The sequence below is a fragment of the Micromonospora sp. WMMB235 genome (assembly GCF_001855515.1).
Classification (GTDB): domain Bacteria; phylum Actinomycetota; class Actinomycetes; order Mycobacteriales; family Micromonosporaceae; genus Micromonospora; species Micromonospora aurantiaca.
On record NZ_MDRX01000001.1, the window covers coordinates 3,515,541 to 3,571,437 of the forward strand.

Here is a 55,897-nt window from a genome sequence, read left to right on the forward strand (position 1 = left end):
TTGCGCAACTCCCGCCGCAGCGGCACCACGGCGTGCCGAGGGGAGATGTTGCCCGCCGATGCCTCCGGGAGGAACGGCTGGTACGTCATGTGCGGCTGCGGGTCGACGACGATGACCTCGGCCTCACGCCTGCTCAGCTTCTTGGACAGGCGCAGAGCGGCGTACAGGCCCACGTGACCGGCACCCACGACAAGGATCCGCTTCGGGTTCACGTCATCTATCTTTCCCCGGGTGCTTCGGGTAATCCCGCGCGAGACCCCCTTCTGTGACGGAGCACAACCCGTGTGACCTGCGCAACGTCCCCGGAACGGTGCGTCACCTGCGCCGGAGCAGCCAGCCCAGCAGGGCGCTCAGACCCACCGCCACCAGCAGTCCCACCACAGTCGCGGCCTGTGAGCCGTCGGTGCCGCCCACTCCCCCGAGCCACGCCAGCACCACGCCGAGCACGGCACTGGCGAGCACCACGCCACCCACCCGGCCCAGCCACCGCAGCACCACGTCCGGGTCGATCAGCCCGTCGTAGGGCAGCAGCGCGGCGAGCGCGCAGAGCGAGTGCGCCAGGTAGAGCAGCGTCGCCACGGCGAGCAGCCGCCACAGCGCCGGTGGCCGGTCGAAGCCGAGCGTGGCCAGCAGCCAGCCGCCGACTGTCACCAGCGCGGTGAACGTCGGCCAGATCCGGCGCGGCCCGGCCGCCGGGAGCACCGCGGCCACCGTCATGGCCAGCAGCGAGCGCGCGGTGAGGGCCTGCACCGGGTACGCGAGCAGGAAACCGGCCAGCACGGTGAGGAAGATGCCGCCGCGTACGAGCAGCGGCAGCGGGCTGACCCGGGCGGCGGCGAACCGCAGCGCCCGCACCCGCTCCACAACCGCGTTCACCGGGCCGCCCTTCCGTTCGCGACTGCGCTCCCCGTGCTCATCGCAGCCCCGCCTTCGGGGCGGTCGCCAGCCGGGCCACGTCGCGCAGCACCTCGTCCAGGCTGCCCGCGCCCGCCCAGCGCACCACCGGCACCCCGTGCTCGCGGAGCTGGCCGATCATCGTGTCCCGGTCCAGCCGCCACAGCCGGTACGCGACCTCGGCCCAGCCCCGCTCCTTCGGCACCGGCAGCTCGGCCGGCAACGTGTCCACCGCCACCACGAACCGCCCGCCCCTGGCCAGCCGGGCCAGCATCTGCGCGGACCGCTCGTCGAGCAGCGGGGTGAGCACCACCACGAGCGCGTCCGAGGAGAGCACCTGCGGGCCGAAGACCTGGTCGTACGGCTCGTGCGGGGACGACTCGGCCTGCACGTCGAGCAGCCACTCCAGCACTGTCAGGTACTGCCGCCGCCCGGTGGCCGGACGCAGCCGGCGAGCGGCCGGCCCGTACTCCAGCATCGACACCCGGTCGCCGCGGTGCAGGTAGTGCTCGGCGATCGCGGCGGCGGCCCGCACGGTGGTGTCCAGCACCGACGCGGTCCCGTTCACGCCACCGGAGCGGCCCGCCTCGGCCAGCACGTCCAGCAGCACCACCACCTCGGCGTCCCGGTCCGAGAGCGTCGACGCGACGTGCAGCTGGCGGGCCCGCAGCGACACCCGCCAGTCGATCCGGCGCAGCCGGTCGCCGGGCGCGAAGACGCGTACCCCGGCCAGTTCGCCGCCCTCGCCCGGCCGCCGCGAGCGGTGCGCGCCGACCAGCCCGGCGGCCCGCGGCATCGCCTCGACCGCGTCGAACGGCTCGGTACGCGGATAGACCCGGGCCCGGATCGGGTCGGTGATCACCGCGCGGGAGACCAGCAGCCCGTCGGCGGCGGCGACCCGCACCCCGGCCGGCCCGATCGGGTGCCGCCCCCACCGCAGGGCGGTGCCGGTCAGCTCCAGGTCGACAGCGCTGCCCCGGGGTACGGACGTGACGAACGGGCGGTCCGCCCCGCCGGAGCGGCTCACGTCCAGCCCGGTGCCGCCGAAGCCGACCTGCTCCACCCGCAGCCAGCGCGACATCCGGGTCCGGACCACCGCCAGGTCGTACCCGACCAGGTCGGGGTTGGCCACCGCGACGGTGGCGGCCAGCGGCGCGCCCTCGACCAGGTGGGTGTCCCCGACGCCGAGTTCCAGCTCGGGCAGCGCGGCGGGGCGGCGGCGCAGCGCGTACGCGGTCCCGAGCGCGAACGGCGTGGCGAGCACCACCAGGTCGATGCGGCCGAGCAGGACGGCGGCGACGAGCAGCACACCGGTGAGCAGCACGGCCCGGCCGAGCGCCCACGTGGGCGCCCAGCCGCCTGCCGCGTCGGCCCGGTCCATCAGCGTCCGGCGGCGTAGCTGGGCAGCGCGCCGCTCGCCGGGGCGGGCGTGGACTCCAGCACCTCGCCGACCACGAACGACGGGTCGACGCGGCGCAGCCACATCTCCGGCCGCAGCGTGATCCGGTGCGCCAGCGCGGGCGCCGTCACCGCCTTGACGTCCTCCGGCACCACGTAGTCCCGGTTGGCGAGCACCGCCCGCACCCGGGACAGCAGCAGCAGCGCCAGCGAGCCGCGCGGGGACGCGCCGACCAGCACCGACGGGTGCTCCCGGGTGGCAGCGGTGAGCGCCACGATGTACCGGCCGATCGAGTCCTCGACCACCACGTCCTCCAGCGCGGCCTGCATGGCGCGCAGCGTGGCGGCGTCCACCACCGGCTTGATCTCCGCCTCCTCGCGGCGGCGGGCGATCCGGCGCCGCAGCACGTCCCACTCCTCGTCGTGGGTGGGGTAGCCGAACGACACCCGCAGCAGGAACCGGTCGAGCTGCGCCTCCGGCAGCGGGTACGTGCCCTCGTACTCGATGGGGTTGGCGGTGGCGAGCACGTGGAACGGCTCGTCCAGGCGGTAGGTCACGCCCTCGACCGAGACCTGCTTCTCCTGCATGGCCTCCAGCAGCGCCGACTGCGTCTTCGGCGGCGTCCGGTTGATCTCGTCGGCGAGCAGCAGGTTGGTGAACACCGGGCCGGCCCGGAAGGCGAAGTCGCCGCTGCTCTGGTCGTAGAGGAACGAGCCGGTCACGTCGGCGGGCAGCAGGTCCGGGGTGAACTGGAGCCGCCGGAAGTCCAGTCCGAGCGCCTGCGCGAAACAGCGCGCGGTGAGCGTCTTGCCCAGGCCGGGCAGATCCTCCAGCAGCACGTGACCACCGGCGAGGATGCCGGCCAGCACCAGCTCCAGCGCGTCCCGCTTGCCGACCACGACGGTGCCGACCGCCTCCAGGACGGCCCGGGCGAGCCGGCCCACCTCGGCGGGGGCCATGCTCCGGTCCACGTCGTTCATCAGATCTTCTCCAGTTCGGCGACGATCGCCGCGAGGTCGCGCGGCGACGGAGGGCGGCGGGCGGGGGTGGCGAGGAACGTCCACAGTGGCTCGCCGAGCACCGCCCGGGCGCGGGCCGGGTCGGACTCACGGGTGACGCCGTGGCGCTGGCGCAGCCGTTCGTCGGCCAGCTCGCCGAGGCGGGGCAGGATGCGCTCGGTGAACCGCTCCTGGTTGCCGGCGCACCAGTCCAGCGGGCGCTCCCAGCCGTTGATCGCGGTGCGCAGCGCGTCCCGCGCGGACCAGTTCCAGGTGCCGGGCTCCTCACCGGCGGGCGTCCGGGCACCCGCGCGGGGCGGCGGCGGGGGTGACAGCGCGGTGGTGACCCGGCGTACGGCGAGCACGGCGAGCACCCCCGCCACGATGATCCAGATCGGCACCTTCAGGCCGACCGCGCGCAGCCCGACCACGACCACCACGACGACGGCGGCGGTGACCGCCGCGGTCCGCAGCAGCAGGCGCGCCCGGCCGCCGCCCGAGGGCCGGACGTCCTCCCCGGCGGGCTCCTCGCCGAACGACAGCAGGTCGTCGATGCTGGTGCTCACGACGCCTCCCCCGCCAGGCTGGTCAGCTCGCCGCGCAACCGGCGCAACGCGGCGCGGGCCTGGTCCCGGGTGTGCTCGTCGACCGGGTGCGTGGCGTACCGGGCCTCCCGGTAGACGTGCGCGAAACCGTCGAGCACGTCGGCGCTGGCGATCGCCGGGATGCCGGCCGCCGGGTCGCCGCGCAGCAGCCGGCCCACCAGGTCGGTCGGGGTGTCACCGGTGTGCCGGGGCACACCCGCGTCCTCGGCGGCCTCCTCCAGGCGTACCCAGCAGGCGATCACAGCGGTCCGCGGGTCGGTGGAGCGGTCGTCCAGTTCGACGAGCCCGGCGTCGAGCGCGGCCACCACCTCGCGGGCGGTCCCCTCGGCGGTACGCCTGGTGCGCCGCACCGGCACCGCGCGAGTGGTGCGTCGCAGCGCGCCCCGCAGCACGTTCCACAGGACGTACCCGACGGCGGCCAGCACCGCCGCGGACAGCAACACCACGGCGGCGGTGGCCAGCCAGCCGGGCACACCGCCCGAGGTGGACTCGCCCACGTCCCGGGGCTCGACGGGGATCGACGGCACCGCCTCGGGCGACGGGTAGTCCGGCACGTACGGGATGGTGTCGGCGGCGGGCGGGATCCGGCTGGCCCCGATGGCGGAGTGACCGGCGGCGAACGCGGCGAGCGCGAGCAGCACCGTCACCGCGGCGACCGGCCACCACCTGCGCAGTACGCCGAAATCCATCCCACCGCCTCAGGTGTTCCTCAGTCCACCCCGGCCAGGTCCTTCGCCCGGGTGAACACGTCGTCCAGCATCGCCGGTGTGAGCCGGCCGGTGAACGTGTTCTGCTGGCTGACGTGATAGCAGCCCAGCAACGCCGGCACCGACTCGCCGGACCAGTGTGCCCCATGACCGAACACCGGTCGCGGTGTGGGCGGTCGCTGCCCGTACACCTGGCGTAGCACCGGCCACCACGCGGCCCACGCGAACGCGCCCAGCGCGACCACGACGCGCAGCGTGGGCCGGATCAACTCGACCTCGCGGTGCAGCCACGGCGCGCAGGTGTCCCGCTCGTCCGGGGTGGGTTTGTTGTCCGGCGGCGCGCACCGCACAGCCGCGAAGATGCGGGTGTCGCGCAGCGTCAGGCCGTCGTCCGCGGACACGCTCGTCGGCTGGTTGGCCAGCCCGGCGCGGTGCAGCGCGGCGAACAGCACGTCACCGGACCGGTCCCCGGTGAAGATCCGGCCCGTGCGGTTGCCGCCGTGCGCGGCCGGCGCCAGACCGAGGATCGCGATGCGGGCGTCCGCCGGCCCGAGGCCGGGCACCGGCCGTCCCCAGTAGTCCTGGTCGCGGAACGCGGCCCGCTTGACCCGGGCGACCTCCTCCCGCCAGGCCACCAGGCGCGGGCAGGCGAAGCAGTCGCTGACCGCGCCGTCGAGGTCGGCCAGGTCGGCCGCCCGCGCGGCGCGGGCGACCACGTCCTGCGGGGTACGCGACTCAGCCAAGCTTCGCCCGGAACAGTTCCAGCGTGCGGGCCCAGGCGGTGGCGGCCGCCCGCTGGTCGAAGTGCTCGGGCCGGTCCTCATTGAAGAACGCGTGCGCGGTGCCCGGGTAGTCGAACGTCTGGCAGGTGCCACCGGCGGACTCGATGGACCGGCGTACGCTCTGCACCCCGTCGGCGGCGGACAGGCCGTCCGCCTCGGAGCAGTGGATGAGCGCGGCCTTCCCGGCGTAGCCGGCCCAGTCGGTGCGGTCGGCGTTGTCCGCCGCGCCAGTGGCCATGCCCTCCCAGGGCAGGCGCGGGTAGAACCCGGCGGTCGCCACGATGCGCTCGGAGAACGTGCCGGACCACAGCGCCAGGCTGGCGCCCGCGCAGAACCCGGCGCAGCCCACCTTGCCGGCGACCTCGGACCGGCTCGCCAGGTATTCGGCGGCGGCGGCGATGTCGCTGGCCGCCTCGTCCATCTGGGAGCTGTTCAGCATCAGCCGCGGCTCGGTCGGCTTCACGGCCGGCCCGCCGTGCCGGAAGTCGGGCGCGAGGGCGACGAAGCCGGCCTCGGCGAAGCGGTCCACCACGGCCCGGACGTGGGGCACCAGTCCCCACCAGTCCTGGATGACGATGACCGCCGGGCTGGCCGCACCGCCGGAGGGTATCGCGAGATACCCCTCGCTCGTCCCCCCGTTGCCGGTGAAGCTCACCATCTCGCCCATGGGCCCGTCCTCCTAGCGGTCAGTCATCATTGGCTGGTCGCCCAGTTGGCTGATACGTGCCGGTAGCGTGCCACGCGGTCACCGGCGCGGGGAAGACGGAACAACAGTGGCATTCACCTCCTGTTGAACCGCCGGACAGGCACACACGCTGGGTATAGCGATTGCTAAACTAGCCCCGTGGTGGCTGGAGACTGGGACGTCTACCTGGTCGACGAGGTGCGGCAGTGGCTCGACACTCTCGACGCGTCCGCCCATGCGCGAGTGGTGCAGGCGATCGACCTCCTGGCCGAGCACGGACCAGGACTCGGACGACCCCTTGTCGACACCATCCACGGTTCGTCGATGGCGAACTTGAAGGAGCTCCGGCCGGGCACCGTGCGTATCCTTTTCGCGTTCGACCCGTGGTGCTCGAGCATCCTCCTGGTCGCCGGCGACAAGTCCGGCCGGTGGAAGACGTGGTATCAGGAGGCCATTCCCGTCGCCGAGCACCGCTACGAGCTCTACCTCAAGGACCGGGCACGAGAGGAGGGGAAGGCATGAGCGACTACTCCCGGTGGCAGGACATCCGCGCCGACCACGTCGCCCGGGTCGGCGGGGAAGATGCGGTCGACGCGGGTAAGCAGGAACTCCTCGCCGAGGTCATCGGTCACCGCCTCGCGGAGGTACGGCGAGCGCGCGGCCTGACCCAGCAGCAGGTCGCCGACCGGATGGGCGTCACCAAGGGACGGGTCTCCCAGATCGAGCAGGGAAAGATCTCCGGACAGGAAGTGGTGGCCCGGTTCGCCGCGGCGCTGGGTGGCCGGCTCCACCAGGCGATCTACTTCGACGACGGTGACATCGCCGCCATCGCCTGACAGCGGATCCCGCGAGATCTTGGAGGATTCCGGCCCCTATCAGGGCCGTTTCGTACCAAGATCTCGCGGGATCGAGCGTGTTCTAGCGCGTTGACGTGGGTTCCGGGGAAGCGCTGGTGCTGGGCGCGGTCGGGGTGGGCGCGGTCGGGGTGGCGCTGCCTGTGGGCGCGGGTGCGGGCGGGGCGATCGACGGGGAGGCCGGTGCGCCGAACGGTGCCAGCTCCGGGCAGTACGGGTAGGCGTTGCGGGGTGCGGGCACGGCGCCGGACGAGTCGAGGCAGTTCGGCCAGCCGAGCCGGATCGGCACGCCGTTCTGGTCGAACAGCTGCGCGTCGCGGATCAGCCGCCCCTGCTGGTCGTAGACGAAGACGTCCTCGATTCGGTCGTACCGCCGGTCCACAGACGTCTGCTCGTAGCCGCTGTAGACGTCGGAGCTGGCGTTCCGGTCCACATCAACGAGCACCGCGAAGCCGAAGAGCAGCAGCGCGGCCGTACCCAGCCGGTGCAGGCGGCGCGGCCAGCCGGTGAAGCCCGCGGAACGGCGGCCGAGCCACAGTGACGCGACCACCGCGCCGATGAGCAGCAGCAGGCCGGCCGACGCGTTGTCGTTCGGCCGGGGCAGCAGACCGGGCCGGCCACCGTCCACCATGACGCTGATCAGCAGCGCGGCCAGCCAGCCACGCACCAGCCACCAGGCCGGGCGCAGCGGACGCAGGAAGTCGCTCACCGTCTCGTGCCCGAGCACCGGGCCGAGCTGACGATCCAGCAGACGTATCTGCGTGGCCGCCTGATCCCGCGCCTCGGCCAGGCGGTGGAAGCGCGCCGGTCGCCGCCCCTCCCCGGCGCCGGCGGCGGCGCGAAGTTCGGCCGCGTACGCCTCGGGGGTGCCCAGCCGGTCCACGAGCGCGCCCTCGCCCTCGGCGGCCACCTCGGCGAGGTGTTCCGGCAGGTCCTCGGTCAGCTCGTCGCGGACTGCCGGCGGCAGGTCGGCGAGCGCCGCGCGCACCCGGTCGACGTAGTCCGTGATCTCCTGCCCAGTGACGGTCATGCCGCCATCCCCCGATCGTCGAGCAGTGCGTCCATGGTGGTGGCGAACGAGCGCCAGGTCTTGCCGGAGCGGGTGAGCTGGTCACGCCCGGCCGCGTTCAGCGAGTAGTACTTGCGGTGCGGCCCGGACTCGCTCGGCACCACGTACGTGGTGAGCAGGCCTGCGGCGAACAGCCGGCGCAGCGTGCCGTAGACCGAGGCGTCGCCGACCTCGGTGAGGCCGGCCTCGCGCAGCCGCCGCAGGATGTCGTAGCCGTATCCGTCCTCGTCCTTGAGCACGGCGAGCACCGCCAGGTCGAGCACGCCCTTGAGGAGCTGCGTGGTATCCACGCTCCGCACACTAGTGCGCAATCCACACTACCGTCAATCACACAGCACTTTGCCCGGCCTTGTTCACCGGGAGGAAGGACGGGCGGTCCACCCGATGAAACGGCCGAACAGGTCGGCCGGGTTCGGGTTGGCGGCCATCAGGTCGGCGGTGGCGTCGAACAGGCAGCCCGCCATGTGGATGGACAGGGCGACGCGGTCGCGCCGGTAGTCCAGCAGCAGCAACAGGCGGGCCGGCTGGCACGGCCAGGGTGCCGCGCACACCCGGCACAACCAGAGGGGCCGCATCGGCACGTGCGGCCGCACGACACGGCGACTGCGATCGGGTACGGGAGAACAGTTCCTCACGGTCATCCCCCGATCGTGTCGCCTCCTGTTGTCAGCGTCAATAGCCTCCGTAGTTGTCGCTGTTCGGCGACGCCGACACTGCCATCGTCAACGTGTGGAGCTGGTGGGCGTGTCGGAGATCCGGGCGATGCTCGGCAACGTGTCGCGTCAGCGCGCATCCGTGATCGCCAACCAACGCAACTTCCCGGAGCCCATCGCCGTGCTGGCGATGGGCAAGGTCTGGCGGAAGTCCGACGTCGAGAAGTGGATCAGGGAACACCGCCCCGACCTGGCGACTGACTGACGCCCGGCCCTCCTTGTTGACCAAGGAGTTGGCGTCCTCTGAGGCGCCCCGATCGGACACGAACTCCTTGATCACCGCCTGAAGGTGCGGCGGCGAAAGAGCGGGCTAGGCGAGGCTCCAGGCGATGCCGTCGAGGATGTCGTGCTCGGAGGCGACCACCGACGGCATCCCGGCCCGCTCCATGATCACTCGCAGCACCAGGGCGCCGGCGCCGATCACGTCGGCCCGCCCCGGGTGCATCACCGGGTACGCCAGCCGCTGCTCACTGCTCTTGCCGAGCAGGTCGGCTGTCACCTCGGCCACCTGCTCGTACGAGACGCGGGCGTGGTGGATGCGGCTCGGGTCGTACTCCCGGAGCCCTTGCGCCAGGGCGACCACTGTGGTGACCGAACCGGCGAGCCCGACCAGCGTGGCGGCCTCGCGGCCGGGCACGGCGGCGAGCGCGCGGTCGACGGCGGCGGCGATGTCGGACTCGGCGGCGGCGATCTGCGCCGCTGTCGGCGGATCGTCGTGCAGGTGCCTTTCGGTCATCCGGACGCAGCCGATGTCCACCGAGATCGCGCCGCGCACCCCGTCGGCGCGGGTGCCGACGACGAACTCGGTCGAGCCGCCGCCGATGTCGACCACCAGGTACGGCGGTTCGGCGTCGGCAGGCAGGCCGCGCACCGCGCCGGTGAACGACAGGCGTGCCTCCTCGTCGCCTGTCACCACCTCGGGCGGTACGCCGAGCGTGCGCTCGACCATGGTGCGGAAGTCGGCGGCGTTGGAGGCGTCGCGGGAGGCCGAGGTGGCGCACATGCGTACCCGCTCGACGCCGGACTTCTCGATCTCCGCCGCGTAGTCGGCGAGCGCCACGCGGGTCCGCTCGATCGCCTCGGGCGCGAGCATGCCGGTCTGGTCGACGCCCTGCCCCAGCCGGACGATCTCCATCCGCCGGCTGACGTCGCGCAGCGGCGCCGCCTCCCCGGCCGACGACTCGGGCAGGTCGGCGATCAGCAGTCGGATCGAGTTGGTCCCGCAGTCGATGGCGGCCACACGCGCACTCACGGCGCCCACCCTACGGCAGCCCGCGCACGGTCAGAGGCGCAGCAGCATGCGGGTGTTGCCCAGGGTGTTGGGCTTGACCCGTTCCAGGTCCAGGAACTCCGCCACGCCCTCGTCGTACGAGCGCAGGAGCTGCTCGTACACCGGCTGCGGGACGGGCGCGCCGTCGATCTCGCGGAAACCGAACGAGCCGAAGAAGCCGGTCTCGAACGTCAGCACGAAGATCCGGGCGATGCCCAGCTCCCGCGCCGCGTCGATCAGCCCGCCGACGATCCGGTGCCCGATCTTGTGGCCCCGGCAGGACGGATCGACCGCCACCGTCCGAATCTCGGCCAGGTCCTCCCACATGACGTGCAGCGCGCCGCAGCCGACCACCGTGCCGTCAGACGTCACCGCGACCCGGAACTCCTGCACGTCCTCGTACAGCGTCACAGTCGCCTTGCTGAGCAGCCGCCGGTCGTCGGTGTAGGTGTCCACCAGCCGCCGGATGCCGCGTACGTCGGTGGTGCGGGCCCGGCGCACAGTGATCTCGTCGGCGCTCATCTCACTGGACCGCGGGCACGTCCACGCAGGGGCCGGCCGCCCACCACTTCTCCACGAGCGCCAGCGTCTCGTCGCCGAACGGGTTGACCCCCGGCCCGGCCGCGAGCGCGTGCCCGAGGTGCACGTGCAGGCACTTCACCCGCCCCGGCATGCCGCCGGCCGAGATGCCGGCGATCTCCGGCACCTCCCCGATCGCCTCCCGGCGGGTCAGGTAGTCCTCGTGCGCCGCCCGGTACCGCGCCGCCAGCTCCGGATCCTCGGCGAGCCGCTCGGCCATCTCCTTCATCAGCCCGGCCGACTCCAGCCGGCTGCACGCCGCCGTGGCACGCGGGCAGGTCAGGTAGAACAGCGTCGGGAACGGCGTGCCGTCCGCCAGCCGGGGCGTCGTCTCCACCACGTCGGGCAGGCCGCAGGGACACCTGTGGGCCACCGCGCGGGTGCCGCGAGGCGGGCGTCCGAGCTGCGCGGCCACCGCGGCCAGGTCGGCCTCGGTGGCCGGCTGGCGCTCCGGCGGGGGTACGGAGTCCGCCGCCGGCTCCTGCGGTGGTACGACGCTCAAGGAAGTGCCTCTCGGATCAAAGCTCACTTGTCGGGGCGCTCGGCGTTGGCCGCCCGCACGCTCCCCCACAGGGTGTCGTACCAGGGCTCGGGCGGCTTCGGCGCCCCCGGCTTCGCGCCCTTGCCGGCGTCCTTCGCGGCGCCCTCCGGGTCGGAGAGCACCACGAGCAGCGTCTCGCCCGGCTTGCCCATGAAGAACCGCTCCCGGGCCTGCGTCTTGACGTACTCCGGGTCCTTCCACTTGGCCGCCTCGGCGGTGAGCCGGTCGATCTCGGCCCGCTGGGCGGCCTGCGCCGCCTCCATCCGCTCGATGTCGGCCTGCTGGTCCAGGTAGACCCGGACCGGATAGGTGTACGCCAGGGCGAGCGCGATCAGCACCGCGAACAGCACTGTGGCCCGCCCGGTGAAGCGCCGGGGTTGGGGTGCGGTGAGCCGCTTGACCGGGCCACCGGCGGCGGTACGCCGGGCCGCGGCGGGGCGGCTCGCGGAGCGTACGCCGTCGGCGGCACGGGACGCGCCGGGTGACCGGCCGGCGGCGCGCGCCTCCGCGCGGACGCCGTTGTCGCGTGCCGTGGACCGGACCCGGGCACCGCCCGTCCGGCCGGGCTGACCCGGCCGGCGGGCGGGCCGCTGGCCACCCGGTGTGCGGCGCTGCTGCATCGTCACACCCCTCCCCCGGAGCGCTCGCTCAGGCCGAACGGTAGCGCGGGAACGCGCCGGCACCGGCGTACCGCGCCGCGTCGGCCAGCTCCTCCTCGATCCGCAGGAGCTGGTTGTACTTGGCCACCCGGTCCGAGCGGGCCGGCGCGCCGGTCTTGATCTGCCCGCAGCCGGTGGCGACGGCCAGGTCGGCGATGGTGGTGTCCTCGGTCTCGCCGGAACGGTGGCTCATCATGCACTTGAAGCCGGCCCGGTGGGCCAGGTCGACGGCGTCGAGCGTCTCGGTGAGCGAGCCGATCTGGTTGACCTTCACCAGGACCGCGTTGGCGGCCTGCTCGGCGATGCCCCGGGCGATGCGCTGCGGGTTGGTCACGAACAGGTCGTCGCCGACGATCTGGATGCGGTCGCCGAGCGCGGCGGTGAGGGTGGCCCAGCCGCTCCAGTCGTCCTCGGCCAGCGGGTCCTCGATCGACACGATCGGGTAGTCGCCGGCGAGCTTGGTGTAGTAGTTGCTCATCTCCTCGGCGCTCTTGGCGCTGCCCTCGAACGTGTAGGTGCCGTTGTCGAAGAACTCGGTGGCGGCCACGTCGAGCGCGAAGACGATGTCGGTGCCGAGCCGGTAGCCGGCCTTCTCCACGGCCTCGGCGATCAGGTCCAGCGCGGCGGCGTTGGTGGGCAGGTTCGGGGCGAAGCCGCCCTCGTCGCCCAGGCCGGTCGACAGGTCCTTCTTCTTCAGCACCGACTTCAGCGCGTGGTAGACCTCGGCGCCCGAGCGCAGCGCGTCCCGGAACGTCGGCGCGCCGATCGGCGCGATCATGAACTCCTGGATGTCGACGTTCGAGTCGGCGTGCGCGCCACCGTTGAGGATGTTCATCATCGGCACCGGGAGCAGGTGCGCGTTCGGGCCGCCCAGGTAGCGGAACAGGCTCAGCTCGGCGCTGCCGGCGGCGGCCTTGGCCACGGCCAGGGAGACGCCGAGGATGGCGTTCGCGCCCAGCTCGCCCTTGTTGTCCGAGCCGTCGATGTCGATCATCTTCTGGTCGATCAGCCGCTGCTCGCTGGCCTCGTAGCCGATGAGCTGGTCGACGATGCGGTCCTCGATGTTGGCGACCGCCTTCTCGACGCCCTTGCCCAGGTAGCGATCCTTGTCACCGTCGCGCAGCTCGACCGCCTCGAACGCGCCGGTGGAGGCGCCGGACGGCACCGCGGCGCGGGCGATCGTGCCGTCGTCGAGCCCGACCTCGACCTCGACCGTCGGGTTGCCCCGCGAGTCCAGGATCTCCCGGGCGACGATTCCCTCGATGGTTGCCACTGAGTCGCTCCTCGTTTGTGTGGTTCCGGTCCGTATGGGCCGCGACGGTGCGGCTGAGGCAGGTGTTGAACGCAGCGTATCGGTCCCCGCCCTGCCGCACCCCGCTCGGGGCGGCCCCCGAGGCGCTTGCTGAGACGGACATTCCCGGATTACCGGTCGTCAACCGGCAACCGGTTTGCGAGACGTTGCGTCGATCGACAAGGCTGGGCATCATGCCTGCCGCCTCGACGACTCTCCGCGTGCTCGCCGCCTCGGTCATCGCGTCGCTCTCGGTCACCGGCTGTCAGGCCCTGGACGACGCGAACGTCGCGCTCGGTCGCGCCGACCTGGTCAACGACCTCGCCGCGCGGATGGACCGGGCGCTGGAGCAGACCTGGGCCGCCGACTACCAGATCGACGGCGGCCGGACCGCCTCGATCGCGCAGACCAAGAAGCCGCTGCGGTCCACGTACACCTGGCCCGGCGGCAAGATCACGGTGACGCAGGAGTCGGTGACCCGGTGCGCGAGCACGGCCGCCCGTACCTCCTGCACCGTCTCGCCGCCCGTGCTCACCGCGGGGAAGCCGTCGGTGATCGTCTACGACGAGGCACGCAAGCAGGGCCTGGTCACGCCGCCCGCGGTGATCCGGCTGCTCACCGAGGCGGCGCTGGCGCCGGAGGCGGTCATCGAGCAGAGCGACACCACTCTCGCCGGACACCACGCCACCTGCGTCGACGTCACCCACGACGGGGAGCGCTTCAACGCCTGCGTGACGAACGAGGGTGTGCTGGGAAGCTTCTCCGGCACGCTCGACGGCAAGCCCACCGAGGTGACGCTGAGCCGCTACACCGAGAGCGTCGAGGCGGCCGCGTTCGCGGTCCCGGACGGCGCCGGCGTGGTGGACCGCCGCCCGTCCACGTCGTGATCCCGCCCGGGTTCCTGCCTGCTGCCGATCACGGGCGGCCGCCGGAGCCGGACGACCTGGCGCTGCCGGTGGCCGGACGGAAGCTGCTGACCGGCCCGGACGAGCAGCCGCTGCGGATCGGCGCGCTGCCCGGCGACCTCGCCTGGATCCCGGTCGGCACGCTCGACGGCGTTCCGGCGTGGGCGGCCGAGGTGGCCGATCCGGAGTCGCTTCCCGGCCCGTGGCGCGGCTGGCGCGGCCTCGCCGCCGAGCTGCCCGCACCCCGCGCCGACCTGGCCGGACGGGCGCTCGCCGTGGTCACCTGGCGGCGTACCCACAGGTGGTGCGGCGCGTGCCGGGCCGAGCTGGCCGACGTGCCGGGCGAGACCGCGCGGCGCTGCCCGGACTGCGGGCTGACGGTGTTCGTGCCGCTGTCCGTCGCGGTGCTGACCGCGATCACCCGCCCCGGCCCGGCCGGCGGCGTCGACGAACTGCTGCTGGTCCGGCACGCGCAGGGGCCGACGCAGCTGTGGGCACTCGTCGCCGGGTTCGTCGAGGCGGGCGAGTCGCTGGAGGCGGCGGTGCACCGCGAGGTCGCCGAGGAGGTCGGCCTGACGCTGCGGCGACCGGTCTACGTGGACAGCCAGCCGTGGGCGCTGTCCGGGCCGGGCACGCTGCTCGCCGGGTTCACCGTCGAGGTGACCGACCCGGCCGCCGAACCCGTCGTCGACGGCATCGAGCTGACGGAGGCGCGTTGGTTCCCGGTGAATGCGCTGCCCGCCGAGCTGCCGCCCGCGTACTCCCTGTCGCGCTGGCTGATCGACGCGGTCGCCGCCGGGCGGTGACCGCAGGCCGGGCCGCCGCCCGGGCGGTGGCCGTCACACCCCCAGCAGTGTCCGCAGGTGGCGCGGCGGCGGGCAGTCGTGCGCCAGCATGGCGTCGTGCCAGTCGCGCACCGTCACGCCGTCCGGCCGGGCGGCGGCGATGTCGGCCATCTCGCTGTAGCCGACGAAGTACGTGGAGAGCTGCGTCGAGGTGAGCAGCGCCCGCCGCCACTTGCCGGCCGCCTCGCCCTCCTCCTGGAAGCCGCGCCCGGTCATCAGCGCCATCGCCTCGGACTCGGGCATGTCGTCGCAGTGCACGAGCTGGTCCAGCAGCGCGTTGATGGTCATCCGGAGCTGCATCTTGAGCTGCTGCAACCGCACCGGCAGCCCGCCGAAGCCGAGCCCCGCCATCAGCTCCTCGGCGTAGACCGCCCAGCCCTCGACGAACACGCCCGACTCGGTGAGCGCGCGTACCCGGGTCGGGCCGTCGTACCGGCGGGCGTGGGCGAGCTGGAGGAAGTGACCCGGCATCGCCTCGTGCACGGTCAGGTTGCGGATCATGTGGTCGTTGTACTCGCGGTAGAACGACTCGACCCGCTGCGCCGGCCAGTCCGCCGGGGTGGGCGAGATGCAGTAGAACGTCGGCACGTCGGCCGTCTCCAGCGGGCCCGGCGAGTCGCAGTAGGCCACCGCCACGCCGCGCGCGAACTCCGGCATCTCCTGGATCACGCACGGGTCGCCGACCATGCTGACCAGGTCGTGGTGGCGGACGAAGTCACTCGCCTCGTCGAGCGTGACCGAGGCGAGGTCGACGATCGTGGCGTCGTCCGGGTGTTCGGCGGCCAGCAGGTCCAGCGCCCGGCGTACCGTCTCGTCGTCGGCCGGACCACCGACCAGCTCGACCGACGCCGCGCGGATCTCCTCGGTGACCCGGTCGAGGTTGGCCCAGGCGCGGCGCTGCACCTCGGCGGCGCTCAGCTCGGTGTCGAGCGTGTGCCACAGCCGCGCCTCCCACCGCCGCCGGCCCAGCCGCGGGTCACGCCCCGGACCGGCGTCCGCGGCCAGGCCCTGCCGCAGCCAGGCCACGAACTCCTCCAGCGCGGCGATCGCCTCGCTGGCCGCCGGGCCGACCCGGTCACGCATCGCCGGCGCCTCGGCGAGCAACCCGGGAACCTCGTCGCGGATCAGCGCCGCCGTACCGGCGAACTGCCCGACCGCCGTCTCCGCGTGGACCCGCGGCATGTCCCGCAGCGTCGCGCGCGCCGTCGACAGCGCATCGGGTACGGCCGACAGACGCCCGACGAGACTGGTCAGGCGCTCCTCGGCCGGGGCGAAGGGACGGGCCAGCAGGGCGTGCAGCAGCGGCCCCGGATTGTGGCGCAGTGGATCCCACTCGTGGCCGCGGATCTCGGTGGCCTCGAACAGTCCCCTGTCGACGAGGCTGGTGAGCAGCGCGTGGTCGACGCTCTCCGCCACGTCGAGCGCGTCCGGGTCGATTTCCGCGAGCGCGTCGGCGGCGTCCTTCAGCATCGCCTGGTCGGCGGCGAGGGCGTCGGCGGAGAGATCGGGCAGCCGGTCGTCGTAGCGGTGATCCCCGGCGGAGGTGGCCAGCCCGGGCCGGCTCTCCAGCAACGCCTCCACGATCCGCTCCGCAAGCGGCCCGAACGACTCCATCCCCCGACCCTACCGATCACCCCGCCCACTCTCCCGCCTCCCCGCCCCCGTTGATCAAGGAGTTCGTGTCCCCGCCAGAGCCCGCCCTCGACCCAAACCCCTTGATCACCGCCGCGAGTCCCCTGGAAGGCCACCGCCTGGGTGCCGGGGTTGGTCGGCCGCGAGCGCGCGTCGTCCGGGGCGGGCGTAGATCTTGGACCGAAACGGCCCCTATAGGGGCACTTTCGTACCAAGATCTACGGCGATCCCGGGATGCGGGCGACGAGTCTCGCCTGCCGGGAGGGGCGCGGTCGAGCAAGGAAGGCTGGGCTGGGCTGGGCTGGGCTGGGCTGGCGGCCAGCCGACTCGGCGATCTTGCACTTTGTGCCCGGGCAGAGGGGGCATTTGCGGCACCGCTCGGGCCGAAAGTGCAAGATCGCGGGGAGAGGGCGGGGCGGGGTGAGCGCGGGCGGGGGGTTAGGCGGGGTTGGTGGGGGTGGGGCGTTCGGCGGCTCGGATCGCTTCGGCGTACGCCAAGGCGGCCCGCCGCAGCGCGGCCTCCGGGTCGATGCCGGCCTGCCGGGCGGCGGCGACAGTGGCCAGCAGGCTCGCGCCGAGCCGGGCCTCCGGATCCACCTGCGACTCGGCCAGTGGCGGCGGTACGGCGAGGCCCACCCGGCCGGCCCGGTCCAGGATCTTCGCGGCCAGGGAGAGTGCGGGCTGGCTCAGCGCGATGCCGTCCAGCACCGAGTCGCGGGTCTTCTCGGCCCGCTTGATCCGTTCCCAGTTCGCCTCGATCTCCTCGATCGAACCGGCCGGCTCACCGGAGAACACGTGCGGGTTGCGCCGCACCATCTTGTCGACCAGGGTGCCCGCGACGTCGTCGACGGTCCAGCTCTTGCCCTCCGGCAGGTTCTCCGCCAGCCGGGCGTGCAGCAGCACCTGGAGCAGCACGTCGCCCAGTTCCTCGCGGAGCGCGTCGGTGTCGTCGGCGCTGATCGCGTCGTACGCCTCGTAGCACTCCTCCAGCAGGAAACCGGCCAGACTGCGGTGGGTCTGCGCCCGCTTCCACGGATCGCCGCCCGGGGAGGCCAGCCGGTCCATCACCTCGACCGCGTCGAGCAGCCGGGCGCCGGGCGGATCCCACGAGCCGTACATCAGCTCCAGTTCGGCCAGGCCGGGCTCGCGCGCCAGCCGCAGCCCCAGCTCACGGGCCAGCGTCTCGTCGCCGGCCGGACCGGCCAGCCACACCGCCCCGCCGTGCGCGGCGGCGGCGTCGAGCAGCGCCTGGGTCGCACCCTCGGTCACCACGCTCACGTCGGCGCCGGCCGTTCGGACCGCACGGGTCAGCTCGCTCTCCGCACCGGCGAGGACCGGGGCGGAGCGTACGGCGTCCCAGGCGGCCGAAGTCAGCAGGCCGGCGGGCAGCCGGGGTGAGGTGACGAGCAGGACGATCCGCGCGGTCATGCGGCTCCGGGAGCCGGGGAGCCGGAGGCCGGCGCCTCCGGAGTCGAGATGTCGGTGACCGGGCCGTCCTGGTCGACGTACGGCAGGGAGTAGAAGACGAACGACTGGCCGGTGTTGACCAGCGACGGCACGCCCGTCACGCCGAACCGGGGGTTGACGCGGACGTCCGACTTCTCGGCCTGCTCCTGCAGCGCGCTGCTGAGCGCGGTGGCGGTGCGGACGAACCCGGCCTCGCCGAACGCCTGCCGCACCTGGTCGATGCTCAGGCCCGGCTGGATCGCCCCGGTCTTCTCGAGGGCGTGGTAGACGGCCATCAGGGACTCGTCGCTGAGGTCGGCCGGGGGCAGGCTCTGCTGGAGCGTGCCGGAGAGGTCGACCCACTCGCCCCACAGCTTCGTGTACTCGGTGGTCGCCGGCATGCGGAGCGCCTGCTGGATCTGCTCCGGGGAGATCTGGTCGGTGACCTGGAGGCCCTTGTCGGCCGCCACGCGCTTGCCCAGGTCGATCGCGACCAGCAGGTTCAGCACGTCCTGCCGGGTCACCGAGGACCGCAGCTCCGCCGGCGACGGCGTCTGCGGGGACTGGCTACGGACGGCCTCCGCGTACTGCCGCTGCGCGTCCTCGTAGATCGCGTCGACCCGGTCGACGGAGTACCGGCTGTCGCCGACGTAGGCGGCGACGTCCGGGGCGGAGCGGCCACAGGCGGCGAGAGAGAGCGCGGCAAGGGCCGCGACGCTGACGGCGACGAGGGAACGGCGAGCACGCATGAGGGTCACTCTCTCACGCCGAGTGCCGGCCTGTGACTCCGCCCACCTCATCGCGCGCCCGCCCCGGGCCGGGCGGCTCCGGCGAACTCCTCGGGCTTGCTGTGTCATCGTCCGCTCGCCACTGCGGGGCTGGCAACACCGGCCAGCTCCTCGGGCTTGCTGTGTCATCGTCCGCTCGCCACTGCGGGGCTGGCAACACCGGCCAGCTCCTCGGGCTTGCCGAGGACGTCGGCCAGGAGCTGCCCGCACCACTCCAGCAGCGCCTGGTCGCGCAGCGGCTCGCCGCCGATCCGCCGGGTGCTCGGCCGGGGCACGCTGACCTGGTCGAGCGCCTGCTTGTAGACCGAGTCCGGGTGGTAGCGCTTGAGCCGCATCTGCTTCGAGTCGGGCAGCGGCAGCGGGCCGAACCGGATGTGCTTGCCCTGCATCGACACGTCGGTCAGCCCGTAGCGGCGGGCGAGCAGCCGGAACCGCGCCACCGCGACCAGGTTCTGCACCGGCGCGGGCGGCTCGCCGTACCGGTCGGTCATCTCGGCGACCACCTCGCGCAGACGCTCGGAGTCGCGGGCCTCGGCGAGCTTGCGGTACATCTCCAGGCGCAGCCGCTCCACCGCCACGTAGTCGTGCGGCAGGTGCGCGTCGATCGGCAGGTCGACCTTGACCTCCGCCTCCTCCTCCTGCTGCTCGCCCTTGAAGGCGGACACGGCCTCGCCGACCATCCGGACGTACAGGTCGAAGCCGACGCCCTCGATGTGGCCGGACTGCTCGCCGCCGAGCAGGTTGCCGGCGCCGCGGATCTCCAGGTCCTTCATCGCCACGTACATGCCGGCGCCGAGTTCGGTGTGCTGGGCGATGGTCGCCAGCCGCTCGTGCGCGTTCTCGGTGAGCGGCTTCTCCGGCGGGTAGAGGAAGTACGCGTACGCCCGTTCCCGGCCACGGCCGACCCGGCCGCGGATCTGGTGCAGCTGGGCCAGGCCGAGCAGGTCGGCGCGCTCGACGATGAGGGTGTTGGCGTTCGGGATGTCGATGCCTGATTCGACGATCGTGGTGCAGACGAGGACGTCGAACTCCTTCTCCCAGAAGCCGACCATCACCTTCTCCAGCGCCTCCTCGCCCATCTGGCCGTGCGCCACCGCCACCCGGGCCTCGGGGACCAGCTCCCGCAGCCTGCGGGCCGTCTTCTCGATCGACTCGACCCGGTTGTGCAGGTAGAAGACCTGACCGTCGCGCAGCAGCTCACGGTGGATGGAGGCGGCCACCTGACGGTCGTCGTACGCCCCGACGAACGTGAGCACCGGGTGCCGCTCCTCCGGCGGGGTGGCGATTGTGGACATCTCCCGGATGCCGGTGATCGCCATCTCCAGCGTCCGCGGGATCGGGGTGGCCGACATGGCGAGCACGTCGACCGAGGCGCGGAGCGTCTTCAGGTGCTCCTTGTGCTCGACGCCGAACCGCTGCTCCTCGTCGATGATGACCAGCCCGAGAGACTTGAACCGGGTGGCCGCCTGGAGCAGCCGGTGGGTGCCGATGACGATGTCGACGGTGCCGGCGGCGACCATCTCCAGCGTCTGCTCGGACTCCTTCGGCGTCTGGAACCGGGACAGCTGCCGGATCGACACCGGGAACTGGCTCATCCGCTCGGCGAACGTGTTGTAGTGCTGCTGCACCAGCAGCGTGGTCGGCACCAGCACGGCCACCTGCTTGCCGTCCTGCACCGCCTTGAACGCCGCCCGTACCGCGATCTCGGTCTTGCCGTAGCCGACGTCGCCGCAGATCAGCCGGTCCATCGGGACGGTCTGTTCCATGTCCCGCTTGACCTCCTCGATGGCGGCCAGCTGGTCGGGCGTCTCCTGCCAGGGGAAGGCGTCCTCCAGCTCCCGCTGCCACGGGGTGTCGGGGCCGAAGTTGTGCCCCTTGGACGCCTTGCGCGCGGCGTAGAGCTGGATGAGCTGCGCGGCGATCTCGCGGACCGCCTTGCGGGCCCGGGCCTTGGACTTCTGCCAGTCCGAGCCGCCCATCTTGTGCAGCGTGGGCTGCTCGCCGCCGACGTAGCGGGAGAGCTGGTCGAGCTGGTCGGTGGGGACGAACAGGCGGTCGCCGGGCTGGCCGCGCTTGCTCGGCGCGTACTCGATGACCAGGTATTCGCGGCTGGCGCCGTTCACCGTGCGCTGCACCAGCTCCACGTACCGGCCGATGCCGTGCTGCTCGTGCACCACGAAGTCGCCGGCCTTCAGCTCCAGCGGATCGATGGTGTTGCGCCGCCGGCTGGGCATCTTGCGCATGTCGCGGGTGGAGGTGCCCCGGCCACCGGTGACGTCGTTGCCGGTGAGCAGCACGAACTTCGACGCCTCGTCGACGAAGCCGGCGGTCAGGCAGCCGCAGGACACGAGCAGTTCGCCCGGTGCCGGTGCGGCGGGCACCTCCTCGGTGAGCCGGGCGCCGAGACCGGCGTCGCGGAGCACCTCGACGGCCCGCTGGGCGGGGCCGTGCCCCTCGAACACGAGCGCGATCGACCAGCCCTCACCGGCCCAGCGCTTCAGGTCGTCGACCACCCGGGCGGTCTCGCCGTGGTAGAGCGGGGCCGGCTGGGCGGCCAGGCTCACCGCGATGGCGTCGTCGGGGGTGACGTCGACCTCGGCCGGCTCATCCTCCCAGGGCTGCCGGGCCGGCGCCGCGTCCGCCTCGACCAGGCCGAACGGCGCGAGCGTCCACCAGGGCTGGCGCAGGGCGCGGGCTGCCGTGCGTACCTCGGCCAGGGTCTTGAAGGCGGCGGCGCCGAGGTCGACAGGGGCCTGGCCGCCGACGGCGGCTGCGGCCCAGCTGGCCTGGAGGAACTCCTCCGAGGTACGGACCAGGTCGTGCGCGCGGGTGCGGATGCGCTCGGGGTCGCAGAGGAGTACGTGGGTGCCGGCCGGCATGCAGTCGACGAGCAGTTCCAGCGCGTCGGCGCCGATCAGGGCCGGAGCGAGCGACTCCATGCCCTCGACCGGGATGCCCTCGGACAGCTTGTCCAGGATCTCGGCCAGCTCGGGGTGCTCGGCGGCGAGTGCGGCGGCCCGCTCCCGCACCGCCGGGGTCAGCAGCAGTTCCCGGCACGGTGGCGCCCACATCTGCGCCACGCCCTCGATGGTGCGCTGGTCGGCCACTGCGAAGGTGCGGATCTCCTCCACCTCGTCGCCCCAGAACTCGACCCGGGACGGGTGCTCGTCGGTGGGCGGGAAGACGTCCAGGATGCCGCCGCGGACGGCGAACTCGCCGCGCTTGGTGACCAGGTCGACCCGGGCGTACGCCATGTCGGTGAGCCGGCGGGCGACCTCCTCCAGGTCGGCCTCGTCCCCGGCGGCGAGCTGCACCGGCTCCAGGTCGCCGAGGCCCTTGAGCTGCGGCTGGAGCAGCGAGCGCACCGGCGCGACGACGACCCGCAGCGGCCCGGTGCGGCCGTGCGCGTCGGCGGCGTCCGGGTGGGCCAGCCGGCGCAGCACGGCGAGGCGCCGCCCGACCGTGTCGGATCGGGGCGACAGGCGCTCGTGCGGCAGCGTCTCCCAGGACGGGAAGACCGCCACCTGCTCCGGCGGCAGCAGGCTGCCCAGCGCGGAGGCCAGGTCGTCGGCCTCGCGGGTGGTGGCGGTGACCGCGAGCACCGGCCGGCCCGCGCCTCCGGCGGGCTCGTCGGCGGCGACCGCTGCCACAGCGAACGGGCGCAGCGCGGCGGGGGCGGTGAGGTCGAGCCCGTCGACCTGCGCGGCACCGGAGCGCGCCAGGTCACGCGCCCGGGCCAGCCCCGGGTCGGCCAGGGCGGCGGAGAAGAGTCCGGTGAGCATCAGTGATCACTTCCAGCGGATCGACACACGACGACGACCCCGCGTCCAGCCGGACGGGGGGTGCACCGTTCGAGCCTATCCCCCTCCACCGACGAACCGGGCCCGCCCGACGTTGGATCTTGACCGGCTGCGACCGGGCGTGGTGCGGTGGGCGGATGGTCGAGTATCGGACGGTCTTCGACGCCGAGGTGGTTTTCTCCAACGGTGGCGGTCTGCGCACCGACGGGTTCCGGCTGGACGTGCCGCACCCCGACGTCACCGACGACGAGGTGGCCGCGCTGCTGGTCCGGCACCTGGGGCTGCTCATGGTCGGCGAGGTACGGATCACGAACCGGACCGTCGTCGAGGAGCCGCACAAGGGCGGGCGCGGGGTGGACGCCCCGGCCGGCGGCGGTCGGCGTGTCGTCGAGCTGAGTCACGTGATCACCGACGGCCTGGTCACGCTGCCCGGCTGGCCCGCACCGGCGATCAGCGAGTGGCTGACCCGGGAGGCGTCCCGGAGCCGGTACGCGCCCGGTGTCGAGTTCCAGGTCGGGCGGATCGACATGATCGCCAACACCGGCACGTACGTGGACACGCCGTCGCACCGCTTCGCCGACGGCCCGGACCTGACCGGGGTGCCGCTGGACCGCCTCGCCGACCTGCCCGGCCTGGTGGTACGCGTGCCGGCCGGTACGCGGGCGGTGGACCGGCTGATGCTCGCCCCGTACGACGTGGCCGGGTGCGCGGTGCTGTTGCACACCGGCTGGGACGCGCACTTCGGCACCGACGCGTACGCCGCACCGGACGCGCCCTACCTGACCGGTGACGGCGCCCAGTGGCTGGCCGAGTCGGGCGCGGCGCTCGTCGGCATCGACTCGATCAACATCGACGACATGACGGCGGCGGCAGCAGGTCAGCGCCCGGCGCACACCGGTCTGCTGGCCGCCGGGGTGCCGATCGTGGAGCACCTGACCGGCCTGGACGCGCTGCCGCCGACCGGCTTCCGGTTCACCGCCGCTCCGCCGCGGGTCGCCGGCATGGGCACATTCCCGGTGCGCGCCTTCGCCGTCGTCGACGCCTGACCCCGCGCCGTCGGCCCGACGCCGCCGTCAGTAGCGCACGGCGATGCGGCGCTCGGCCGCGTCCACGCGGATCTCGCCGCCGTACGGGATGATCACCTGCGGGTCGGTGTGGCCCAGGTCGACGTCGAAGACCACCACCGGGTCGCCGGCGTAGGGGGCGAGCGCCGACAGGATCGCCGCCCGCTGGTCGGCGGCCCAGGCCAGCCGCTCCGCGACCGAGTGCGGCCGGTCGAAGTCCCACGCCTTGGGGCGGCCCACCACGATCGCCGGGACGGCGGCGAGCAGACCCCGCTCGCCCATGTTGCGCACGATCCGGAAGACCTCCTGCGCGGTGGGCATCTCCTCCGACGTCTCCAGCACCAGTACCGAGCCGGCCAGGTCGGCCGCGCGCGGAACGCGGTCGGCCGCCATCAGCCAGTGCAGGATCTCCAGGTTGCCGCCCCACGTCCGGCCCTGCACCACCCGGGCCGGGCCGTGCCAGCGCCAGCCCTCGGACGGGTACATCGGCGGCTCCTCGGCGAGCATGGCCGGGTCGCGCCAGTCGCGCGGCTCGTCGCCCCACTCGGGCGCGGCGGTCAGCTCGTACCAGCCGGTGGTGAACAGCGCGGCGCGCAGCGAGTCGAGCGTGAGCGGGTGCGGCTTCCCGGAGCGCCCGAGGTGCACGAGCACGGAGCCGCCGTGGTAGCCGACGACGCCCAGCCGGTACAGGTGGTTGAGCACGTTGGTGTTGTCCGAGTAGCCGAAGTACGGCTTCGGGTTGGCCCGCAGCACCTCGTCGTCCAGGTGCGGGGTGACGGTGATCAGGTCGTCCCCGCCGACCGTCGCCAGCACGGCGGTGATCGTCGGGTCGGCGAACGCGGCGGTCAGGTCACGCGCCCGGTCGCGCGGGTCGGCGCCCATCACCCGGGTCGTCGGATACTCCACCGGTTCCAGCCCCAGCTCGTCGCGGAGCCGGCGCAGGCCCAGCTCGTACACGTGGGGGAAGAGACCCGGCAGGCCGGCGGAGGGTGAGACGACCGCGACCCGGTCGCCGGGCTGCGGTTTGGCGGGATAGACAGGCACCGTCATGGCCCGACGTTATCGGCCCGGGCCAGCGGTTTTCGCCCGACGAAACCCCATGAGCCGGGCATATGCCCGCAATAGGCTGAGGCCGTGGACGACGAGCCGGAGCTGCGTACCCGGGACTGGCTGCCCCGCACGGCGGCGCTGATCCTCGGCACCCTGGCGCTGGCCAGCGCGTTCATCGCCGCCTACGTCGGCGCGCTGCACAAGCCGGACCCCCGCGACGTGCCGGTCGCCGTCGTCACGAGCGACCAGCAGGCCCAGGCCGTGATGTCCGCCGTCCGCGCCCGCACCGACACGATCAAACCCGTCGGGTACGACAGCCGCGACGCCGCCTCCGACGGTCTCACCGACAGATCGGTGTACGCGGTGCTCAGCTCCGCCCCCGACGGCGGCCTGACGCTCGCCACCGCCAGCGCGGGCGCGCCCGCCGCCACCGAACTCGTCACCGACGTGTTCACCGAGGCGGCCCGGCAGGCCGGGGTGCCACTGGAGGTCACCGACGACGTGCCGGTCTCCGCCGACGACCCGCGCGGCCTGGTCCCGTTCTACCTGGCCGTCGGCGTGGTGCTCGGCGGCTACCTGGCGTCCACGGCGCTCGGCATCTCGCTCGGCACCAGCCCGCGCGACCTGCGCCGGGCCGGGCTGCGGATCGCCACGCTCGCGGTGCACGCGATCCTGCTCGGCGTCATCGGGGCGATCCTGGTCGGGCCGGTGCTCGGCGTGTTCCCCGATCAGGTGGCGACGGTGGCGGTGGTCGGCGCGCTCGCCGCGTTCGCGGCCGGGATGGTCGCCGCCGCCGTCCAGGGCTGGCTCGGGCTGCTCGGCACCGGCATCGTGATCCTGCTGCTCGTCGTGCTCGGCAACCCCGGTTCCGGCGGCATCTACGCGCCCGAGTTCCTGCCGCCGTTCCTGCGCGGGATGCACCGCTGGAACGTGCCGGGCCTCGCCACCGACCTGTTCAAGTCGGCCATCTACTTCGACTGGCGCGGCGGCGGCTGGGCACTGACCGGACTGCTGTTCTGGGTGGTCGCCGGGCTGGCCGGCCTGCTCACCGCGACCATGTTCCGCGCGCGCCGCCGGCCGAAGGCGGGACGGCACGCCGTCGAGCGGGGCTGACCGGCGGACCGTCCCAGAGTGCAGATCATCACGCCGTCCCCCTCCTGTCCGCCGGGGCCGCGCGGATACCATCCAGAGGAGTCGGACAGCGCTGTCCTTCGTCCTCGCGTAAGGAGCGCAACCGTGACCGACCAGCACGACCACGACGGCCCCGACGCCGCTCTCCGGGCCGACATCCGCCGCCTCGGCACGCTGCTCGGGCAGACCCTCGCCCGGCAGGAGGGCCGCCCGCTGCTCGACCTGGTCGAGGAGATCCGCGCCCAGGTCCGCTCCGACGTGCCGGCCGCGGCCCAGCGCCTCGCCGGGCTCGACGTCACCACCGGCACGAAGCTGGCCCGCGCCTTCTCCACCTACTTCCACCTGGCGAACATCACCGAGCAGGTGCACCGCGCCCGGGACCTGCGCCGCCGCCGGGCGACCCACGGCGGCTGGCTGGACCAGGCGGCCAAGATGATCGCCGAGCGCGGCGTACCGGCCGAGGAGATCGCCGCCGCGGCCCGCCGGCTGGCCGTACGACCGGTCTTCACCGCCCACCCCACCGAGGCGGCCCGCCGGTCCATCCTGTCCAAGCTGCGCGCCGTCGCCGACGAGCTGGACACCGAGACCGCGAACGCGATCCTGTACGGCGCCAGCGACGAGGGCCCGGCGAACCGGCGCCTGGCCGAACTGCTCGATCTCATGTGGCAGACCGACGAGCTGCGGCTGGACCGGCCGGACCCGACCGACGAGGCGCGCAACGCGATCTACTACCTGCGCGACCTGTACGCCGAGGCCGCGCCCCAGGTCCTCGACGACCTCGCCGACACGCTGCGCACGCTCGGCGTGGAGACGTCGCCGACGTCCCGCCCGCTGAGCTTCGGCACCTGGATCGGCGGTGACCGCGACGGCAACCCGTTCGTCACGCCGGTGGTCACCCGCGAGGTGCTGCGCATCCAGCACGAGCACGGCATCGCCGCCACCGAGAAGGCGATGGACGAGCTGATCACCGAGGTCAGCGTGTCCCGGCGGCTGCGTGCGGTGTCGCTCGACCTGTCCGCCAGCCTCGCCAAGGACCTGGACGCGCTGCCCGAGGTGGCGCCCCGGTTCCGCCGGGTCAACGCGGAGGAGCCGTACCGGCTCAAGGCGCGGTGCGTGAAGGCGAAGCTCGCCAACACCCGGGAGCGGCTGCGTGCCGACACCCCGCACGTGCCGGGGCGGGACTACCGGGGCTCGTCCGAGCTGATCGCCGACCTGGAACTGCTACGCGCGTCGCTGGCCCGCAACTCCGGCCAGCTCACCGCCGTCGGGCGGCTGGCCTCGGCCATCCGTACGGTGTCCGCGTTCGGCCTGCACCTGGCCACCATGGACATCCGGGAGCACGCGGAGAAGCACCACGAGGTGCTGGCCCAGCTCTACGAGGCGGTCGGCGAGGTCTCCGACTACCCGGCACTGTCCCGGCTGGAGCGCACCAAGCTGCTCGCCGACGAGCTGACCGGCCGGCGGCCGCTCTCCACCCAGGACAGCCCGCTCACCGAGTCGGCCCGCAAGACGTTCGACGTGTTCGCGGCGATCCGCGAGGCGCAGGACCGGTTCGGCCCCGAGGTGATCGAGTCGTACATCATCTCGATGACGCTCGGCGTCGACGACGTGCTGGCCGCCGTGGTGCTGGCCCGCGAGGCCGGCCTGGTGGACGTGCACTCCGGGCGGGCCCGCATCGGCATCGTGCCGCTGCTGGAGACCCCGGCCGAACTGAACGCCGGTGGTGAACTGCTGGACGAGTTGCTGTCGCTGCCCGCGTACCGGGCGCTCGTGGCGGCCCGGGGCGACGTGCAGGAGGTGATGCTCGGCTACTCCGACTCCAACAAGGAGGCGGGCATCACCACCAGCCAGTGGTCCATCCACCGGGCGCAGCGCTCGCTGCGGGACGTGGCCGCGCGGCACGGCGTACACCTGCGGTTGTTCCACGGCCGCGGCGGCACCGTCGGCCGTGGTGGCGGCCCCACCCACGACGCGATCCTGGCTCAGCCGTACGGCACGCTCGACGGCGCGATCAAGGTGACCGAGCAGGGCGAGGTCATCTCCGACAAGTACACGCTGCCGGCGCTGGCCCGGGAGAACCTCGAACTGACGGTGGCGGCGGTGCTCCAGGCCACGCTGCTGCACACCGCGCCCCGGCAGCCGGCCGAGATGCTGGAGCGCTGGGACGCGGCGATGGACGTGGTGTCCGAGTCCGCGTTCCGGTCGTACCGGTCGCTGGTCGAGGACCCGGACCTGCCCGCGTACTTCTGGGCCTCCACCCCGACCGAGCTGCTCGGCGCGCTGAACATCGGCTCCCGGCCGGCGAAGCGCCCGAACACCGGCGCCGGCCTGTCCGGCCTGCGCGCCATCCCGTGGGTGTTCGGCTGGACGCAGACCCGACAGATCGTGCCGGGCTGGTTCGGCGTGGGTTCCGGTCTGGCCGCCGCGCGGGCGGCCGGGCTGGCCGACGTGCTCGCCGAGATGAACCGGAACTGGCACTTCTTCCGCACGTTCCTGTCGAACGTCGAGATGATGCTGACCAAGACCGACCTGACCATCGCCCGGCGGTACGTGGAGACGCTGGTGCCGAAGAAGCTGCACCCGATCTTCGACAAGATCGAGCAGGAGTACGAGCTGACCAAGCAGGAGGTGCTCGCGGTCACCGCCGCACCGGCGCTGCTGGACAACTCGCCGGTGCTCCAGCGCACGCTCGCCGTGCGGGACACCTACCTGGAGCCGCTGCACCACCTCCAGGTGGCGTTGCTGCGGCAGTACCGCGAATCCGGCGCCGCCGGGCGTGCGGTGGTGACCGCGCCGGGTGGGCGGCGTGCCCCGAACGACGGTACGGCGCTGGAGCGGGCGCTGCTGACCACCGTCAACGGCATCGCCGCCGGCATGCGCAACACCGGCTGAGATGTAAGGAAGGGCCCCCTCTTAACGCCTCGTGCATAAGAGGGGGCCCTTCTTAACGCCTGCGCCCGGCGCGCCGCGAGCGGTGCCCGACGCGAGCGGCGCCCGACGCGCGGCGCCTGGGGCGGCGGCGTCGACTAGAAGTCGCCGCCGCCGAAGTCACCACCGAAGTCCCCGCCGCCGAAGCCACCGAAGTCGCCGCCGCCGTAGTCGCCGCCGCCGAAGTCGCCACCGGCGTAGTCACCACCGCCGCCCGTGTCGCCGCCGCCCATGTCGCCGCCCTGGTCGCCGAAGTCCTGGCCGTCGCCGAAGCCCTCCTGGTAGCCGGCGTCGTACCCGGGGTCGGCGAACGCGGGCGAGAACAGCGCGTCCGCGATCAGGAGACCGCCGACCACACCGACGCCCGCGCCGAGCGCGGTCTTCCACCAGGGCGTGGAGTACCAGCCGGCCGGCACCGGCCGCCCCTGGAACCGGCCACCCGGGTAGTAGTAGGGCGTCGCGTTCCCCGGCTGCGGGCCGGCCCGGAACGTCTGCCCCTGCACGTCGACCTGGCGCTCCTTGGTGAGCGCGCCGGCGCCCTGGGCAGCGGCGAGCGGCGGCAGCTCCGGGCCCGGGTCGATGCCCATCGCGGTCCGCGCCGCCCGGATGTACGCAAGCCCCTCCAGCGCGGTCTCCCGGGCCAGCCCGAACTGGCGCGGCGTGGTCGCCTGCTCCAGCTGCGAACCGGCCGCGTTGTACCGCTCACCGGCGTCGGCGAGCGCCTGCCGGACCGCCGGAGCGTCGCCGTGCAGGTTCATCAGCTGGCCGCCGAGCCGCTCGTACCAGCGCTGCGCCTCGGCGCGGGCGTCGGCCAGCTCGTTCGCCCGGCGCGATCTGCTCCCCCTCCGCCAGAACACGAACGCACCTCCGAGCAGCAGGATCAGGACCAGCCACAACGCGAACTCCATGACTCGAACGTACCCACCGGGCGCTCGTCGTACCCGTTTGGCAAGCTCTTGGCCATGAGCTTTGCGACGCTGGCCGTGGTGGTGCTCTGCCTCGCCGCGGGCGGCGCGGTGGGCTGGCTGGCCGCGCGGGCGCGCGCGGCGGCCGACATCGCCCGCCTGGAGGCGACACTCGCCGCCACCCAGGCCGGCGAGGGCCGGCTGGAGCAGTCCATGCGGGCGCTCAGCTACGAGGCGACGGCGCAGTCCCAGGAGGCGGTGGCCCGCGCGGTCGCGCCGCTGCACGACACGCTGCGCCGCTACGAGCAGCGGGTGGCGGAGCTGGAGCGGGACCGCGTCGACGCGTACGCCGAACTGCGCGAGCAGGTGCGGTCCATGAGCGCCGTCTCCGGCGAGCTGCGCACCGAGACCAAGCAGCTGGTCGCCGCGCTGCGCGCGCCGCAGGTGCGGGGCCGCTGGGGCGAGCACCAGCTCCGCCGGATCGTCGAGGCCGCCGGCATGCTCGAACACTGCGACTTCAGCGAGCAGGTCACCGCCGCGACCGACCACCAGGGGGTACGCCCCGACCTGGTGGTGCGGCTGCACGGCGGCCGGACGGTGGTGGTGGACGCGAAGGCGCCGTTCGACGCGTACCTGACCGCGATGGAGGCGCGCGACGAGCGGGGGCGCGACACCCACCTGGACGCGCACGCCCGGCACCTGCGCGCGCACGTGGACGGCCTGGCGGCCAAGTCCTACTGGTCGGCGTTCGACCAGACGCCCGAGTTCGTGGTGCTGTTCGTGCCGGCGGACCCGTTCCTCGACGTGGCACTGCAACGCGACCCGTCCCTGCTGGAGCACGCGTTCGCCCGCAACGTGGTGCTCGCCACGCCGGCCACGCTGGTGGCGCTGCTGCGCACCGTCGCCTACTCGTGGCGGCAGGAGGCGCTGGCGCGTAACGCCGCCACCGTCCACTCGCTGGCCCGCGAGCTGTACGGGCGGCTGTCCACACTGGGCGACCACGTGGGCAAGCTCGGCAGTTCGCTGAGCGGTGCGGTGACGGCGTACAACCGGGCGGTGGGGTCGCTGGAGGCGCGGGTGCTCGTCAGCGCCCGCAAGCTGGCCGAGCTGGGCGTCTCCGACGACGAGCTGGCCGCGCCGGCGCAGGTCGAGCTGGCGCCGAGGCAGCCGCAGGCACCCGAGTTGCTGGGCACGCCGTCCACATCGGCCGAAAGGTCGACGGACGTCGACGCCTAACACGGCACGCGCGGTGACGTAGACCGATCCGTGTCACGGACTGATCACAAACCGAGGCCGGGTAGTGACACATGTCGTCGTGACACGCAGGATCACCGTCACACGTGCCCTGCCCCTCGAGGGCCCTGTTCTCTGGAGGAAGAGAACGTTGAGTAAACCCCGCACGCGCAGCCGGCGACCGTCCGCCGCGCTTCTGGCCTCGGTCCTCGCGGCCGGCGCCCTGACCGTGGGAGGTGGCGCCGGTACCGCGAGCGCCGCCCCCGCCGCCGACCCCTCGCTGCCGGCCGCCGCGAAGGCACTGGGCGCACACGACGCCAAGCTGCTCGACGAGGCCGAGGCGAAGAACGCGCCGACCGTCACGATGATCATCGCGGCGAAGAAGGGCTCGGCCGAGAAGGTCGTCGACGGCCTGACCGGCCTCGGCGCCACTGTCAGCCAGCGGTACGACCAGATCGGCTACGTGCTGGCGAAGGTCCCCACCGCGAAGGCGCTCAAGGCCGCCACGCTGCCCGGTGTCGCCGCCGTCGACCTGGACGAGACCATCAAGCTCCCCGACCCGGCGCCCGAGGCGGCACCGAAGGGCGCCAAGTCCGCCACCCAGGCTCAGGCGCTGGCCGGGCCGGGCGGTGACACCGGTGCGGTGAACCCGTACATGCCGACCAACGAGACCGGCGCGGAGGCCTTCAAGGCCGCGCACCCGGAGTGGGACGGCCGCGGCGTCACCATCGGCATCATGGACTCCGGTGTGGACCTCGACCAGCCGGCACTCCAGACGACCACCACCGGCGAGCGCAAGATCGTCGACTGGGTCACCGCCACCGACCCGCTGGAGGACGCCTCCTGGCGGCCGATGCTGACCGAGGTCAGCGGCCCGGCGTTCACCACCTCGCTCGGCACGTGGACCGCACCGGCCGGCAACTACCGGTTCAACGTCTTCCGCGAGAACATCACCGCGAACAGCGACGCGCGCGGTGACCTCAACCGCGACGGCGACACCACCGACTTCTGGGGCGTGCTCTACAACCCCGCAAACGGTGACGTGCGCGTCGACGCGAACCAGAACAACGACTTCACCGACGACGAGGTGATGCGGCCGTACAAGGAGCGGTTCCAGGTCGGACGCTTCGGCACCGACAACCCCGCCACCGCGGTACGCGAGCAGATCCCGTTCGTCGTCGAGTACCGGCGCAACGTGAACACCGCCCCGGTCGGCGGCCCCGGTCTGGTCGACTACGTCAACATCGGCATCATCGAGAGCACCCACGGCACCCACGTCGCCGGCATCACCGCCGCCAACGACATGCTGGGTAACAGCGCCTTCGACGGCGCCGCCCCGGGCGCCAAGCTGGTCTCCGCCCGCGCCTGCTCGTGGGGTGGCGGCTGCACCGCGGCGGCACTCACCACCGGCATGGCCGACCTGGTGATCAACCGCAAGGTCGACGTGGTGAACATGTCGATCGGCGGTCTGCCCGCGCTCAACGACGGCTCGAACGCCCGCGCGGTCCTCTACAACGACCTGATCAACACCTACGGTGTGCAGCTGTTCATCTCGGCCGGCAACTCCGGTCCGGGCGTGAACACGGTCGGTGACCCGTCGGTCGCCACCGACGTGGTGAGCGTCGCGGCGAGCGTCAGCAAGGACACCTGGCTGGCCAACTACGGTTCGGTGGTCCGCAAGGACAACGCGCTGTTCAACTTCTCCTCGCGCGGCCCGCGTGAGGACGGCGGCTTCAAGCCGAACATCACCGCCCCCGGCTCGGCCATCTCCACCGCGCCGACCTGGCAGGCGGGCAGCCCGGTGCCGGAGGCGGGCTACCCGCTGCCCCCGGGCTACCAGATGCTCAACGGCACCTCGATGGCCGCCCCGCAGGCCACCGGCGCCGCCGCGCTGCTGCTGTCGGCCGCCAAGGCGACCGGCAAGGGCGTCACCCCGGCCGCGCTGCGCCGGGCCGTCTACACCTCGGGCCAGCCGATCACCGGCGTCCCGACGTACGCGCAGGGCTACGGCATGTTCAACGTGCCGGGCGCGTGGAGCCTGCTCGCCAAGGGCGTGCAGACCCGCACCTACACCTCCGAGGCGCCGGTCTGCACCGAGCTGTCGCCGAACCTGACCCGCTACGACCGGGCCTCCGGCACGTTCGTGCCGAACCCGAACGTCGGCACCGGCCTCTACAACCGCTGCGCCGCCGACCGTGGTGGCCAGAAGGTCAAGGAGAGCCGCCACTACGAGGTGAAGCTGACCCGTACCAGCGGCCCGAACAAGGGCGTCAAGCACGAGGTCGCCTTCCGCGGCAACGACGGCACCTACAGCGCCCCCAAGGTGGTCTGGCTGCCGCTGAACAAGACCGTCACGGTCAAGGTGAAGGCCAAGCCGATGACGGCCGGCGCGCACGGCGCCATCATGACCGTCGACGACCCGGCCACCTCCGTCGTCGACTTCGAGGTCGCCACCGTCGTGATCGCCTCGAACCCGGTCGCCGCTCCGGCGTTCTCGTTCTCGGCCGACGGCTCGGTCGAGCGCAACGGCTTCCGGTCGTACTTCGTGACCGTCCCGCCGGGTGCGGGCGCGCTCCAGGTCAACCTGTCCGGCATCGCGACCGGCTCGCAGACCCGGTTCATCGCCATCAACCCGTACGGCGTGCCGGTCGAGAGCACCGCCAGCACCGCCTGCTACACCAACTTCTCCGACGCCGCGGTCTGCAAGCCGCAGGAGCGGGACTACCAGAACCCGCTGCCGGGCGTGTGGGAGATCGAGGTGGAGGCGCGTCGCACCTCGCCGGCGCTGGACAACCCGTTCCGGCTCCAGGCCCGCGTGCAGGGCGTCAAGGTGGAGCCGGCCGTCGTCCAGCTCCCGTCGGTCACCGCCGGCACCCCGTCCCCGGTGAGCTGGAGCCTGACCAACACCTTCGGCCCGGTCCAGGTGACCGGCGTCGGCGGCCCGCTGGCCAGCGTCCGGACCGAGCGGCCGAGCATCACCGAGGGCGCCAGCCAGGAGTACGTGGTGGAGGTGCCCGCGGGCGCCACCTCGTTCACCGCCCGGATCGGCAACCCGTCCGACCTGAGCGCCGACCTGGACCTGACGGTGTTCCGCGGCACCACCCAGGTGGGGCAGGCAGCCGACGGTGACTCGGAGGAGGCCGTGACGCTGACCAACCCGGCGCCCGGCACCTACCGGGTCGTGGTCGACGGTTACTCGATGAGCGACCCGAGCACCGCGTACGACTACCGGGACTCGTTCGCGTCCCCGGCGCTGGGCACGCTCTCCGCCCCGTCCACGCCGCTGTCCCTGGCCAACGGCGCCACCGCCACCCTCACCGGTGCGGTGACCGCCCTGTCCACCCCGGCCGCCGGCCGGGAGCTGTACGGCGACATGGCCGTCACCACCACCGAGGGCGCGGTCGTCGGCCGCGGTTCGGTGGAGGTCGTCTCGGTCGACTGATCCGCTGACACGACGGAGCCCCGTCCCCTCTCGTAGGGGGTGGGGCTCCTTCGTGTCGTCAGGCGGGGCGGGCGGACTCGACCACGAACGGGGTGCCCTGCTGGCAGGTGGTCATCATGCCCGGCTCGGGGCGGCCGGTGACCTCGACCCGGGCGCCGGCCTTGAGCACGTCGCGCGGGCCACCGACGAGCAGGTGGCCGTCGAGCAGCAGGCAGTTCGGCTCGACGCCGGCCTGCACCGTGCCGCTGATGACGGTGCCGCCGACACCCGGCGGGGTCGACGGCCCGCCCTTCCAGGAGGGGTCCGGACGGCTCGGGCTGGTGCCGGGGTCGGGCTGGCTGGTCACCGGGGCGGCTCCCGTCGTACTCGGGCTCGGGTCGGAATCGGCGGACCCGTCGCCGGGTGCGGCGCAGGCGGTCAGCGCGAGACCGGCGAGCAGTGCGACGAGCACCGTACGAGGAGTCTTCATGGTTGGTTGGACGCGGCCGACGGCCGATCCGTTCCCGGTCAGCCGCGGGCCGCGGCGGCGGCCTTCATGTCGCGCTTGAGCTCCTGCGGCAACGAGAACGTCAGCCGCTCGTCGGCGGTGGTGATCTCCTCGACGTCGCCGAAGCCGCGCTCGGCGAGGTGCGCGAGCACCTGCTGGACCAGTTCGTCCGGCACGCTCGCGCCGGAGGTCACACCCACGGTCCGGGCGCCGGTCAGCCAGGCGTCCTCGATCTCGTGCGCGAAGTCGACCAGGTAGCCGGCGCGGGCCCCGGCGTCGAGCGCCACCTCGACCAGCCGGACCGAGTTCGAGGAGTTGCGCGAACCGACCACGATCACCACGTCGCACTCGGGGGCGATCTCCTTGACCACGTGCTGGCGGTTGGAGGTCGCGTAGCAGATGTCGTCGCTGGGCGGCGACTGGAGCAGCGGCAGCCGCTTCTTGAGCCGGGCCACCGTCTCCAGCGTCTCGTCCACCGACAGCGTGGTCTGGGACAGCCAGACCACCTTCTCCGGGTCGCGCACGGTGACCTTGTCGACCCCGTCCGGGCCGTCGACGAGCTGGATGTGGGCGGGCGCCTCACCGGCGGTGCCGATGACCTCCTCGTGCCCCTCGTGCCCGATGAGCAGGATGTCGTAGTCCTGCGCGGCGAACCGGCGGGCCTCGTGGTGGACCTTCGTGACCAGCGGGCAGGTGGCGTCGATCGCCCGCAGCGAGCGCTGCTTGGCCTGCTCGTAGACCTCGGGGGCCACGCCGTGGGCGGAGAAGATGACTGTGGCGCCCTCCGGCACCTCCTCGTTCTCCTCCACGAAGATCGCGCCCTGGGCCTCCAGCGTGCGCACCACGTGCTTGTTGTGCACGATCTGCTTGCGCACGTAGATCGGCGCGCCGTAGAGCTTCAGCGCCTCCTCGACGGTCTGCACCGCCCGGTCCACACCCGCGCAGTAGCCGCGGGGGTTGGCCAGGAGCACGCGCTTGCCGGTCCGGGGAGTCGTCTCAGCGTCAGTCACCCGCCCATCGTACGTGCCGCCCTCCCGCGCGGCAGCGGCCGCGAGGCGCACGCGGGTGCTGTCGGTCCCGGGCCGTAGGGTGGGCGGGTGAGCGCGGGCGAGGAGGGGCGGAGCACGTCTGACGGGCAGAGCAGGTCGGACGGGCAGAGCAGGTCGGACGGGCAGAGCAGGTCGGACGGGCGCAGCACGGCCGAGGAGCCGTGGCCGGTCCGGGTGGTCAGCCAGAAGGTGGGCGCCTGGATCGCCCGCCTGGGCTGGGTCTGGGTCGACGGCCAGGTGGCGCAGATCAGCCGCCGCCCCGGCGCGAGCACCGTCTTCCTCACGTTGCGCGACCCGTCGGCCGATCTCAGCCTGACCGTCACCACCAACCGCGACGTGCTGGACGCGGGCGCGCCGGAGCTGCGCGAGGGTGCCCGGGTGGTGCTGCACGCCAAACCCGAGTTCTACGCCGCGCGGGGCACGCTCAGCCTGCGGGCCGACGAGATCCGCCAGGTCGGCCTCGGTGAGCTGCTGGCCCGGCTGGAGAAGCTCAAGAAGCTGCTCGCCGCCGAGGGCCTGTTCGACCGGTCCCGCAAGCGGCGGCTGCCGTTCCTGCCGGGCCGGGTGGGCCTGATCACCGGCCGAGCCTCGGCGGCCGAGCGGGACGTGCTGACCAACGCCCGCCGCCGCTGGCCCGCCGTCGACTTCCGCACGATCAACGTGGCGGTGCAGGGGCCGAGCGCGGTGCCGGACATCGTCGGGGCGCTCAAGGTGCTCGACGCCGACCCGGCCGTCGACGTGATCGTCATCGCCCGGGGCGGCGGGGGCATCGAGGATCTGCTTCCCTTCTCCGACGAGGCGCTGTGCCGGGCGGTCTTCGCCTGCCGCACGCCGGTGGTCAGCGCGATCGGCCACGAGACGGACGCGCCGCTGCTCGACTACGTGGCCGACGTCCGCGCCTCCACCCCGACCGACGCGGCGAAGCGCATCGTGCCGGACCTGACCGAGGAGACCCGGCTCATCGGCCAGGCCCGGTCCCGGCTGGAACGGGCAGTGCGTCACCTGGTCGACCGGGAGCAGCACCGGATCGACCTGCTGCGCTCCCGCCCGGTGCTGGCCCGGCCGCAGGTGATGGTCGAGCAGCGGGCGGTGGACGTGTCCGCGCTGCGCGACCGCGCCGGCCGGTCCCTGGAGCATCGGCTGCGGGCCGCCACCGACGACCTGCGGCACACGCTGGCCCGGCTGCGCGCGCTGTCCCCGGCGGCCACGCTGGAGCGCGGCTACGCGATCGTGCAGCGCGCCGACGGCCACGTCGTCCGCGCGGCCTCCGAGGTGGCCAAGGGCGATCCACTGCGGGTACGCCTCGCCGAGGGCGAGCTGACCGCCACCGTCGACGGCTGAGGGAAGAGAGACGATGACCGGGACGAAGCAGGACGAACAGCTCAGCTACGAGCAGGCCCGCGCCGAGCTGGCCTCGGTGGTGGAGAAGCTGGAGGCGGGCGGCACCTCGCTGGAGGAGTCGCTGGCCCTCTGGGAGCGCGGCGAGCAGCTCGCCGGGGTGTGCCAGCGCTGGCTGGACGGCGCCCGCGCCCGGATCGACGCCGCCCGCCAGCGCGCCGAGGAGTGACGGTGGGATTCGGCGCGATCGCCGAACCCCACCGCAGACCTCAGTTGAACAGGTTGTACAGCTCGGCGGGGGCCTCGACGACCTGGTCGGCCGAGGGCTTCTGGGCCGGCGCCGCGTTGCCGTAGTCGGTGTAGGTGATCTTCAGGTCCTGCGCGGCGCTCTGCCCGGCGGCCGGGATCTTGAGCACCATCTCGCTGAGCCGGCCCTGGGTGTCGACCTTGGCGGTGAACGGCACCGACTGGGCCTGCGCCCCGAGCGCGGTGATCACGGCCGGGTCGAGCGAGCCCGCCTCGGCGGCCTTCGACACGTCGACGGTGCCCTCGTACGCGCCCTCGCCGGTCTGCCGTACCTCGGTGATGCCCTGGGTGAGCACGGCGCTGCCGGCCGGGTCGAGCTTCTCGAAGTCGAAGCCCAGCGCCCGGTTGCCCTTGACCCGGTTCTGGTCGAGGTGGTGGTACTTGCCGGTGTTGAGGTTCTTCACGCCGGGGATCTGCGCCGCAGCGGTTCCGCCGAGTTCCAGCTTGACCCAGCTGTCCGGCTTGGCGTGGATCAGGTCCAGCTTCATCATCAGGTCCGACGACGGGTCGCCGATGGTCATCCGCATGTCGGCGCTCTGGCTCGGCTCGTGCACCTGCCCTTCGGCGGTGGAGCCCGCGCCGGTCATGGAGAACTTGAAGTTCCCCTCACGGATCGCGTTCGTGGAGTCGAGCAGAGCCTGCTTGGCCGCGCTGCTGGACGCCGTGGCGCTCGGTGCGACGCTGCCGGAGGCGCTCGGGGTCGCGGAGGCGTCGGACGTCGTCCCGTTGCCGTTGCAGGCCGCCAGGCCGGGAATGAGCAGCGCCGCGGCGAACGCGGTGGCGCTGAAGCGTCGAATCTTCACGTCAACCTCTCCAGGTGGGTCGTCCGGGCTCGATGTCCCTTCTGTTCCCGGAAGCGGGGTTCCGCAATCCCGCGTCACCCGGAGGGAGGACGTCAGCGCAGCGACGTGGCGAGCTTGCGCAGCTCCGTCTCCCCCGCGTCACCGACAACGATCACCGTACGGTTCGGCTCCAGCAGGACGAGCGCCTGCTCGTTGCCGCGTGCCGTGTAGCGCTGCCAGCTCAGCCCGCCGGGCAGGTCGGCCGCGCCCTGCGGCTGCCCCTCGGTCAGCTCGGCCGGCAGCAGCTTCTCCGCCGGAACGTTGCTCTCCACGAGCTGCGCGCCCCGGCCCTCCGGGGTCACGTACCCGATCCGCAGCGTCGAGCCGTCCGCCTCGGTCCGGAAGCGGGCGTTGACCGTACGCCAGTCGTCGCCCAGCCCGGTCGGCTCGCTGACCGGGAAGGCGTTCGCGGAGCGGGCCTGCTCCAGCGCGGGCGCCGGGTCGACTGTGACCGGCGAGTCGCCGCCGAGGAAGCCCCGGTAGAAGGCGAGCAGCAGCGCGATCGGGACCAGCAGGATCAGCAGGGACAGCGCCATGTCCTTCGGCGACCGCTCGGAGCGGGCCTTCTCCTTGCCCGCCGGCGGCGCGGGGGTGTCCACCGCGGGGGCCAGCTCGCCCCGGTCCGCGACGAGCGCGGGCTGACCCTCGGACGGGGCCGGGGCGCCATCCGGTCGGACCGGCGGCTGGCCCTCCGGCGGGGTGGCGTCGGTCGGTGTGCGGTCGGCAGGCTGTGCGGCTTCCACCCGGCCATTGTCGCAGCCCACCGGGTGACGTGATCCTGGCCTCCTCCGCCCCGCCGGGACGGCGAACCTGAGATCGTGTGAGGATCAGCGACAAAACCGGCGGCGGTGGCCGCCGGTCCCACCCCGCAACGTCGCGAGGAGGCCGCCATGACAACCACCAGGACGCGGACGCCCCAGGATCTCGACCGCAACCTCGCCCTCGATCTGGTCCGGGTCACCGAGGCCGCGGCGATGGCCGCCGGCCGCTGGGTCGGCCGGGGCGACAAGGAAGGCGGCGACGGCGCAGCAGTCGACGCCATGCGAAAGCTGATCAACTCGATCCCGATGCGCGGCGTCGTGGTGATCGGCGAGGGCGAGAAGGACAACGCCCCCATGCTGTTCAACGGCGAGGAGGTCGGCGACGGGACCGGCCCCGAGGTGGACGTGGCGGTCGACCCGATCGACGGCACCACGCTGATGAGCAAGGGCATGCCGAACGCGCTGGCGGTGCTCGCGGTCGCCGAGCGCGGCGCGATGTTCGACCCGAGCGCCGTCTTCTACATGGAGAAGCTGGCGGTCGGCCCGATGTACGCCGACGTGGTGGACATCAACGCCGGGGTGGCCGAGAACATCAACCGGATCGCCAAGGTCAAGGGCACCGACGCCGCCGAGGTGACCGTGTGCGTGCTGGACCGGTCGCGCCACGACGACCTGATCAAGCAGATCCGGCGTACCGGTGCCGGGATCCGGCTCATCTCCGACGGGGACATCGCGGGCGCCATCGCGGCGGCCCGCGGCGAGTCGGACGTGGACGTGCTGATGGGCATCGGCGGCACCCCGGAGGGCATCACCGCCGCGTGCGCGCTCAAGTGCATGGGCGGCATGATGCAGGCCAAGCTCTGGCCGAAGGACTCCGACGAGCGTCGCAAGGCGCTGGACGCCGGGCACGACCTGGACCGGGTGCTGTTCACCGACGACCTGGTCACCGGCGACAACTGCTTCTTCGTGGCCACCGGTGTCACCTCCGGCGACCTGCTGCGCGGTGTGCGCTACCGCTCCGGCGGCGCGTACACCCAGTCGATCGTGATGCGCTCCAAGAGCGGCACCATCCGGGTGATCGACTCGTACCACCGCCTGGAGAAGCTCGCCCTCTACTCGGCTGTCGACTTCGACGGACGCCCGCTGGCCGAGCAGGAGTGAGCCGGACCGGGACGGCGGCACCACCGGCACCGCAGACGCTGTCGACCGGGCGACGTGTCGCCGGTGTCGGGTTGGCCACCGCCTCGGGCGTGATGGTCGCCGTGCAGTCCCGGATCAACGGTGAGCTGGGCGTACGCCTGGCCGACGGGATCGCCGCCGCGGTGGTCTCGTTCGGTGTGGGCCTGCTGATCCTGCTGGTGCTGGTCCCCGCCACCCCCGGTGGCCGGCGGGGACTGGCCGCCCTGCGCGGCGCGCTGCGCTCCGGCGCGCTGCGGCCCTGGCAGTGCCTGGGCGGCGTCTGCGGCGCGTTCCTGGTGGCGACGCAGGGGCTGACCATCGGCGCGCTCGGCGTCGCGGTCTTCACCGTCGCGGTGGTGGCCGGGCAGTCCGGCAGCAGCCTGCTCGTCGACCGGGCCGGCATCGGCCCGGCCGGCCGGCAGCCGGTCACCCCGAACCGGCTGATCGGCGCGGTGCTCACTGTGCTCGCCGTCCTGCTGGCGGTGGGCGACCGCCTCGGCGACCCGCAGGCGCTGGCGCTGGCCCTGTTGCCGCTGGCGGCGGGGGTGGGCATCGCCTGGCAGCAGGCGGTCAACGGTCGGGTCCGGGCGGCGGCGGGCAGTGCCATGACCGCCACGCTCGTGAACTTCACAGTCGGTACGGCGGCGCTGCTCGTCACCTTCGCGGTGGACCTGGCGGTACGCGGACGGCCGGCAGGCGCGTTCCCGGACGAGCCGTGGCTCTATCTCGGCGGCCCGCTCGGGATCGTGTTCATCGCGCTGGCCGCCGCCCTCGTCCGGTTCACCGGGGTGCTGCTGCTCGGCCTGGCCACGATCGCCGGGCAGATCGTCGGTGCGGTGCTGCTGGACCTGCTGCTGCCCACCGCCGCCTCGCACCCCGGCCTGGACACGCTGCTCGGCGCGACGCTGACTCTGGTCGCGGTGCTCGTCGCCGCCTTCGGCCCGACCCGCCGCCCTTAGCGGGCGGCGGCGGGCGCGGCGGCGCGCAGGCCGGTCACCATCTCGTCGACGACCCGGTCCAGCGGCGTCCCCTCGATCCCGAACGTCTCGCTGGCTGCGGTGGAGTCCATCACGAACGGCCCGGCGAACTGGTGCGCGGTCTCCCGCATCTCCCGGGCGAACGGGTCGGCCAGACCACCGAGCCAGAGCACCGGGTAGGGCATCCGGGTCAGCCGGGGCGCCGGCGCCCCGGCCCGCTTCGCCGCCCGCTCGGCGAGCGCCCGCATGGACATCGGGGGCGCGCTGGGCACGTGCCAGGCCCGTCCCCAGGCGCGCGGGTCGGTGGCGGCGGCGACGAGGGTACGGGCCACGTCCCCCACGTACGTCCAGGTGTGCGGCGCGTCCCAGGCGACCGGCAGGAACACCCGCTGCCCGGCGAGCACCTTGGGCAGCACCATCATGGGCAGCGAGGTGCCGCCGAGGCCGATGTAGTCGGAGCCGCGTACCTCGGTGACCCGGGCCCGGCCGGCGCGGTGGGCGGCCAGCGCGTCGGCCCACATCCGGTTGCGGACGCGGCCCTTGACGCCGGTGGCGGCGAGCGGGGTCGCCTCGGTCATCGGGGCGTCGACCGGGCCGTACCCGTAGAGGTTGCCGACTGTGGCGAGCACGGCGCCGCTGCGCTCGGCGGCGGTGAGCAGGGCGGCGGCCAGCGGCGGCCAGTCCGTCGGCCACGTGTGGTACTGCGGGTTGGCGCAGTTGTGGAGCGCGTCCGCGCCCTCGGTCAGCGCGGCGAGCCGGTCCGCGTCGGCGGCGTCGGCGGCCACCCGCTCGATCGCCGGGTGCTCGGGGCCGGTGCCGCGCCGGGTGACCACCCGCACCCGCTCGCCGCGTTCGGCGAGGAGGCGGGCGGTGGCGGTGCCGACGGGGCCGGCGCCGACGATCACGTGCAGTGCCATGACAGGTCCACCTTCACTGAAGCAGTAATTCGAATCGAGAGCACCGCTCTCGGAACAGAGCATGACTCACGGAAGCGGCGCAAGTCAAGAGCAGTGCTCTCTCTTTTGATTGCTGCTCTCGTCGTGGCAGAGTGGGGACATGGTCGCTCCCTCGCTCCGCGCCCGGGTCCGCGCCGGGATGATCGAAGAGATCAAGACGGTCGCCCGCCGCCACCTGGACACCGACGGCGCGAACCTCTCCCTGCGCGCTGTGGCCCGCGACCTCGGCATGGTCTCCTCGGCGATCTACCGCTACTTCCCCAGCCGCGACGACCTGCTCACCGCGCTGATCCTGGAGGCGTACGACGCGCTCGGCGACGCGGTGGAGGCGGCCGACGCCGCCGCCGACCAGGCCGACCTGCGCGGACGCTGGCTCGCCGCCTGCCGGGCCGCCCGCGCGTGGGCGCTCGACCACCCCGCCGAGTACGCGCTGCTCTACGGCAGCCCGGTGCCCGGGTACGCGGCCCCGGACGACACCGTCGTGCCGGCCCAGCGCCCTCCGGTGACCCTGGTCGGCATCCTGCGCGACGGCCTGGCCTCCGGCCGGCTCGCCCCGCCCGACGAGGATCTGCCCGAGCCGCTGCGCGGCGACGTGGCCGAACTGGTCGAGCTGATCGGGATGGACGTGCCGCCCGCGCTGCTGGCCCGCGGCATGGCCGGCTGGACCCAGTTGTTCGGGCTGATCAGCTTCGAGCTGTTCGGCCGGATCAACCGGGCGCTGCCGCACCGCGACGAGTACTTCGACCACCAGATCGGCCTGATGGCCGACCTGGTCGGCCTGCCCTGACGCCGGTCGGCGTCAGGTGCCGTCGGAGGAGTGACCCGGGAACAGGTGCGCGGTCGGGTCGATGACGACAGCCGCGTTGTTGACGGCGGTGGCGGCCTCACCGAAGCCGGTGGCGATCAGGCGGACCTTGCCCGGGTACTCGGTGATGTCCCCGGCCGCGAACACCCGGGGCAGGTTGGTGGCCATCGCGCTGTCCACCACGATGTGCCGGCGGTCGAGCTTCAGCCCCCACTCGGCGAGCGGGCCGAGGTCGGCGGTGAAGCCGAGCGCGGCCACCACGGTGTCCACCGGCAGGGTCTCCACCTCGCCGCCGCGTACGGTCAGCTCGGCGCCGGTGACGGTCTCCTCGCCGTAGAGCCGGCTCACCTCGGCGTTCACCACGATCCGCACCGGCAGCGCGCGGACACGCTCGATGGTGGCCGCGTGCGCCCGGAAGCGGTCCCGCCGGTGCACAAGCGTCACCGACCGGGCCAGCGGGGCGAGCGTGGCCGCCCAGTCGAACGCCGAGTCGCCGCCGCCGACGATGAGCACGTGCCGGTCGGTCAACTCGGTGGGCTGCGGCACGAAGTAGACGATCCCACCGCCGGTGAAGCTCTCCGCGACCGGCAGCGGCCGGGGCGTGAAGCTGCCGAGCCCACCGGTGACCAGCACCGCGCCGCAGCTGAGCTGCTCACCGCCGGCGAGGCCGAGCACCGGCCGGCCGTCCAGGTAGGACAGCTTCTCCGCGCGTACGCCGAGCCGGTAGTCGGGACGGAACGGCGCGGCCTGGGCGACCAGGTTCGTGACCAGCTCGCGGCCCTTGATCGCGGGGAAGCCGGCGACGTCGAGGATCAGCTTCTCCGGGTACATCGCGGTGACCTGACCGCCCGGCTCGGGCAGCGCGTCGATCACCGACACGGAGAGTCCACGGAAACCGGCGTAATAGGCGGCGAAGAGCCCGGCGGGACCGGCCCCGATCACGGCGACATCGACCTCGCGCATGGCGTACCGTCACTTTCCGCTTCGGGATCACCCCGTGCTGATGCGGAAACGGTAGGCGGGCAGGTGGCCGCGGGCAAGGACGTCCCGCGGTTCGATCAACGCGCCGTCAGGGCAGCGTCATCCTCGGTGAGCCGAGGCGGTCGGACTCGCCGGTGTCGTTGCGGCGGCGGAACAGGATCGCCGCGACCACGCCGCCGAGCAACCCGAACAGGTGGCCCTGCCAGGAGATGCGCTCGTCGGTCGGCAGGATGCCGAGCAGTTGCCAGCCGTAGAGCAACCCGACCAGCAGGCCGACGGCGAAGTTCCACCAGCTCCGCTCCACCACGCCCCGGGTGAGCAGGATGCCGAGGTAGCCGAAGATCACGCCGCTGGCACCGACCACCACCGAGTTGGGTGAGCCGGTGAACCAGACGCCCAGACCGCTGACCAGGATGATGACGGCGGTGGACCAGAGGAACCGGCGGGTGCCGGCGGCGAGCACGAACGTGCCGAGCAGGATCAGCGGGATGCTGTTGCTGTAGAGGTGGTTCCAGCCGGCGTGCAGGAACGGCGAGAAGAAGACGCCGTCCAGGCCCTGGAGCCGCTGCGGGATGATGCCGGCGGTGTAGTCGAGGCCGAGTCGCAGGCCGACGTCGAGCGCCTCGATGAGGAACAGCACCGGGACGACCGCGCACATGGCGACGAAGGCCCGGCCGAGCGCCGCATAGAACGCGTCGGTGCCGAACCGGTAGGGGTCGCCACTGGGGCCGCCGTGCCAGGTCACCTACCAAGAGCTATCAGCAAATGCGGCAGGCCGCCAGTCGGACGGCGGTACGACGACGGCGGGACACCCGGGTCTGTCCGCGTGTCCCGCCGTCGTGGTGATGTCAGTACCAGCCCGAACTCTGCGACTTCTGCCAGGCGCCGCAGGGGGTGTCGTACCGGCCCTTGATGTAGCCGAGACCCCAGGTGATCTGGGTCGCCGGGTTGGTCTTCCAGTCGTCGGCGACCGAGGCCATCTTGCTGCCCGGCACCGCCTGCGGGATCCCGTACGCCCCGGAGGAGCTGTTGGAGGCCTTCGGGTTCCAGCCGCTCTCCTTGGTCCAGAGCTTGTCCAGACAGGGGAACTGGTCGATGCCGAAGCCCTTGTCGAGCATGATGGCGCAACCGATCTTCCGGTTGCCGCTGTACTCAGCGCACGAGGACGGGATCGGGCCGTCGTACGGCTTGGCCTTCGCCTCCGCCTCCTCCTCGGCCGCGGCCCGCTCCTTCTTGCGGGTGGCGGCGGCCGCCTCGGCCTTCCTGGCCCGCTCGGCGGCCTCCTTCGCCGCCGCGGCGGCACGCAGCTTCGCCTGGTACTCGGCGGCACGCTGCCGGGACGAGTCCACGCGGTGGTCGGACAGCCGGTCGCGCTGGTACGCGTACTCCGTCTGGTCGACCTTCAGGCCGACCTGCGCGGTCAGGCCCTGCTGCTGGGTCTGTCGATCCTCGCCCAGATAGAAGCCGCCGGCGACGCCCACGGAGAGCAGCGCGACAGCGGCCGTACGGGCGCCGAACCGGCTCCACAGCCGACTCACGAAGTTTCCCTTCGTCGGGGGCAGGGACACGGCACGCGCATGGCCGGGTCGAGTCACGCCGGGTGCCGTGAGCGCACCGGTACCGGTGTGACTCCGGGCCGTGTCCGGCTCCCGAGTGGTAGGTGACGCTCGATGGACACCATTGCGCACAGTGAGGCCGGTGGGAAATGGCCGGGCTCAAAAGTGATCTGCGTCACCCTAAAAATGCGGACAAAGTAGGGCAAAAGCGGCGCTCAGCCGGGGATGTCCTCCAGCAGGTCGGTGACCATGGCGGCGATCGGAGAACGCTCCGATCGGCTGAGCGTGACGTGCGCGAAGAGGGGATGCCCCTTCAGCGCCTCGATCACCGCCGTCACCCCGTCGTGCCGGCCGACCCGCAGATTGTCCCGCTGGGCCACGTCGTGGGTGAGCACCACCCGCGACCCCTGGCCGATGCGCGACAGCACGGTGAGCAGTACGCCCCGCTCCAGCGACTGCGCCTCGTCCACGATGACGAACGCGTCGTGCAGGCTCCGGCCGCGGATGTGGGTCAGCGGCAGCACCTCCAGCAGCCCGCGCGAGGTGACCTCCTCCAGCACGTTCTCGTGCACCACCGAGCCGAGCGTGTCGAAGACCGCCTGCGCCCAGGGCGACATCTTCTCCGACTCCGACCCGGGCAGGTAACCGAGTTCCTGGCCGCCGACCGCGTACAGGGGGCGGAACACGATCACCTTCTTGTGCCGGCGCCGCTCCATCACCGCCTCCAGGCCGGCGCAGAGCGCCAGCGCGGACTTGCCGGTGCCGGCCCGCCCACCGAGCGACACGATGCCGATGGACTCGTCCAGCAGCAGGTCGAGTGCGACCCGCTGCTCCGCCGAGCGCCCGTGCACACCGAACGCCTCCCGGTCGCCCCGGACCAGCCGGATCGTCTTGTCGGGCAGCACCCGGCCCAGCGCCGAGCCCCGCCCGGAGTGCAGCACCAGGCCGGTGTGGCAGGGCAGGCCCGCCGCGGCGTCGACGTCGAGCGTCTCGCCCGCGTACAGCCGGCCGATCTCCTCCTCGGCCAGGTCCAGCTCGGCCATCCCGGTCCAGGTCGGGTCGCTGGCCTGACCGTGCCGGTACTCGTCGGCGCGCAGGCCCACCGAGGCCGCCTTCACCCGCAGCGGCATGTCCTTGCTGACGAGCGTGACCTCACGCCCCTCGGCGGCCAGGTTGAGCGCCACGGACAGGATGCGCGCGTCGTTCGACTCGTTGCGGAAGCCGGGCGGCAGCACCCCGTCGTCGGTGTGGTTCAGCTCCACCCGCAGCGTGCCGCCCTGGTCGTTGGCGGGCACCGGGCGGTCCAGCCGGCCGTGCCGCACGCGCAGCTCGTCCAGCATGCGCAGCGACTGGCGGGCGAACCAGCCCAGCTCGGGGTGGTGTCGCTTGCCCTCCAGCTCGGAGATCACCACCAGCGGCAGCACCACCTCGTGCTCGGCGAAGCGGTGGAAGGCCGCCGGGTCGGACAGCAGGACCGAGGTGTCCAGGACGAAGGCCGGGCCGGCTGGTCGGGGCTCCTCGGCCTCCGCGGCGGCGGCGCCGCGGCGGCTGCGGGTGGTCCGGCGGGTCGGGGCGGTCGAGGCCGGGGTCTGCTCGGCTCCGGCGGGGGTACGGCGAGTGGTCACAGGCCTGCTCCGCGGATGGGCACCCGGCCACCCGAGTTCCGCCTCTTCCGGTGCCCGGAGGACACGGGGTCGGATGCGGGCCCCGTGCGCGAGGACGCAGGTCCGGGCTGTCCGGCTGGCCCGGGAAAACCCCGTGCCATGCCTAGACGCTAATCGCACCGGGGCCGCGGGGCTAGAGGTGCGCGTGGATCATCGTTCGGTCTTCGCCGGACGTACACCCGTTCGAGTGACCGGCGGACCGGAACCGGCCGGGATGCATGCCCCCTGCGCGCACCCCGGCCGGTCGTCCACTGCGGCGCCGCGACGCGGCGCGGGCCTCAGCCCTGGCGGCGCACCAGCGTGCCGGCCCGCGGTCCGGCGCCGGCCGCGCCGAACGACGATCCGGTGTACGTGGTGCCCACCCGGCCGACGGCGCCGAGCTGGGCCGTGGCGGTGACGCGGACGGCCGGGGCCGAGCCGGGCCGGGCGGCGACCGCTGCGGGTACGGAGGTGCCGCCGAACGGCACGGCCGAGCGCCCGGCCGAGGTCACCACGGTCGGGCCGGGACCGGACAGCGCCGAGGCGATCGCCGCCTGGGCATCTCGCCGACGGCGGTTCCAGGCGCCCCGGTCACCGTCGAAGTAGCCCTGGCGGTAACCGAACCGGTAGCCGATGCGGTAGCTGAGCTGACCGTGCAGGCGCCCGGCCGCGTAGCACGTGGAGCCGAGCAGGAGAACGAGCACCACGGCGAGAAAGGGGGTCATCGCTCGTCCGCCCCGGGCAGCGGGTCGACCACCAGCAGGCGCTCCAGATCGTCGGTGCTGACCTCCTCAACCAGCTCCACGCTGATCCGGCAGCCGTCGAGGATCACCTCGGCCACCGACGCCCGGCGGATCTCCCCGCCGGAGTCGTAGACCCGCACGCTCAGCTCCGGGCAGCCGAGATGGGTCCGCCAGGCGTCCCACTCCCCCCGGTCGCCGACGCTGAGTGAGAGATACCGGCACCCGCGGGCGAGATAGAGACGCCAGGGGGCGCTCAGCCCGGCGGACACTCCGTCCGCGATCAGCCCGAAAGCCTGGGCACGTGTCGCGAGCTCGGTCACGAAACCCCCTCGGCACCCGCGGAGTGACGCATGTGAGCACTCGTCGTCTCAAGCACGTGACACACCGTAAGTTGTCTCATGAGCGTGACAGTATCAGCTTTTCAGGCCTTTGCCGCCGTACTCGTGTCCATCTATTCTGCCCGGGTGACACCCCTCACGAGCAGCACTGGATCGTTTACCGGGAATCCCGGATCATCGTCACGTCAGCGTGACAGCAGCGCGCCGAGCCGTCCTCTAGGGACCGACTGGCCGTACCGTCACGGGGTGACCGAGACGACCAACGCACGGAAGATCGCGTTCGCCACCTTCGTCCGGCGCGCGCTCGACGACGCCCGCGCACTGCGGGCCTGGAGCGGCACCGAGGTCTCCCGGCGCACCGGCGTCTCCCGCCAGACCATCAACCGATGGGTACGCGGCGACTGGGCCAGCGACCCGGAGGCGGAACGGGTGGTCGCCTTCTGCGAGGGGCTGGGGCTGGACCCCGCCGCCGCGTTCACCGCGCTCGGCTGGGACCGGGCCGCCGGACCGCGTACCGCGCCGACCCCGCCCCCGATGGACCCGGACGTGGAGGCGCTGCTGCGCCGGCTGGTCGATCCGAACGTCTCCGACGCGGAGAAGTTCCACATTCGAGAAACCATTCGTTACCTCGCATATCGCCCGACTCTGCCGGGCGGTGTCCGAAATAGGGGTAAACAAGCCGGGTAGTTCCTCAGATGGCGAAAGAACGGAAGGTCGGACCCGATCGTTTCGCCTCGGGGACGGATCGGACCCGCTAGCGTCCACGTTTGTACTGCTAGGGGCTCGTCATCGGCGGGGGGACGGGACACAGCCGAACCCAGCCCTGCGGGACAGAAGGAGGGGTCTGTCCATGACCCTGAAATGGTTGGCAGTCGTGGTCGCGGTGGTGTCGCTGACATCGTGCGTGACCGGCAACGTGGTGGTCGGCGTACTGGACGGCGGGCAGCTTCCCCTGGTCGTCAACCTCTTCGCGCTCACCACGGCCGGCACCGCGGTGATCCTCGCCGTCGTCGCCGAGCTGCACGATCGGCTCAACGACCGGGTCAGCGCGCTCACCGAGTTCCTGGTGGCGCGGCTCAACGAGATCGAGGCGCACACCGGCGACCGCAACACCGGCTTCGTGGAGGGCTACCTGCTCAGCCACGGGCAGGAGGCGGCCGTGGTGCCGTTCGGTCGCCGGGGACGAGGAGCCGCCGAACGCTGATCCCCACGTCGTTCCGACGTCACATCTCGGCCACGAATACGCCGCCCGGCGCGGGGTACGCTGACGCGCGTGCCGCCGTTGAATCTGGGCAACCAGCAGCCGAAGACCCCGTTGAACGCGGAGCACGCCTGGCGTGCGACCGCTGACCGCGCGGGTGACGTCGTCCTCTTCTTCGACTTCGACGGCACACTGGCGCCCGTCGACGACGACCCCACGGCCGTACGGCCCGCGCCCAACGTGCTCACCGCGCTGGAGGCGCTCGCCCCGCACGTCCGCCGGATCGCCATCGTCTCCGCCCGCCCGGTGGACTTCCTGCGTGACCACCTCGGCGGCCTCGCCGGCATCGACCTGTACGGGCTATACGGCCTGGAGCACAGCCACTCCGGCGGCGAGACGGTCACCGAGCCGGCCGCCCTGCCGTGGGTGCCGACCATGTCGGAGCTGGCCGAGCAGGCCCGCGCCGAACTGCCGCCCGGCGCGCTCGTCGAGTTCAAGCGGCTCTCCGTGGCGCTGCACTGGCGTACCGCCCCGCAGCTCGGCGACCTGGTGCAGGAGTGGGGCCGGGCCCAGGCCGAGCGGCTGGGCCTGCGCGCCCAGCCGGGCCGGATGGTGCTGGAACTGAAGCCCCCTGTCGACCGGGACAAGGGCATGGTGATCGGCGAGACGGTCCGGGACGCCGGTGGCGCCTGGTACTTCGGCGACGACGTCTCCGACATCAAGGCGTTCGCCGCGCTGCGCGCCCGCGCCGCCGCCGATCCCGACTTCCTCGGTGTCTGCGTCGCCGTCGCCAACCCGGAGACCGGTCACGAGGTGGCCGACGCCGCCGACCTGACTCTGGACTCCCCGGCCGCCCTGGCCGACTTCCTCACCGCCGCCCTGCCCCACCTCCGCTGACACCCCCGCCCCCGCCCCCGCGGTTTCTCCCCCGCGATCTTGCACTTGCCGCCCCGGCAAAGCAGGGCAAAAGCCCCGCCCTCGGGGCCGAAAGTGCAAGATCGCCGGGGCGAGGGCGGCGGGTGGGGCGGTGGGGGCGAGGGGGTCAGGTGCCGAAGCGGCGCTGGCGGGTGGCGTAGGAGCGCAGGGCCCGCAGGAAGTCGACCTTGCGGAAGTCGGGCCAGTTCAGCTCGCAGAAGTAGAACTCCGAGTGCGCGCTCTGCCAGAGCATGAAGCCGGAGAGCCGCTGCTCGCCACTGGTCCGGATGATCAGATCCGGGTCCGGCAGCCCCTTCGTGTAGAGGTGCTCGGAGATGTGGTCGACGTTGATCGAGGTGGCCAGCTCCTCGATCGTGCCGCCGTTCGCCGCGTGCTCCACCAGCAGCGAGCGGACCGCGTCGGCGATCTCGCGCCGCCCGCCGTACCCGACCGCGATGTTGACCTGAGCCCCGCCGTCGCGGTCGCGGGTGCGTTCCTCGGCGGCCTTGAGCGCGGCGGCGTGCTGCGCCGGCAGCACGTCGAGCGCGCCGACCATCCGCAGCCGCCAGGGGTTGTCCTCCTCCGCCAGCTCGGTGGTGAGGTCCTCGATGATCTGGAGCAGCGGGTCCAGCTCGGCGGCCGGGCGGGACAGGTTGTCGGTGGAGAGCAGCCAGAGTGTGACGTGCCCGACGCCTGCCGCGTCGCACCAGCGGAGCAGCTCCTTGATCCGCTCGGCGCCCATCCGGTGGCCGTCGTTCGGGTCGACGAAGCCCATCTCCCGGGCCCATCTGCGGTTGCCGTCGCACATCACGCCGACGTGTGCGGGTACGGGCTTGCCCGCGAGCTTCGCCGTCAGCCGGCGCTCGTACACGGAGTAGAGGAGTTTCCGCAGAGTCATCACCTTGCAGGGTAGCGACCCGCGGGAGAGATCAGTGTCTCGGTGGCATATCACCTGACTGTGCACCGGTCCGGCGTGGTCGCGGCAGGTCCGCCCCGATCGCCATCAGGGTGCGCGCGTCCAGCCGGCCGTCACCGAGTCCCAGCTCCACCACGGTGCGGTAGACGCGTTCGTCCCGCCGGGCCGCGCCGACCACCGCGTCGACCACCCGGCGCCGCCGGGCCAGCCACGCCGCCACCGAGCTGTGCCGCAGGTGGGTGCCGAGCCGGGCGCGCAGCGCGGCGGCGTACGCCCGGGCGGCCCCGGCCGGGGAGCCGGCCGCCGCCGCGCCGGCGAGCGCTCCGGAGCGCAGCGCGTAGAAGATGCCCTCGCCGGTGAACGGGTTGATCAGCGACAGCGCGTCCCCGGCCAGCACCACCCTGCCCCGGCCGGGCGCGGGCCGGTGGGTGGACAGCGGCAGGTGGTGGGCCCGCAGGTCGGTCACCGTGGCCGCGTCGACGTCCGGGAGCAGCGCGGCCATCCGGTCCAGCAGGTGCGCGCGGGTCAGTGGCTCGCCGCGCAACACCTCCCCGTACCCGACGTTCGCGCGACCGTCGCCGATCGGAAAGGCCCAGGCGTACGCGGGCCAGCGCGCCGCCGAGGTGACGATGAGCTGTTCGGGCGGCCCGGCCGGTGTGGGCGCGTAGCCCCGGATGGCGAGCGCCAGGTGCCGGTCCGGGTTGACCGGATGACCGAGCGCGCGCCGCACCACCGATCCGGCGCCGTCAGCACCGACCACCGCCCGCGCGGACAGCTCTCCGTCGAGCAGCACCCGGTCGGCGCCGATCTCCACCCGGCGTACGGTGTGCCGCCGCAACTCCGCGCCGGCCGCCACCGCCGCTGCAACCAGGCGTGCGTCGAACACCTCGCGGGGCACCGTGTACGCGGGCCGGGGCAGCGTCCGGGCGACGGTGCCGCCACCGGGGCCGACCAGGCGCAGCGCGGGCAGTGGCGCGTAGCCGTCGACCGCCCCGGTCACGCCCAGCTCGGCGAGGACGTCCAGCGCGTGCGCGGCGATACCGTCTCCGCACGCCTTGTCGCGGGGAAAGTCGGACCGGTCGAGCAGCAGCACCCGCGCCGCCCCGGCCCGCCGCGCGCCGAGCGCGGCGGCCGCTCCGGCCGGCCCCGCCCCCACCACCACGACGTCCCACACCCTCTCATCCTGCCCCGCCGCACCCCGCCCCGGGCGACGATCATGAGGTTGACGGCAGCGACGGAGATCGAATCCGCCGCCAACTTCATGGTCAACCGAGCGAGGGCGGGGTGCGGGTGGCGCGGTGCAGGGAGTAGAAGGTGAGGGCCGCCGCCGTGACCAGGGGGGCGCCGTCGCGGATCAGGCCGTCGGTGCCGAGCAGCCACCAGCACAGCGGCAGGTCGATCGCCAGGACGCCGAGTGTGACCACTACCAGCGCCCGGCGCGCCCATGCCCGGTCGCGCAGCAGGAAGGCCGTGCAGAACAGCACGGCGTAGCTGACCGCGATGCCGGCGCCGAACCAGAAGATCAATGCCGGTACGGCGGCCAGCCGCCCGTCCAGTACGGCGCCGGTCGCGACGAGCGCCGGCACCAGCATCAGCGGGCTGTAGGTGAACGCCGCGACCCGGGCGGTGAGCAGCCAGCCGTTCGCCTGCGGGCGCTTCGGCGCCATCTCCCGCCAGGCGATCGTCCCGCCCTCGACGACCAGGCCCTTGCGGTGCCGGACCAGGTGCGCGCGGATCGCTTCGGAGCGGTAGAGCAGCACCACCACGGCGACGCAGAGCGCGGTGAGCACGGCGAACCCGACCAGGCCCGGCAGCGCGGGCACCCCCTGCCGGGGCACGATCAGCCGCCCGACCGCGAAGATCGTGGTCACGGCCAGGATCAGCCCGAACGGCCGCGCACCCACCCGGCCCTTGTTCACCTGCCCGATCAGCAGCAGGAAGCCGAGCGACCGGAGCATCGCCCAGCCGGTGCGTACGGCCAGACCGAACTCCTGCTCCGGGGCGTACCAGTAGTTGAGCAGCTCGACCACGACGGTGGCCGCCGCGGTCACGGCGAGCAGCGTGGTGAGCGCCCGGACGGCGGACGGCCGCCGGACCTCGACAGGTTCAGCGGCCGTCCTCATGGCATCCGATGTTGCCCGGCGGGGGCAACAGGCACACCTGTTACTTCTGCGGCTCCGCGTCCAGCCGGGCGCGCAGCGCGTCCAGCTCGGCCCAGAGCACGCCGGGGAGCTTGTCCCCGAACTTCTCGAACCACTCGGTGACCAGCGGCAGCTCGTTGCGCCACTCGTCCGCGTCGACCTTCAGCGCGATCCGGACGTCCTCCGGGGTCATGTCCAGACCCTCGACGTCGAGCGCGTCCTGCGCCGGCACCATGCCGATCGGCGTCTCCACGGCCTCGGCCCGGCCCTCCAGCCGCTCGATGACCCACTTGAGCACGCGGGAGTTCTCGCCGAAGCCCGGCCAGAGGAAGTTGCCCTCGGCGTCCTTGCGGAACCAGTTCACGTAGTAGATCTTGGGCAGCTTGGCCTCGTCGCCGTCCGCGCCCTTGCCCATCTCGATCCAGTGCCGGAAGTAGTCGCCGGCGTTGTAACCGATGAACGGCAGCATGGCCATCGGGTCGCGGCGGACCACGCCGACCGCGCCGGAGGCGGCGGCGGTCGTCTCCGAGGAGAGCGTGGCGCCCATGTAGACGCCGTGCACCCAGTCGCGGGCCTCGGTGACCAGCGGGATGGTGTCCCGGCGGCGGCCACCGAACAGGATCGCGTCGATCGGCACGCCGTTCGGGTCGTAGTAGTCGTCGGCCAGGATCGGGCACTGCGTGATCGGCGTGCAGAAACGGCTGTTCGCGTGCGAGGAGAGGCTCTCGCTCTCCGGCGTCCAGTCGTTGCCCTTCCAGTCGATCAGGTGCGCCGGCGGCTCACCCATGCCCTCCCACCAGATGTCGCCGTCGTCGGTGAGCGCCACGTTGGTGAAGATGGAGTTGCCCCGGTCCAGCGTCCGCATGGCGTTGGCGTTGGTCTTCCAGTCGGTGCCGGGTGCGACGCCGAACAGGCCGTACTCGGGGTTGATCGCGTAGAGGCGGCCGTCCGCGCCGAACCGCATCCAGGCGATGTCGTCGCCGATGGTCTCGACCTTCCAGCCCGGGATGGTCGGCTCCAGCATGGCGAGGTTGGTCTTGCCGCAGGCCGACGGGAAGGCGCCGGCGATGTGGTAGACCTTGCCCTCGGGCGAGGTGATCTTGAGGATCAGCATGTGCTCGGCGAGCCAGCCCTCGTCGCGCCCCATCACGCTGGCGATACGCAGCGAGTAGCACTTCTTGCCGAGCAGCGAGTTGCCGCCGTAGCCGGAGCCGTACGACCAGATCTCCCGGGTCTCCGGGAAGTGCGAGATGTACTTGGTCTCGTTGCACGGCCACGCCACGTCCTGCGCACCCGGCGCGAGCGGGGCGCCGATGGAGTGCAGCGCGTGCACGAAGTCGGCGTCGTCGCCCATCGCCTCCAGGATCGACGACCCCATCCGGGTCATGATCCGCATCGAGGCGACGACGTACGGGCTGTCGGTGATCTCCACGCCGAACATGGGGTTCTCGGCCTCGACCGGGCCCATGCAGAACGGGATGACGTACATGGTGCGCCCGCGCATGCTGCCGCGGTACAGCTCCGTCATCGTCCGCTTCATCTCGGCCGGCGCCATCCAGTTGTTGGTGGGGCCGGCGTCCGCCTCGTCGACGGAGCAGATGAAGGTGCGCTCCTCCACCCGGGCGACGTCCGTGGGGTCGGTACGCGCGTAGAACGAGTTGGGCTTCTTCTCGGGATTGAGGCGGATCAGGGTGCCGTTCTCGACGAGTTCGTCGGTGAGGCGGCGCCACTCCTCATCAGACCCGTCCACCCAGACCACACGGTCCGGGGTGGTCAGTTCCGCGACCTCACGTACCCAGGCGAGCAGCTTGGGGTTGGACGTCGGGGCCTGATCGATACCCCGAACAGCAGCCGGAGCAACCATGTCACTTCTCCTTGTGGTCGACGCTGACCGATCTATGGGGTGCACGAGTTCCGGCGGGCTGGTACGCCGCCTCGTGGAAACCTGGGATTGGGCTCAGCGTAAACCGGACTGCCTCGTCAGTCAGTGGGACTGGTTGTGAAGAACTGCACAAGGTACGGCCACGCTGCGGCATCACGATCTGATACCCGCTTTCGCGCGCAGTTTCACGCAAATCCTGCGGTGAACCTTCGACGGCCGGGTCCGGCACCGAGTGACCGCGACGCCCGATCGCGTTGAAGCGTACGAACATGTCGCGAAAGACGATTCCGTGATGCGCTCCACAGATTCGCACAGCGCGTTACGCTCTGCTCACGGACATCGAGAACGGGCGACGCCTCTCCGACCCCGGCAGCCCGAGCGCGACGGCCGCGGCGAAGCCGTCGTGGCCGACTCGCCGTTGCAGTCCGCCCGGTTACCGCGCAACCGGTACTCTCGGCGGGTGGCCGCGACGATGACCGGAGACCAACCGGGGGCTCCGCAGACCCGCCGGGGTCCGATCGGAGCACTGCTCGACCGTTTCGGTCACCTCATCCACGAGCTGAGCAAGTTCGCCACCGTCGGCGGCCTGGCCTTCGTCGTGGACTTCATCCTCTTCAACTACCTGTCCAGCGGCCGGGACATGGCACCGCTGGCCGCGAAGACCAT

General features: G+C 72.7%; 56 protein-coding genes (2 of these 56 only partly in view). 19 read left to right on the forward strand and 37 right to left on the reverse strand.

Annotation, left to right across the window (positions count from 1 at the left end; genetic code table 11):
• The 8 genes from BFV98_RS14845 to BFV98_RS14880 all read right to left on the reverse strand — a co-directional run.
• Positions 1–212, reverse strand: the 5' portion of a protein-coding gene (locus tag BFV98_RS14845; RefSeq protein ID WP_013284111.1) for an NAD(P)/FAD-dependent oxidoreductase. Its footprint begins 1,120 nt before the window's first position; the window shows 212 of its 1,332 coding nt (coding positions 1–212); its start codon is at positions 210–212; the stop codon falls past the left edge of the window.
• Positions 213–315: 103 nt separating this feature from the next.
• Positions 316–876, reverse strand: coding sequence for a hypothetical protein (locus tag BFV98_RS14850; RefSeq protein ID WP_071096746.1), 561 nt, complete (start codon positions 874–876; stop codon positions 316–318).
• A gap of 37 nt (positions 877–913) precedes the next feature.
• Positions 914–2,275, reverse strand: coding sequence for a DUF58 domain-containing protein (locus tag BFV98_RS14855; protein WP_030271249.1), 1,362 nt, complete (start codon positions 2,273–2,275; stop codon positions 914–916).
• The gene (locus tag BFV98_RS14860; protein ID WP_071096748.1) at positions 2,275–3,273 is read right to left on the reverse strand and encodes a MoxR family ATPase; all 999 of its coding nucleotides are present in this window, start codon (positions 3,271–3,273) and stop codon (positions 2,275–2,277) included. The genes BFV98_RS14855 and BFV98_RS14860 overlap by 1 nt, the downstream gene beginning before the upstream one ends.
• Positions 3,273–3,857 carry a hypothetical protein gene (locus tag BFV98_RS14865; protein WP_013284107.1) on the reverse strand — a complete coding sequence of 195 codons (585 nt, stop codon included), beginning with the start codon at positions 3,855–3,857 and terminating at the stop codon, positions 3,273–3,275. The genes BFV98_RS14860 and BFV98_RS14865 overlap by 1 nt, the downstream gene beginning before the upstream one ends.
• Positions 3,854–4,585, reverse strand: a complete 732-nt coding sequence (locus BFV98_RS14870) for a DUF4129 domain-containing protein (RefSeq protein WP_013474049.1) — start codon at positions 4,583–4,585, stop codon at positions 3,854–3,856. Before BFV98_RS14870 ends, BFV98_RS14865 begins: the two co-directional genes overlap by 4 nt.
• A gap of 20 nt (positions 4,586–4,605) precedes the next feature.
• Positions 4,606–5,319 carry a uracil-DNA glycosylase gene (locus tag BFV98_RS14875; protein WP_013284105.1) on the reverse strand — a complete coding sequence of 238 codons (714 nt, stop codon included), beginning with the start codon at positions 5,317–5,319 and terminating at the stop codon, positions 4,606–4,608.
• A 19-nt stretch (positions 5,320–5,338) separates the two neighbouring features.
• Complete coding sequence (locus tag BFV98_RS14880; RefSeq protein WP_071096750.1) at positions 5,339–6,052, reverse strand: dienelactone hydrolase family protein; 714 nt, start codon at positions 6,050–6,052, stop codon at positions 5,339–5,341.
• A 177-nt stretch (positions 6,053–6,229) separates the two neighbouring features.
• Between BFV98_RS14880 and BFV98_RS14885 the strand changes: the two genes are divergently transcribed.
• Entirely contained in the window at positions 6,230–6,592 is a 363-nt protein-coding gene (locus BFV98_RS14885; RefSeq protein WP_071096752.1) for a type II toxin-antitoxin system RelE/ParE family toxin, read from the forward strand.
• The gene (locus tag BFV98_RS14890; RefSeq protein ID WP_013284102.1) at positions 6,589–6,906 is read left to right on the forward strand and encodes a helix-turn-helix domain-containing protein; all 318 of its coding nucleotides are present in this window, start codon (positions 6,589–6,591) and stop codon (positions 6,904–6,906) included. Before BFV98_RS14885 ends, BFV98_RS14890 begins: the two co-directional genes overlap by 4 nt.
• An 82-nt stretch (positions 6,907–6,988) precedes the next feature.
• On the opposite strand, the gene BFV98_RS14895 is transcribed toward BFV98_RS14890, so the two are convergent.
• The 3 genes from BFV98_RS14895 to BFV98_RS14905 form a co-directional block, all read right to left on the reverse strand.
• The gene (locus BFV98_RS14895; protein WP_047891388.1) at positions 6,989–7,954 is read right to left on the reverse strand and encodes a hypothetical protein; all 966 of its coding nucleotides are present in this window, start codon (positions 7,952–7,954) and stop codon (positions 6,989–6,991) included.
• The gene (locus tag BFV98_RS14900; RefSeq protein WP_030271259.1) at positions 7,951–8,283 is read right to left on the reverse strand and encodes a PadR family transcriptional regulator; all 333 of its coding nucleotides are present in this window, start codon (positions 8,281–8,283) and stop codon (positions 7,951–7,953) included. The genes BFV98_RS14895 and BFV98_RS14900 overlap by 4 nt, the downstream gene beginning before the upstream one ends.
• Positions 8,284–8,346: 63 nt before the next feature.
• A complete protein-coding gene (locus BFV98_RS14905) occupies positions 8,347–8,544 on the reverse strand; it encodes a hypothetical protein (RefSeq protein ID WP_255368116.1) in 198 nt (65 codons plus the stop codon).
• Positions 8,545–8,722: 178 nt separating this feature from the next.
• On the opposite strand from BFV98_RS14905, the gene BFV98_RS14910 reads away from it, so the two are divergent.
• Positions 8,723–8,911, forward strand: coding sequence for a hypothetical protein (locus tag BFV98_RS14910; RefSeq protein WP_176921700.1), 189 nt, complete (start codon positions 8,723–8,725; stop codon positions 8,909–8,911).
• Positions 8,912–9,016: 105 nt separating this feature from the next.
• On the opposite strand, the gene BFV98_RS14915 is transcribed toward BFV98_RS14910, so the two are convergent.
• The 5 genes from BFV98_RS14915 to eno are packed head-to-tail and all read right to left on the reverse strand — an operon-like array spanning position 9,017 to position 13,028.
• Complete coding sequence (locus tag BFV98_RS14915; protein ID WP_071096759.1) at positions 9,017–9,946, reverse strand: Ppx/GppA phosphatase family protein; 930 nt, start codon at positions 9,944–9,946, stop codon at positions 9,017–9,019.
• 42 nt (positions 9,947–9,988) lie between these two features.
• The gene (locus tag BFV98_RS14920) at positions 9,989–10,498 is read right to left on the reverse strand and encodes an amino-acid N-acetyltransferase (RefSeq protein ID WP_013284096.1); all 510 of its coding nucleotides are present in this window, start codon (positions 10,496–10,498) and stop codon (positions 9,989–9,991) included.
• A 1-nt stretch (position 10,499) separates the two neighbouring features.
• Positions 10,500–11,057: a DUF501 domain-containing protein gene (locus tag BFV98_RS14925; RefSeq protein ID WP_013284095.1), complete on the reverse strand. Its 558-nt coding sequence runs from the start codon at positions 11,055–11,057 to the stop codon at positions 10,500–10,502.
• A 23-nt stretch (positions 11,058–11,080) separates the two neighbouring features.
• Positions 11,081–11,716 (reverse strand): septum formation initiator family protein, encoded by a 636-nt coding sequence (locus tag BFV98_RS14930; RefSeq protein WP_013284094.1) that lies wholly within the window; start codon positions 11,714–11,716, stop codon positions 11,081–11,083.
• Positions 11,717–11,744: 28 nt separating this feature from the next.
• A complete protein-coding gene (gene eno, locus BFV98_RS14935) occupies positions 11,745–13,028 on the reverse strand; it encodes a phosphopyruvate hydratase (RefSeq protein WP_013284093.1) in 1,284 nt (427 codons plus the stop codon).
• Between the two features lie 212 nt (positions 13,029–13,240).
• On the opposite strand from eno, the gene BFV98_RS14940 reads away from it, so the two are divergent.
• A complete protein-coding gene (locus BFV98_RS14940) occupies positions 13,241–13,933 on the forward strand; it encodes a hypothetical protein (RefSeq protein WP_013284092.1) in 693 nt (230 codons plus the stop codon).
• Positions 13,930–14,757: an NAD(+) diphosphatase gene (locus tag BFV98_RS14945; RefSeq protein ID WP_071096763.1), complete on the forward strand. Its 828-nt coding sequence runs from the start codon at positions 13,930–13,932 to the stop codon at positions 14,755–14,757. Before BFV98_RS14940 ends, BFV98_RS14945 begins: the two co-directional genes overlap by 4 nt.
• Before the next feature lie 33 nt (positions 14,758–14,790).
• On the opposite strand, the gene BFV98_RS14950 is transcribed toward BFV98_RS14945, so the two are convergent.
• The 4 genes from BFV98_RS14950 to mfd all read right to left on the reverse strand — a co-directional run bounded on the left by BFV98_RS14950 (position 14,791) and on the right by mfd (position 22,444).
• Entirely contained in the window at positions 14,791–16,410 is a 1,620-nt protein-coding gene (locus tag BFV98_RS14950) for a DUF885 domain-containing protein (protein WP_030271270.1), read from the reverse strand.
• A gap of 456 nt (positions 16,411–16,866) precedes the next feature.
• Entirely contained in the window at positions 16,867–17,856 is a 990-nt protein-coding gene (locus tag BFV98_RS14955; protein ID WP_071096767.1) for a nucleoside triphosphate pyrophosphohydrolase, read from the reverse strand.
• On the reverse strand, positions 17,853–18,623 hold the full coding sequence (locus tag BFV98_RS14960; protein WP_013284088.1) for a hypothetical protein: 771 nt from the start codon (positions 18,621–18,623) through the stop codon (positions 17,853–17,855). The genes BFV98_RS14955 and BFV98_RS14960 overlap by 4 nt, the downstream gene beginning before the upstream one ends.
• A 164-nt stretch (positions 18,624–18,787) precedes the next feature.
• Positions 18,788–22,444: a transcription-repair coupling factor gene (gene mfd, locus BFV98_RS14965; RefSeq protein WP_071096771.1), complete on the reverse strand. Its 3,657-nt coding sequence runs from the start codon at positions 22,442–22,444 to the stop codon at positions 18,788–18,790.
• Between the two features lie 155 nt (positions 22,445–22,599).
• On the opposite strand from mfd, the gene BFV98_RS14970 reads away from it, so the two are divergent.
• Complete coding sequence (locus tag BFV98_RS14970; RefSeq protein ID WP_071096775.1) at positions 22,600–23,508, forward strand: cyclase family protein; 909 nt, start codon at positions 22,600–22,602, stop codon at positions 23,506–23,508.
• 27 nt (positions 23,509–23,535) lie between these two features.
• Here the strand turns inward: BFV98_RS14970 and BFV98_RS14975 are convergent, their stop codons facing one another.
• Entirely contained in the window at positions 23,536–24,576 is a 1,041-nt protein-coding gene (locus BFV98_RS14975; RefSeq protein ID WP_071096780.1) for a S66 peptidase family protein, read from the reverse strand.
• A gap of 84 nt (positions 24,577–24,660) precedes the next feature.
• Between BFV98_RS14975 and BFV98_RS14980 the strand changes: the two genes are divergently transcribed.
• The gene (locus BFV98_RS14980) at positions 24,661–25,689 is read left to right on the forward strand and encodes a hypothetical protein (RefSeq protein ID WP_071096784.1); all 1,029 of its coding nucleotides are present in this window, start codon (positions 24,661–24,663) and stop codon (positions 25,687–25,689) included.
• A 123-nt stretch (positions 25,690–25,812) separates the two neighbouring features.
• A complete protein-coding gene (gene ppc, locus BFV98_RS14985; RefSeq protein WP_013284083.1) occupies positions 25,813–28,599 on the forward strand; it encodes a phosphoenolpyruvate carboxylase in 2,787 nt (928 codons plus the stop codon).
• 134 nt (positions 28,600–28,733) lie between these two features.
• On the opposite strand, the gene BFV98_RS14990 is transcribed toward ppc, so the two are convergent.
• The gene (locus BFV98_RS14990; RefSeq protein ID WP_071096788.1) at positions 28,734–29,543 is read right to left on the reverse strand and encodes a hypothetical protein; all 810 of its coding nucleotides are present in this window, start codon (positions 29,541–29,543) and stop codon (positions 28,734–28,736) included.
• 54 nt (positions 29,544–29,597) lie between these two features.
• Between BFV98_RS14990 and BFV98_RS14995 the strand changes: the two genes are divergently transcribed.
• Together BFV98_RS14995 and BFV98_RS15000 are read left to right on the forward strand one after the other, a co-directional pair.
• A complete protein-coding gene (locus BFV98_RS14995; RefSeq protein WP_013284081.1) occupies positions 29,598–30,776 on the forward strand; it encodes a DNA recombination protein RmuC in 1,179 nt (392 codons plus the stop codon).
• A gap of 148 nt (positions 30,777–30,924) precedes the next feature.
• Positions 30,925–34,215 carry a S8 family serine peptidase gene (locus tag BFV98_RS15000; protein WP_013284080.1) on the forward strand — a complete coding sequence of 1,097 codons (3,291 nt, stop codon included), beginning with the start codon at positions 30,925–30,927 and terminating at the stop codon, positions 34,213–34,215.
• Between the two features lie 58 nt (positions 34,216–34,273).
• Here BFV98_RS15000 and BFV98_RS15005 read toward each other — a convergent pair whose 3' ends face one another.
• Positions 34,274–34,684 (reverse strand): hypothetical protein, encoded by a 411-nt coding sequence (locus BFV98_RS15005; protein WP_013474028.1) that lies wholly within the window; start codon positions 34,682–34,684, stop codon positions 34,274–34,276.
• Between the two features lie 38 nt (positions 34,685–34,722).
• Positions 34,723–35,712 (reverse strand): 4-hydroxy-3-methylbut-2-enyl diphosphate reductase, encoded by a 990-nt coding sequence (locus BFV98_RS15010; RefSeq protein ID WP_030270742.1) that lies wholly within the window; start codon positions 35,710–35,712, stop codon positions 34,723–34,725.
• A 213-nt stretch (positions 35,713–35,925) separates the two neighbouring features.
• On the opposite strand from BFV98_RS15010, the gene xseA reads away from it, so the two are divergent.
• Positions 35,926–37,092 carry an exodeoxyribonuclease VII large subunit gene (gene xseA, locus BFV98_RS15015; protein WP_071096792.1) on the forward strand — a complete coding sequence of 389 codons (1,167 nt, stop codon included), beginning with the start codon at positions 35,926–35,928 and terminating at the stop codon, positions 37,090–37,092.
• A 13-nt stretch (positions 37,093–37,105) separates the two neighbouring features.
• A complete protein-coding gene (locus tag BFV98_RS15020; protein ID WP_013284076.1) occupies positions 37,106–37,318 on the forward strand; it encodes an exodeoxyribonuclease VII small subunit in 213 nt (70 codons plus the stop codon).
• A gap of 40 nt (positions 37,319–37,358) precedes the next feature.
• Here the strand turns inward: BFV98_RS15020 and BFV98_RS15025 are convergent, their stop codons facing one another.
• Both BFV98_RS15025 and BFV98_RS15030 read right to left on the reverse strand, forming a co-directional pair.
• Positions 37,359–38,198, reverse strand: coding sequence for a hypothetical protein (locus BFV98_RS15025; RefSeq protein ID WP_013284075.1), 840 nt, complete (start codon positions 38,196–38,198; stop codon positions 37,359–37,361).
• A gap of 92 nt (positions 38,199–38,290) precedes the next feature.
• Positions 38,291–38,980: a DUF4245 domain-containing protein gene (locus tag BFV98_RS15030; RefSeq protein WP_176921701.1), complete on the reverse strand. Its 690-nt coding sequence runs from the start codon at positions 38,978–38,980 to the stop codon at positions 38,291–38,293.
• Between the two features lie 147 nt (positions 38,981–39,127).
• Here BFV98_RS15030 and glpX point away from each other — a divergent pair, with 147 nt between their 5' ends.
• Together glpX and BFV98_RS15040 are read left to right on the forward strand one after the other, a co-directional pair.
• Positions 39,128–40,159, forward strand: coding sequence for a class II fructose-bisphosphatase (glpX, locus tag BFV98_RS15035; RefSeq protein WP_013284073.1), 1,032 nt, complete (start codon positions 39,128–39,130; stop codon positions 40,157–40,159).
• Positions 40,156–41,136, forward strand: a complete 981-nt coding sequence (locus BFV98_RS15040) for a DMT family transporter (protein WP_071096799.1) — start codon at positions 40,156–40,158, stop codon at positions 41,134–41,136. Before glpX ends, BFV98_RS15040 begins: the two co-directional genes overlap by 4 nt.
• On the opposite strand, the gene BFV98_RS15045 is transcribed toward BFV98_RS15040, so the two are convergent.
• Complete coding sequence (locus tag BFV98_RS15045; RefSeq protein ID WP_071096804.1) at positions 41,133–42,071, reverse strand: NAD-dependent epimerase/dehydratase family protein; 939 nt, start codon at positions 42,069–42,071, stop codon at positions 41,133–41,135. The genes BFV98_RS15040 and BFV98_RS15045 overlap by 4 nt on opposite strands.
• Before the next feature lie 139 nt (positions 42,072–42,210).
• Between BFV98_RS15045 and BFV98_RS15050 the strand changes: the two genes are divergently transcribed.
• Positions 42,211–42,897 (forward strand): TetR/AcrR family transcriptional regulator, encoded by a 687-nt coding sequence (locus BFV98_RS15050; protein ID WP_013474022.1) that lies wholly within the window; start codon positions 42,211–42,213, stop codon positions 42,895–42,897.
• Between the two features lie 12 nt (positions 42,898–42,909).
• On the opposite strand, the gene BFV98_RS15055 is transcribed toward BFV98_RS15050, so the two are convergent.
• The 6 genes from BFV98_RS15055 to BFV98_RS15080 form a co-directional block, all read right to left on the reverse strand.
• Positions 42,910–43,878, reverse strand: coding sequence for an NAD(P)/FAD-dependent oxidoreductase (locus tag BFV98_RS15055; RefSeq protein ID WP_047894184.1), 969 nt, complete (start codon positions 43,876–43,878; stop codon positions 42,910–42,912).
• 106 nt (positions 43,879–43,984) lie between these two features.
• Positions 43,985–44,641, reverse strand: coding sequence for a rhomboid family intramembrane serine protease (locus BFV98_RS15060; RefSeq protein ID WP_013284068.1), 657 nt, complete (start codon positions 44,639–44,641; stop codon positions 43,985–43,987).
• A gap of 103 nt (positions 44,642–44,744) precedes the next feature.
• Positions 44,745–45,434 carry a transglycosylase SLT domain-containing protein gene (locus BFV98_RS15065; protein ID WP_030270729.1) on the reverse strand — a complete coding sequence of 230 codons (690 nt, stop codon included), beginning with the start codon at positions 45,432–45,434 and terminating at the stop codon, positions 44,745–44,747.
• A 233-nt stretch (positions 45,435–45,667) separates the two neighbouring features.
• On the reverse strand, positions 45,668–47,077 hold the full coding sequence (locus BFV98_RS15070; protein WP_013284066.1) for a PhoH family protein: 1,410 nt from the start codon (positions 47,075–47,077) through the stop codon (positions 45,668–45,670).
• A gap of 317 nt (positions 47,078–47,394) precedes the next feature.
• Entirely contained in the window at positions 47,395–47,820 is a 426-nt protein-coding gene (locus BFV98_RS15075) for a hypothetical protein (RefSeq protein WP_013284065.1), read from the reverse strand.
• Positions 47,817–48,158, reverse strand: a complete 342-nt coding sequence (locus BFV98_RS15080; protein ID WP_013284064.1) for a hypothetical protein — start codon at positions 48,156–48,158, stop codon at positions 47,817–47,819. Before BFV98_RS15080 ends, BFV98_RS15075 begins: the two co-directional genes overlap by 4 nt.
• Before the next feature lie 264 nt (positions 48,159–48,422).
• On the opposite strand from BFV98_RS15080, the gene BFV98_RS15085 reads away from it, so the two are divergent.
• The 3 genes from BFV98_RS15085 (at position 48,423) to otsB (ending at position 50,274) form a co-directional block, all read left to right on the forward strand.
• Complete coding sequence (locus BFV98_RS15085) at positions 48,423–48,863, forward strand: XRE family transcriptional regulator (protein ID WP_013474018.1); 441 nt, start codon at positions 48,423–48,425, stop codon at positions 48,861–48,863.
• A 163-nt stretch (positions 48,864–49,026) separates the two neighbouring features.
• Positions 49,027–49,380, forward strand: a complete 354-nt coding sequence (locus tag BFV98_RS15090) for a hypothetical protein (RefSeq protein ID WP_013284062.1) — start codon at positions 49,027–49,029, stop codon at positions 49,378–49,380.
• Positions 49,381–49,449: 69 nt separating this feature from the next.
• Positions 49,450–50,274, forward strand: a complete 825-nt coding sequence (gene otsB / locus BFV98_RS15095; RefSeq protein WP_013284061.1) for a trehalose-phosphatase — start codon at positions 49,450–49,452, stop codon at positions 50,272–50,274.
• Positions 50,275–50,419: 145 nt separating this feature from the next.
• On the opposite strand, the gene BFV98_RS15100 is transcribed toward otsB, so the two are convergent.
• The 4 genes from BFV98_RS15100 to BFV98_RS15115 all read right to left on the reverse strand — a co-directional run bounded on the left by BFV98_RS15100 (position 50,420) and on the right by BFV98_RS15115 (position 55,213).
• Entirely contained in the window at positions 50,420–51,190 is a 771-nt protein-coding gene (locus BFV98_RS15100; RefSeq protein ID WP_071096806.1) for an isoprenyl transferase, read from the reverse strand.
• Positions 51,191–51,221: 31 nt separating this feature from the next.
• Positions 51,222–52,382: a geranylgeranyl reductase family protein gene (locus BFV98_RS15105; RefSeq protein WP_071096807.1), complete on the reverse strand. Its 1,161-nt coding sequence runs from the start codon at positions 52,380–52,382 to the stop codon at positions 51,222–51,224.
• A gap of 91 nt (positions 52,383–52,473) precedes the next feature.
• Positions 52,474–53,331, reverse strand: a complete 858-nt coding sequence (locus BFV98_RS15110; RefSeq protein ID WP_013474016.1) for a hypothetical protein — start codon at positions 53,329–53,331, stop codon at positions 52,474–52,476.
• A gap of 40 nt (positions 53,332–53,371) precedes the next feature.
• Positions 53,372–55,213 carry a phosphoenolpyruvate carboxykinase (GTP) gene (locus BFV98_RS15115; RefSeq protein WP_013284057.1) on the reverse strand — a complete coding sequence of 614 codons (1,842 nt, stop codon included), beginning with the start codon at positions 55,211–55,213 and terminating at the stop codon, positions 53,372–53,374.
• A gap of 490 nt (positions 55,214–55,703) precedes the next feature.
• Here BFV98_RS15115 and BFV98_RS15120 point away from each other — a divergent pair, with 490 nt between their 5' ends.
• Positions 55,704–55,897: the start of a GtrA family protein gene (locus tag BFV98_RS15120; protein WP_013284056.1), read on the forward strand. Its footprint extends 343 nt past the window's final position; only the first 194 of its 537 coding nucleotides appear in the window; its start codon is at positions 55,704–55,706; its stop codon lies off the right edge, out of view.

Excerpts from the sequence above, each read along its gene's own strand:
- BFV98_RS14940 (WP_013284092.1), top strand. The coding sequence starts at position 13,241 with ATGCCTGCCGCCTCGACGACTCTCCGCGTGCTCGCCGCCTCGGTCATC.
- BFV98_RS14955 (WP_071096767.1), bottom strand. The coding sequence starts at position 17,856 with ATGACCGCGCGGATCGTCCTGCTCGTCACCTCACCCCGGCTGCCCGCC.
- BFV98_RS14895 (WP_047891388.1), bottom strand. The coding sequence starts at position 7,954 with ATGACCGTCACTGGGCAGGAGATCACGGACTACGTCGACCGGGTGCGC.
- BFV98_RS14855 (WP_030271249.1), bottom strand. The coding sequence starts at position 2,275 with ATGGACCGGGCCGACGCGGCAGGCGGCTGGGCGCCCACGTGGGCGCTC.
- BFV98_RS14930 (WP_013284094.1), bottom strand. The coding sequence starts at position 11,716 with ATGCAGCAGCGCCGCACACCGGGTGGCCAGCGGCCCGCCCGCCGGCCG.
- BFV98_RS15090 (WP_013284062.1), top strand. The coding sequence starts at position 49,027 with ATGACCCTGAAATGGTTGGCAGTCGTGGTCGCGGTGGTGTCGCTGACA.
- BFV98_RS15005 (WP_013474028.1), bottom strand. The coding sequence starts at position 34,684 with ATGAAGACTCCTCGTACGGTGCTCGTCGCACTGCTCGCCGGTCTCGCG.
- BFV98_RS14950 (WP_030271270.1), bottom strand. The coding sequence starts at position 16,410 with ATGGAGTCGTTCGGGCCGCTTGCGGAGCGGATCGTGGAGGCGTTGCTG.
- BFV98_RS14860 (WP_071096748.1), bottom strand. The coding sequence starts at position 3,273 with ATGAACGACGTGGACCGGAGCATGGCCCCCGCCGAGGTGGGCCGGCTC.
- BFV98_RS15050 (WP_013474022.1), top strand. The coding sequence starts at position 42,211 with ATGGTCGCTCCCTCGCTCCGCGCCCGGGTCCGCGCCGGGATGATCGAA.
- BFV98_RS14890 (WP_013284102.1), top strand. The coding sequence starts at position 6,589 with ATGAGCGACTACTCCCGGTGGCAGGACATCCGCGCCGACCACGTCGCC.
- mfd (WP_071096771.1), bottom strand. The coding sequence starts at position 22,444 with ATGCTCACCGGACTCTTCTCCGCCGCCCTGGCCGACCCGGGGCTGGCC.
- BFV98_RS15075 (WP_013284065.1), bottom strand. The coding sequence starts at position 47,820 with ATGACCCCCTTTCTCGCCGTGGTGCTCGTTCTCCTGCTCGGCTCCACG.
- glpX (WP_013284073.1), top strand. The coding sequence starts at position 39,128 with ATGACAACCACCAGGACGCGGACGCCCCAGGATCTCGACCGCAACCTC.
- BFV98_RS15115 (WP_013284057.1), bottom strand. The coding sequence starts at position 55,213 with ATGGTTGCTCCGGCTGCTGTTCGGGGTATCGATCAGGCCCCGACGTCC.
- BFV98_RS14960 (WP_013284088.1), bottom strand. The coding sequence starts at position 18,623 with ATGCGTGCTCGCCGTTCCCTCGTCGCCGTCAGCGTCGCGGCCCTTGCC.
- BFV98_RS15055 (WP_047894184.1), bottom strand. The coding sequence starts at position 43,878 with ATGCGCGAGGTCGATGTCGCCGTGATCGGGGCCGGTCCCGCCGGGCTC.
- BFV98_RS14990 (WP_071096788.1), bottom strand. The coding sequence starts at position 29,543 with ATGGAGTTCGCGTTGTGGCTGGTCCTGATCCTGCTGCTCGGAGGTGCG.
- BFV98_RS14995 (WP_013284081.1), top strand. The coding sequence starts at position 29,598 with ATGAGCTTTGCGACGCTGGCCGTGGTGGTGCTCTGCCTCGCCGCGGGC.
- BFV98_RS15110 (WP_013474016.1), bottom strand. The coding sequence starts at position 53,331 with ATGAGGACGGCCGCTGAACCTGTCGAGGTCCGGCGGCCGTCCGCCGTC.
- BFV98_RS14970 (WP_071096775.1), top strand. The coding sequence starts at position 22,600 with ATGGTCGAGTATCGGACGGTCTTCGACGCCGAGGTGGTTTTCTCCAAC.
- BFV98_RS14880 (WP_071096750.1), bottom strand. The coding sequence starts at position 6,052 with ATGGGCGAGATGGTGAGCTTCACCGGCAACGGGGGGACGAGCGAGGGG.
- BFV98_RS14870 (WP_013474049.1), bottom strand. The coding sequence starts at position 4,585 with ATGGATTTCGGCGTACTGCGCAGGTGGTGGCCGGTCGCCGCGGTGACG.
- BFV98_RS15045 (WP_071096804.1), bottom strand. The coding sequence starts at position 42,071 with ATGGCACTGCACGTGATCGTCGGCGCCGGCCCCGTCGGCACCGCCACC.
- BFV98_RS15020 (WP_013284076.1), top strand. The coding sequence starts at position 37,106 with ATGACCGGGACGAAGCAGGACGAACAGCTCAGCTACGAGCAGGCCCGC.
- BFV98_RS14975 (WP_071096780.1), bottom strand. The coding sequence starts at position 24,576 with ATGACGGTGCCTGTCTATCCCGCCAAACCGCAGCCCGGCGACCGGGTC.
- BFV98_RS14920 (WP_013284096.1), bottom strand. The coding sequence starts at position 10,498 with ATGAGCGCCGACGAGATCACTGTGCGCCGGGCCCGCACCACCGACGTA.
- BFV98_RS15100 (WP_071096806.1), bottom strand. The coding sequence starts at position 51,190 with ATGACTCTGCGGAAACTCCTCTACTCCGTGTACGAGCGCCGGCTGACG.